Source organism: Streptomyces sp. AF1A (genome assembly GCF_047340315.1).
GTDB lineage: Bacteria > Actinomycetota > Actinomycetes > Streptomycetales > Streptomycetaceae > Streptomyces.
This window is the reverse complement of record NZ_JBLEBI010000006.1, coordinates 1-57,671: the sequence shown is the minus strand read 5'-3', so window position 1 is coordinate 57,671 and position 57,671 is coordinate 1. Positions and strand designations below refer to the sequence as shown.

Sequence of the window (57,671 nt, the reverse complement as noted above, 5' to 3'; positions counted from 1 at the left end):
AGCAGCTCCGCCGTGTCGCTGTCGGCCGGATGCTCCACCTCGGCGAGGGCCGTGCGCACCAGGGCACGCGCCACGGGCACCGCCGCGGCGGTGTGCGGCAGCGCGATGCGCCAGGAGGCCGATGCGGTGGGGCGTTCGTGCAAGGCGAGTCCGTTCATGGAGCAGGCTGTCCTGCTTTCGACTGTGGAAATGGTACGGGTCCGGCTTCGGGGGTCTTCGGCGGGCTTCGCCCGGGACCATCGGCCCCGGTACGGGGCGGCTTACCCCGCCGAACGGCCGCTCTCGCGCGCCGGCGCCCACTGTTACCGCGCTGTCGCCGACCGGTGACATACGCGACCGGGCCGGTCGGCGCGGCTCCGCGTGTCGCGCCCTCGTGACGATAGTCACAAACAAGTGATAACTTCGAGGGACAGAGCAACGTACGGCACCGCCGCCCTAGGAGGCCGCACGTCATGAGTCCCTTCACCGGCTCCGCCGCCCGCACCGCCGACTGGGAGCACCTGCGGGTCCAGCTCGCCGACGGCGTCGCCACCGTCACCCTGGCCCGCCCCGACAAGCTCAACGCCCTCACCTTCGGCGCCTACGCCGACCTGCGCGACCTGCTCGCCGAGCTGTCCCGGGAGCGCGCGGTGCGCGCCCTGGTGCTGGCCGGGCAGGGGCGCGGGTTCTGCTCCGGCGGCGACGTCGACGAGATCATCGGTGCCACGCTGTCCATGGACACGGCGCGGCTGCTCGACTTCAACCGGATGACCGGGCAGGTCGTACGGGCGATCCGCGAGTGCCCCTTCCCGGTGATCGCCGCCGTGCACGGGGTCGCGGCCGGCGCGGGCGCGGTCCTCGCCCTCGCCGCCGACTTCCGGGTCGCCGACCCGAGCGCCCGGTTCGCCTTCCTCTTCACCCGGGTCGGCCTGTCCGGCGGCGACATGGGCGCGGCCTATCTGCTGCCCCGGGTCGTCGGCCTCGGCCACGCCACCCGCCTGCTCATGCTGGGCGAGCCGGTCCGGGCCCCCGAGGCCGAGCGGATCGGCCTGATCAGCGAGCTGACGGAGGAGGGCCGCGCCGACGAGGCCGCCGGGGCGCTCGCCCGCCGCCTGGCCGACGGGCCCGCCCTGGCGTACGCCCAGACGAAGGCCCTGCTGACGGCCGAGCTGGACATGCCGCTGGCGGCCTCGGTGGAGCTGGACGCCTCGACCCAGGCCCTGCTGATGAACGGCGAGGACTACGCCGAGTTCCATACGGCCTTCACGGAGAAGCGCCCGCCGAAGTGGCGGGGGAGGTGAGTCCCGGTGCGCGTGGCGATCATCGGCGGAGGCCCGGGCGGCCTGTACGCGGCGGCGCTGCTCAAGCGCCTCGACCCGGCGCGCGAGGTCACCGTCTGGGAGCGCAACGCCCCTGACGAGACCTTCGGCTTCGGCGTCGTCCTCTCCGACGAGACGCTGGGCGGCATCGAGCACGCCGACCCGGTGGTGTACGAGGCGCTGCAGCGGCGGTTCGTGCGGTGGGACGACATCGACATCGTCCACCGGGGCACCCGCCACACCTCGGGCGGACACGGCTTCGCCGCCGTGCGCCGGCAGACCCTGCTGAAGATCCTGCACGAGCGATGCCACTGTCTCGGCGTGCCGATCCGCTTCCGCACCGAGGCCCCGCCCCTGGACGAGCTGTCCCGGACCCACGACCTGGTCGTCGCCGCGGACGGGGTGCACAGCACCAGCCGGCAGGCCCGCGCCGAGGCGTTCCGCCCCCGGGTGGACACCCACCGCTGCCGCTACATATGGCTCGCCGCCGACTTCGCCTTCGACGCCTTCCGCTTCGAGATCGCCGAGACCGAGCACGGCGTGATGCAGCTGCACGGCTACCCGTTCGAGGCCGGCGCCTCCACCGTGATCGTGGAGATGCACGAGGACGTCTGGCGCGCGGCCGGCTTCGACGAGCTGGGCGAACAGGAGTCCGTCGAGCGCTGCGCCAAGATCTTCGCGGACGCGCTCGGCGGCCGGCCCCTGCGCTCCAACAAGTCGGCGTGGACCACCTTCCGCACGGTGGTCAACGAACACTGGTCGCACGGCAACGTCGTCCTGCTCGGCGACGCCGCGCACACCGCCCACTTCTCCATCGGCTCCGGCACCAAGCTCGCCGTCGAGGACGCGCTGGCCCTGGCCGCGTGCCTGAAGGAACAGCCCGACGTGCCCGCCGCGCTGGCCGCCTACGAGGAGGAGCGCAAACCCGTCGTCGCCTCCACGCAGCGGGCCGCCCGGGCCAGCCTGGAGTGGTTCGAGAACCTGGGCCGCTACCTCGACCAGCCGCCCCGCCAGTTCGCCTTCAACCTGCTCACCCGCAGCCGCCGGGTCACCCACGACAACCTCCGGTTGCGCGACGCCCGCTTCACCGAGGCCGTGGAGCGCGAGTTCGGCTGCCCGCCCGGCACACCGCCGATGTTCACGCCGTTCCGGCTGCGCGGACTGACCCTGCGCAACCGGGTCGTCGTCTCCCCGATGGACATGTACTCCGCCACCGACGGCGTCCCCGGCGACTTCCACCTCGTGCACCTCGGCGCCCGCGCCCTCGGCGGCGCCGGGCTCGTCATGACCGAGATGGTGTGCGTGAGCGAGGAGGGCCGCATCACCCCGGGCTGCGCCGGTCTGTACACCGGCCGTCAGGCGGAGGCGTGGCGGCGGGTCACCGACTTCGTGCACCGCCAGTCCCCGGGCACCGCGATCGGCGTGCAACTCGGGCACTCCGGCCGCAAGGGCTCCACGCGGCTGATGTGGGAGGGCATGGACGAACCGCTGCCGACGGGCAACTGGCCCCTCGTCGCCGCCTCCCCGCTGCCGTACAAGCCGGGCAGCCAGATTCCGCGCGAGCTGTCGCGCGCCCAGCTCACCGACATCCGCGAGCAGTTCGTGGCGGCCACCTGGCGGGCCGCCCGGGCCGGCTTCGACCTGCTCGAACTGCACTGTGCGCACGGCTACTTGCTCTCCGGCTTCCTCTCGCCGCTCACCAACCGCCGCACCGACGCCTACGGCGGCTCGCCGGAGCGCCGGCTGCGCTTCCCGCTGGAGGTCTTCGACGCCGTACGCGCGGTGTGGCCGGCCGAGCGGCCCATGACGGTCCGCATCTCCGCCACCGACTGGGCCGAGGGCGGCACCACCGCCGATGACGCGGTGGAGATCGCCCGCGCCTTCGCCGCGCACGGCGCCGACGCGATCGACGTCTCCACCGGGCAGGTGGTGGCCGAGGAGCGGCCGGAGTTCGGGCGGTCGTACCAGACGCCGTTCGCCGACCGGATCCGGCACGAGGTCGGCATCCCGGTGATCGCGGTCGGCGCCATCTCCTCCTGGGACGACGTCAACTCCCTACTCCTGGCCGGGCGCACCGACCTGTGCGCGCTCGCCCGGCCGCACCTGTACGACCCGCACTGGACCCTGCACGCGGCGGCCGAACAGGGCTACGAGGGACCGGGCGCCGTCTGGCCCGCGCCGTACCGGGCGGGCAGTCGCCGTCCGCAGACCGGCCGCACGGACGCCCCCAAGCCCCGGCTGTCGCTCAGCTGAGGGGGCCGCGGGCCCCGTCACACGCCCGCGAACTGAGCCCCCGCGTCCCGCAGCCGCTCGTGCAGGGCGCGGAAGACCGCCGCCGAGCGCACGCCCGGCCAGCCGGCGGGCAGCAGGTGCGTGGGCAGGCCGGGGTCGGTGTAGGGCAGGTGGCGCCAGGAGTCGAGGGCGAGGAGGTAGTCGCGGTAGGCGTCCTCGGGCGGGGTGTCGGCGCGGCGTTCCCAGCCGTGCAGGACCGGGGCGTGCGCGTCCAGGAAGCGCTCGTGCTCCTTGGCGATCGCGGTCAGGTCCCACCAGCGGGAGACCGCCTCGGCCGTGGGCGCGAAGCCCAGGTGCTCGCCCCGGAAGAAGTCCACGTACGGATCCAGCCGCAGCCGGCGCAGCGTGTGCTCGGCCTCCTCGTGCAGCCGGGCCGGGGCGATCCACACCCCGGGGGCCGCCGTGCCGAAGCCCAGTCCGGCCAGCCGGGAGCGCAGGACGTGCCGCTTCTGCCGCTCCGACTCGGGCACGGAGAAGACCGCCAGGACCCAGCCCTCGTCCTCGGGAGGCGCGGTGGCGTAGATGCGGCGGTCGCCGTCGTCCAGCAACTGGCGCGCCTCGGGCGAGAGCCCGTACCCGGCGGCGCCGGACTGCGTGCGGGCCGGCAGCAGCAGGCCGCGCCGTTTGAGCCGGGAGACCGAGGAGCGGACGGAGGGTGCGTCCACGCCCACCGCGGCCAGCAGCCGGATCAGCTCGGCGACGGGCACCGGGCCGGGCATGAAGCGGCCGTACGCGCCGTAGAGCGTGACGATGAGGGACCTGGGGGCGTGCTGCTCGGACACGTTGATCATTTTAGGTCGTCGGCATCACTGCCGGTCACCTTCGGTGCGCAGCCGGAACCGCTGCAACTTGCCGGTGGCCGTGCGGGGCAGGGCGTCGAGGAAGACGAACTCGCGTGGGCACTTGTACGGCGCCAGTTCGGACTTGAGGAAGGCGCGCAGGGCCTCCGCGTCCCGCCGGGCACCGTCGCGCAGCACGGTGTACGCGACCACCACCTGGCCGCGGGCCTCGTCGGGCCGGCCGACGACCGCCGTCTCCACCACGTCCGGGTGGCGCAGCAGGGCGTCCTCCACCTCGGGTCCGGCGATGTTGTACCCCGCCGAGATGATCATGTCGTCGGCGCGGGCCACGTAGCGGAAGTAGCCGTCGGCCTCCCGCACGTAGGTGTCGCCGGTGATGTTCCAGCCGTCGCGCACGTAGTCCCGCTGCCGCGGGTCGGCGAGGTAGCGGCAGCCGACCGGGCCGCGCACGGCCAGCAGGCCGGGCTCGCCGTCGGGCACCGGCACGCCGTCCGCGTCCTGGACACGCGCCTGCCAGCCGGGCACCGGCACGCCCGTGGTGCCGGGTCTTATCCGCTCGTCGGCGGCGGAGATGAAGATGTGCAGCAGCTCGGTCGCGCCGATGCCGTTGATGATCCGCACCCCGGTGCGCTCCTGCCAGGCCCGCCAGGTGGCCGCGGGCAGGTTCTCGCCGGCCGACACACAGCGCCGCAGCGACGAGATGTCGTGGCCGTCCAGGTGGTCCAGCATGGCGCGGTACGCGGTCGGGGCGGTGAACAGCACCGAGACCCGGTGCTCGGCGATCGCGGGGAGCAGCTGCCGGGGCCCGGCCTGTTCCAGGAGGAGGGCACTGGCACCGGCCCGCATCGGGAAGACCACCAGCCCGCCCAGGCCGAAGGTGAAGCCGAGCGGGGGGCTGCCGGTGAAGACGTCGTCCGCCCGGGGGCGCAGCACATGGCGGGAGAAGGTGTCCGCTATGGCCAGCACGTCCCGGTGGAAGTGCATGCAGCCTTTCGGGTGACCCGTGGTGCCCGAGGTGAAGGCGATGAGGGCGACGTCGTCCGCCGCGGTGCCGACCGCGGGGAACGGGTCGCCGGGGGCGGGGCGGCGCAGCAGGTCGTCGGGGGCGTCACCGCCGTACGTCGTGATGCTCAGCCCGGGTATCTCGGCCTTCGCCAGGTCGTCCACCGCCCGGACGTCGCACAGCGCGTGCCCCACCCGGGCGATCCGGCAGATGGCCGCCAGCTCGTGCGGGCGCTGCTGGGCCAGCACGGTGACCGCGACCGCGCCCGCCTTCAGCACCGCCAGCCAGCAGGCCGCGAGCCACGGGGTCGTGGGGCCGCGCAGCAGGACCCGGTTGCCGGGGACCACGCCCAGCGCGCCGGTGAGGACGTGCGCGATCCGGTCGACCCGGGCGCGCAGCTCGCCGTACGTCCAGGAGGGGCCGTCGGGGGTGTGGAACACCGGGCGGGCCGGGTCCGCCCCCTCCAGGAGTTCCGCCGCGCAGTTCAGCCGCTCCGGGTAGTGCAGCTCGGGCAGGTCGAAGCACAGCTCGGGCCATTCGTCCGGCGGGGGCAGATGGTCGCGCGCGAAAGTGTCGACATGGGCCGAGAAGTTGGCCGAGAAGTGCATGGCGGTTCGCCCCCTTGCCGTGACAGACGTCCGGACGGGCTGTGTGGTGGGCTCGCCGTTCGAGCGTATCGTGTTGGTGACGGCAGTCAACTGTGCGCGATAACCTCGGTGGGTGGGCCACCACGGCCCCGCCGCGGAGGGAGGACCGGCAGTGCCCGCATTCTCACTCGAACCGGAGCAGATCGCCTGGTGTGCCGAGCTGCGCACCCTGGCCGCGCAGCGGCTGCGCCCGCTCGCCGACAAGGGGGAGCCGGGCCGCGTCAACCGGGATCTCCTCGCCGAGCTGGGCCGACTGGGCCTGCTGGGACGGCTGTTCACCTCCGGCGCGCTCGACCTGTGCCTGATGCGGGAGTCCCTGGCCCAGGCGTGCACCGAGGCCGAGACCGCCCTCGCCCTGCAGGGCCTGGGCGCCCACCCGGTGCACGCCCACGGCAGCCCCGCCCAGCGGGAGCACTGGCTGCCCCGCGTCGCCGACGGCAGCGCGGTCGCGGCCTTCGCGCTGAGCGAGCCCGGGGCCGGCTCGGACGCGGCCGCGCTGGCCCTCGCCGCCGAGCCCCACGGGTCCGGCGGCTGGCGGCTCACCGGCGAGAAGTGCTGGATCTCCAACGCCCCCGAGGCCGACTTCTACACCGTCTTCGCCCGCACCACGCCCGGCGCCGGCGCCCGCGGCGTGACCGCCTTCCTGGTCCCCGCCGACCGGCCCGGACTCACCGGCAGCGCACTGGAGATGATCTCGCCGCACCCCATCGGCGCCCTCGACTTCGACGCCGTGCCCGTCTCCGCCGAGGACGTGCTCGGCGAGGTGGACCGCGGCTTCGCCGTCGCCATGGGCACCCTCAACCTCTTCCGGCCCAGCGTCGGCGCCTTCGCGGTCGGCATGGCCCAGGCGGCACTGGACGCCACCGTCGAGCACACGCGGCGACGCGAGGCGTTCGCGGGCCGGCTGATGGACCTTCAGGCCGTCTCCCACCAGGTCGCCGAGATGGCCCTGCGCACCGAGGCGGCCCGGCTGATGGTGTACGCGGCGGCGACCGCGTACGACCGCGGCGCCGCCGACGTGCCCCGGCGCGCCGCGATGGCCAAGCTGCTCGCCACCGAGACCGCGCAGTACGTCGTCGACGCCGCCGTCCAGCTGCACGGCGCCCGCGCCCTGCGCCGCGGTCACCTGCTCGAGCACCTCTACCGCGAGGTGCGCGCCCCGCGCATCTACGAGGGGGCGAGCGAGGTCCAACGGGGCATCATCGCCAAGGAGTTGTACGCGTGGACGCAGGAGAAGGAGGCCCGGTGACGAGCGAGCGCGTCAACCCGCCCGAGCTGTCCCCGCCCACGGGGTTCTCGCACGCCGTCGTCGCGACCGGCTCCCGCGTGGTGTTCCTCGCCGGCCAGACGGCCCTGAACGCCGACGGCAAGATCACCGGGGGCACGCTCCCGGAGCAGTTCGAGCGGGCACTCGGCAACCTCCTCACCGCCCTGCGCGCGGCCGGCGGCACCCCCGCCGACCTCGCCCGCGTCACCGTCTACGCCACGGACGTCGCCGCCTATCGCGCCCAGGCCCGCGAACTGGGCCGCATCTGGCGGGAGTCGGCGGGCCGGGACTACCCCGCCATGGCCGTCGTCCAGGTCGTACGGCTGTGGGACGAGCAGGCGATGGTGGAGCTGGACGGGTTCGCGGTCCTGCCATAGGGGCCGCGTCCGGACCACACGGCCGGGAGGACGGGTTGCCCGGGCCGGGGCTGCGCGTCGCTCCGCGGGGACCGTGACTCGTTCGGCCGGGACCGTGAGCCGCTCGGCCGGGACGACGAGCCGGTCGGCCGGGAAGGCGAGTCGCTCCGCCGTGAGGGCAAGTTGCTCGGGCCGGGGTTGTGAGTCGTTCGGCCGGGACCGTGGGGCGTTCGGCCACGGTTATTCCGGCCGAGGTTGCGCGTCGCTCCGCGGGGACCGTGAGTCGCTGGGCCGGGGCGGCGAGCCGCTCGGGCGCGCGGACGGGTGCTCAGGCCACGGCCGCGAGCCGCTCCGACGGGACCCGGCGGGGCGGCACCACGCTGCCGTCCGGGTGCAGCTCGCCGCTGTCGTCGAACACGATCGAGCCGTCGCACAGCAGGGTCCAGCCCTGCTCGGGGTGGGCCGCCACCGGGTGCGGGGCGGTGAGGTCCGGTGCGGGACACGAGAAAGAGTGGGAGCACACGGCGCACCTCCACGAGCGATCCGACGGGCGGCTGCCTTCCGGGGCCACCCCCGTATGAACCGACCATGCTCCCGCCGTGGGCGGACCGGAACCGCTCGCCGTGAAGCGTGACAACACCCGGACAACTCCCGGACGGTTCGATGACGCGCCACCAATGGAGTGACGGTCACGCCCACCGGCACGGCCGCCCGGTACGAGTGGAGCCCCCACCCCACGGAACCGGGAGGCAGACCATGCCCGTACGCCCCGCCCTCGCCTCGGCCCTCGGCGCCGCAGCCCTGCTGCTGTGCGCCGTGCCGGCCGGCGCGGACCCCGCCGAGACCGTCACGGTCGACGCCACCGGCCGGATCGCCGCCGACGGCACGATCACCCTGTCGGGCACCTACCGCTGCGCCGGCAGCACCGGCCAGGTCTTCGTCGGCTCCTCGGTCAGCCAGGGCGACCACAGTGTGCAGTACGGCATCGGCGGCACCGTCGCCCGGTGCGACGGCGCCGAACACCGCTGGCAGAACTCCGGCAAGACCGCGCCGGCCTCCTTCAAGGCGGGCGCGGCCCATGTGGAGGCCACGCTGGTGGAGCTGCGCCCCACGGGCATCGCCCCGCTGCCGGCGTTCCACGCGGTCGCCGAGCAGGACATCACTCTCACCAAGAAGTGAGCGGCCGGCGCGCGCCGGGCGACCCGGAGGGAAACGGGCGCCCCGGGTGGGGGCCGGTCGTCAGGCGCGCTGCCAGCTGTGCGGGGCGTGGAAGACGTGCGGGCGCCAGGACGTGGTGCCGGGGGACGAGGGCTGCGCACCGGCTTTGGCGAGGGCGCCGCGGCTGAGCAGCAGTACCGCGAGGGCGGCCAGCTCCTCGTCGCCGGCCCGGCCCTTCTCGACGCGGATCGGGGCGATGGGGGCGGTGGGGGCGGGCGTGGGAAACACGGACATGGGGACCTCCGTCACTGAGGGGGATTGCCGTGCTTGCGGGCGGGGCGCTCCGCGTGCTTCGAGCGGAGCACGGCGAGGGCCCGGATCAGCACCTCGCGGGTCTCGGCGGGGTCGATGACGTCGTCCACGAGGCCGCGTTCGGCCGCGTAGTACGGATGCATCAGTTCGGCCCTGTACTCCTTCACCAGCTCGGCGCGCTTCGCCTCGGGGTCGCCGGCCTCGGCGATCCGGCGGCGGAAGATGACGTTGGCGGCGCCTTCCGCGCCCATCACGGCGATCTCGTTCGTTGGCCAGGCGTAGGTGAGGTCGGCGCCGATCGACTGGGAGTCCATGACGATGTAGGCACCTCCGTACGCCTTGCGCAGGATCAGGGAGATGCGCGGCACGGTCGCGTTGCAGTAGGCGTACAGCAGCTTCGCGCCGTGCCGGATGATGCCTCCGTGCTCCTGGCCGACGCCCGGCAGGAAGCCCGGCACGTCGAGCAGCGTGACCAGCGGAATGCTGAACGCGTCGCACATCTGCACAAAGCGCGCGGCCTTCTCGGACGCCTCGATGTCCAGCACGCCGGCCAGGGTCTGCGGCTGGTTGGCGACGATCCCGACCACCTGGCCGTCCAGCCGGGCCAGGGCGCAGATGATGTTCCGCGCCCAGCGCTGGTGCACCTCCAGGTACTCGCCGTCGTCGACGATCTCCTCGATGACCTTGGCCATGTCGTACGGCCGGTTGCCGTCGGCCGGGACCAGGTCGAGGAGGACGTCGCCGCGGCGGTCCACCGGGTCCGCGCAGGGCACCGCCGGCGGGGTCTCCCGGTTGTTGCCGGGCAGCAGGGAGAGCAGGTACCGGACCTCCTCCAGGCAGGCCTCCTCGTCGTCGTACGCGAAGTGGCAGACGCCGGAGGTCTCGGCGTGGACGTCGGCGCCGCCGAGCCCGTTCTGGGTGATCTCCTCGCCCGTCACGGCCTTGACCACGTCCGGGCCGGTGATGAACATCTGCGAGGTCTCGCGGACCATGAAGACGAAGTCGGTGAGGGCGGGGCTGTAGGCCGCGCCGCCCGCGCACGGGCCCAGCATCACGGAGATCTGCGGGATCACCCCGGACGCGGCCGTGTTCCGGCGGAAGATGCCGCCGTACCCGGCCAGCGCGGTCACGCCCTCCTGGATGCGGGCGCCCGCGCCGTCGTTGAGGGAGACCAGGGGGGCACCGGCCGCGATGGCCATGTCCATGATCTTGTGGATCTTGGTGGCGTGGGCCTCGCCCAGCGCGCCGCCGAAGATCCGGAAGTCGTGGGCGTAGACGAAGACCGTGCGGCCCTCGACCGTGCCCCAGCCGGTGACCACACCGTCGGTGTACGGCTTCCTGGCCTCCAGGCCGAAGCCGGTCGCGCGGTGCCGGCGCAGCTGCTCGACCTCCTGGAAGGATCCCGGGTCCAGGAGCAGCTCGATCCGCTCCCGCACGGTGAGCTTGCCCTTGGCCCGCTGGGCGGCGGTCGCCTTCTCACCGGGGCCGGCGAGCACGCGGGCGCGTATCCCGGCCAGTTCCGCGACGTGCGACTTCATCTCGGACGTGCCTCCCCGTGAGGTGACGTGACATCGGACGGCGCCCGCGCGGGCCGCCGGGCCGGGGTGCGCGGGCACGATCGTGGCAGCGCGGGCTGACCGGGTGCTGACGGACCGCTTACGGGGCCGGCGGTCATACCGGCGTCAGCAGCGAGGGAACGCGCGGGTCGCCGGTGAGGGCAGGGTCGTGGGCGAGGATCGCGCTCTCGACCTTGCGCAGCGCGGGGGAGGGCTGGATGCCGAGCTCGTCGTCGAGATGGCGGCGCATGCGGTGGAAGACGTCGAGCGCGTCGGCCTGCCGGCCCGAGCCGTACAGGGCGATCATCAGCTGCTCGCAGAAGCGCTCGCGCAGCGGGTGGTTCGAGTGTGCCTCGGCCAGTTCGGCGAGCACGGCCGCGTGCCGGCCGAGCCGCAGCTCGGCGTCGAAGCGCAGCTCCATGGCCCGCATCCGGTACTCCTCGTACCGGGCGCCGGCCAGCTGGCTCAGGGTGCCCCCGGCGAACCCGCCGAAGACGGGCCCGCGCCACAGGGACAGCGCCTCCCCGAGCAGCCGGGCGGTGCGCGCCGCGTCGTCCGGCGAGGCGGACTCCGCCTGCCGCACGGCCCGCACGAACTCGGCCGCGTCCAGCTCGCCCTCGCCGACGCACAAGCGGTAACCGGCCGGATGGATCGTCACCCGGGAGGCCGGCCGGTCCGGCTCCAGCGCCCGGAGCCTGCGCCGCAGCCTGCTGATGTGCGCCTGCAGCGCGTTGGCCTGGTTGTCGGGTACGGCGTCCCCCCATATCTCCTCGGCCAGGCTCTCCCCGGACACCGGCCGGCCCTCGCTGACCTCCTGCGAGCCTCTTCCAGCCTGGCCCATGCCCCGCTCCTGCCCGTACGCTCCCCCGGACGCCTACGCCCGGCTGCGCGCAGAACCCCCGCTCAGGGTGCGCATACGCGGCGGCGAGGCATGGCTGGTGACCCGGCACGCGGACGTCCGGCAGGTGCTGAACGACAGCCGCTTCAGCGCCGACGACCAGCAGCCCGGCTTCCCGATCCGGATCCAGCTGCCGCCCGAGCCCGGCGTGATGTCCTTCAGCCGCATGGACGACCCCGAGCACGGCCGGCTGCGCCGGATGGCGATGACCGAGTTCACCGCCCGCCGCACCCGCGCCCTGCGCCCCGAGGTCGAACTCCTCGTGGAGCAGTTGCTGGACGAGCTGGCCGAGGGCCCCAACCCGGCCGACCTGGTGCCGAGTTTCGCCCTGCGGCTGCCCTCGCTGGTGATCGCCCGGATGCTCGGGGTGCCGGAGGACGACGAGGCGGACTTCACCGCGCAGAGCCAGGTGATCCTCTCCCAGGAGGCCGGGCCCGAGGAGACGTACGCGGCGTTCGTCGAGATGTCGCGGTTCCTGGACCGGCTGGTGGCCCAGCGCACCGCCGACCCGCAGGACGACCTGATCAGCCGGCTGGCCACGCGCTATGTAACGACCGGTCAGCTGACCCACCAGGGCCTCGTGGCCATGGCCCGGTTCTTCCTCGTCGCCGGGCACGAGACCACGGCCCACCAGATCAGCCTCAGCGTCCTCAGCCTGCTGCGCCACCCGGCCCAGCTGGCCGAACTCCGCGCCGACCCGGCCCTGTTCAAGCCGGCCGTCGAGGAGTTGCTGCGCTACTGGTCCATCTCGCAGGACAACCAGGTGCGGGCGGCCGTGGCCGACGTCGAGCTGAGCGGGGCGAGGATCCGCAAGGGGGACGGCGTGATCGTCGCGATCCCGGCCGCCAACCACGACGAGTCGGTCTACCCCGGCGCCGGCCGCCTCGACATCCACCGCGACGCCTCCGGCCACCTCGCCTTCGGCTTCGGCGCGCACCTGTGCCCCGGTGCCTCGCTGGCCCGCATGGAGTTGGAGGTGTGCCTGAGCGCGCTGTTCGCCCGCTTCCCGACGCTCCGTCTGGCCGTGCCGCCCGAGGAGGTCCGCTTCCGCGAGAACACGATCGTGTACGGCCTGGAGGAGCTGCCGGTCGCCTGGTGACGCCGCCGAACGGGCGGAGGCCGCCGAGGGGACCCGGCGGCCTCCGCCCGCGCGGGTCCCTCAGGAGACGGCGTGCGCGAGCCAGCGGTCCAGCAGGGCGCGGTCGCCGAGCACCGTCGCCCGTGGGCTCCGCGGCCGCAGCCGCCCCTTGACCACCAGCAGCAGGTCCGAGGGCGCGGCGATCACGGTAGCGTCGGCCGGAGCCCCGGCCGGTGCGTCCCGGACGACTCTCACGCCCTGCGCCGCGCACGTGATCAGCCAGTGGGCGGGTCCGCCGGGCACCGCACGGTCCGACCGGAAACTCAGGGTCTCGCCGCCGCGGGGCACCCGCGCGAACCGGGGCGAGAGGAACGGCCGGGCGGCCGGTTCCCCGAAGGCGCCGAGGCAGAAGTCGACGCAGTCCAGCGCGGCGTCCGCGTCCATCTCGAACGGCAGGCCGGCCGTCAGGACGGCGTCGGCCCGGTGCACGGCCGTCTCGTACAGCGCCCAGCGCAGCCAGAACCCCTTGTTCTGCCTGCCGTGCGGCGCCCAGAGCGGCACCTCGGGACCGACCCCGTCGAGCGCCGCGACCAATCGGTCCGCGCCCTCGGCGAGCAGCCGCGCCCGCCGGCCCGGGTCGGCCAGAGCGCCGGCCGGCCCGCGGGCGCCGAGCTCGACCACGCGCTCGGTCCAGCTCCTGCCGTCCTCCGGAGCGCAGGTCAGGTCGCCGGGCGGGAGGAACGCGGTGTTCCGGCCGGTCAGGATCGTGGTCGCCCAGTCGTGGCCCTGCCGGACGTGCCGCACCAGGTCGGCCAGCGTCCAGCCGGGGCACGTCGGCACCGGCTCGTCCGGCCCGATGCCGCGGGCCGCGTGCGCCAGCCGGGCTGCCTCACGGCGGAGTTCGGAGGTGTAGCGGGGCAGGGCAAGGCGCGGACGCGTGGGTGCGGTCATGGCTGTCTCACTCCGGTCGACGGGCCACAAAACGGTGCCATTCGACCCCGCACCGCTGATCGGGCGCTGACGCGCCCCTGATCACCGGGCGGCCTCACGGCGCGGGCCGGACCCGGCGTCAGCCGCGCGTCAGCGCCGTGACAGCGGCCCCCGGCACAGTGGAGATCACCGCGGGCCGGGCGCCCCCAGCCCGGTCCCGGCGGTCACGTCCGACGAGCGTCCGAGGAGAAGGAGTACGCCCGACATGGCAGACACCGCGGCCCCGGCTCCCACCCGGGCCCTCGTCCTGGGCAACCCCGCGTCCGGCAGCCACTCGCCCGAACTGGTCGAAGGGGTACGGCAGTTGTGCGCCTCGCACCTGGAGCGCACCGAGGTGCACCTCACCACCGGGCCGGGGGACGCCACGGTCGCCGTGCGCCGGGCACTGCAGCGGCCCGACGGCGCGCCGGACCTGATCGCGGTCATCGGCGGGGACGGCACCGTGCGGGAGGCCGTCCAGGGACTCGTGCCGGTCACCGGCGAGGCCACCCTGGCCGTGGTGCCCGGCGGCACCGGCAACTCCGGCTACAAGATGCTGTGGGGCGAGAGGCCCTGGAGCGAGTCCCTGAAGGCGGTTCTCACCGACTGCGGCGTCGGCGGCAGCGCCCGCCTCCGCCGCCTGGACCTGGCCCGCCTCGCCGAGACCCGCAACCTCGTCTACCTGGGCGCCTGTTCAGGCGTGATCGCCGACGCGCTGATCACCGCCCGGGAGCTGCCGCTGACCGGCCGGGAGCGCTACGCCCGCGCCTTCGCCGACACGGCCGCCGGCTACGAGCCGTACCCGGGCCGGGTCACCGTCGACGGCCGGGTGGTGCACGAGGGCCCCACGGTCCTCGCCAACGTCGGCGGCGGCCGGTACCGCGGCGGCCGGTTCCTGGTGCTGCCCGACTCGCTGCCCGACGACGGACTGCTCGACGTCTGCGTCATCGGCGGACAGGTCCCCGCGGCCGACGTGCCCCGACTGACCCTGGACGCCGCCCACATGACCCATCCGGCGACCGTGTACGCGCGCGGGCGCCGGATCACCGTCGAGCGGACCGACGGGTGCCGGCTGCCGCTGGAGCACGACGGCGAGTACCAGCACGGCATCGACGCCCGCGCCACCTTCGAGGTGCTGCCCGGAGCCCTCCCGGTGTGGGCGCCCGCCACCCCCTGATCCCCGTACACCGCCTGCGAAGCCATCCGACCCGAGAACCGACCGAGCAAGCGACCAAGGAGAACGCCCGCATGAGCGACCTGACCACCACCGTCACCCGTTACCTGGACATCTGGAACGAGGCGGACGCCGAGAAGCGCGCCGCGGCCATCGCCGAGCTGTTCACCGCCGACGCTCCGTACATCGACCCGCTCGCCGCGGTCCAGGGCCACGAGGGCTTCGGGGCCGTGGTGGCCGGTGCCCGCGACCAGTTCAAGGGCCTGCGGTTCGAGCTGCACGGCACCGTCGACGCCCACCACGACCAGGCCCGTTTCCAGTGGGGCCTGGTGACGGAGCCGGGCGCCGAGCCCATCGCCATCGGCTTCGACGTGATCGTCACCGACGGCGCGGGCCGGATCAAGGCCGTCTACGGCTTCCTGGACAAGGTCCCGGCCGCGTAACCGGCCCCATGCGCCGCGGGGGCACCGGATCGCCGGTGCTCCCGCGGCCGTGTGCCCACCCTCGACGCACGCACGCACGGCAAGGGAAGGTGACCGCCCCATGACCGCCGTCCTCGCGGAGAGCGTCGCCCGGGCGCTGTGCGCCGACTGGGCCGAGCAGGCCCACGCCCCGCGGCGGACCGCCCGCGGCCGCACCCGCGCGGACACGCCGCTGCGCGAACTGTCCCACTGGGCCGCGACCCTGCGCCCGCAGGCCGTTCCCTGCCGGGTGCTGAAGCTCGCCGCGAGCCAGGTGCTGTCCCAGATCGCCTCCATCCGGGCCGGACTGCGGCACCCGCTCGGCAGAAAGCTCGTGGCCGCCTTCGGGCACCCCATGCAGCGCGACCCGCGGCAGGCCGCCGGCGTCTTCGCCGCCCTCGGCTCCTGGCTCAACCTGGACGACACCGCCTACGCCGGTCACCTGTCGAATTCCACGGTCGCGGTCCCGCTGGGCTTCGCCCACGCCCGGCAGTTGGACGGTCTGTCGCTGCTCACCGCGGTGGTCGCGGCCAACGAGTGCGCGGCCCGCATCACCGCCTCCGCGACCCTCGGCCCCCTGCGCGGCCAGAGCGCCGTGCACACCCACCTGGCCGGTGCGGTCGCCGGCCGGCTGCACTGCGACCGGGCCCCGGCGAGCCTGTTCGAGAACGCCTTCGGGCTCGCCTTCGCCATGCCCAACTGGCCGCTCATGCGCGCCTTCCTGGCCAGCGACGCCCGCCTGTTCAACACCTTCACGCCGGTCCGTACGGCGATGGACGCCTGCGACGCGGCGTACGCCGGGCTGCGCGGGGCGCCGGACATCATGGAGCACCGCGACGGCTTCCTGGCCCGCTTCGCGACCGTGCCGCTGCCGCAGGCGGTGGCCAAGGGCCTCGGCCGGCGCTGGCACACCGACACCCTGTCGTTCAAGATGCACCCCGGCTGCCCCGGCATCGACGCCGCCGTGGACTGCGCGGCCGAGATCCACCGGGAGCTCGGTGCCGTACGGGCACGGGACGTGGCCGAGGTCGTCGTCGAGGCCTCGCTGTACACTCTGTTCGCGGGGGAGCGGGCCGCCCAGTACGTCACCGGGCCCGGCTCGCCGCTCGGCGCGCTGGTCCTGGACGTGCCCTACCCGGTCGCCACCACCCTGCTCACCGGCGAGTTCTCGGTGGACGACTTCTCCCCGCCGTACCTGGACGACCCAGACCGGTGGGCGCTGGCCAAGCGGGTGCGCCTGGCGCACGACACCGAGATGACCCGGGAACTCTTCCTGTCCGACGCGCCGTTCGGGGAGGCGGTGCGCGAGGCGGGGGAGCTGGCCGTGCCGTGGCTGCGCGGCTTCGGCGGGGACGAACTGGTGGACCTGGTGGGCGCGGTACGCGCCGACGACCGTGACTTCTCCCGGTCCACCAAGGCCACCGGCGCCCGGGTCACCGTGCGCCTGACGGACGGCCGTACGCTCTCGCGCACCCGGCTGATCCCCATCGGCGCGGCCGGCCCGGAGACCCGCGCGGGCCACGCCGACCTGGTGCGGGAGAAGTTCCTCTCGACGGGCGGCCCCCAGGAGGTCGCCGACACCGTGGACCGCCTGCACCGCATGCGTCCCCGAGCGGTACGCCGCTGGATTGAAACGGCGTTCCTGAACTGACGGCTGGACCAAACCGGCGCTCCTGGACTCACGGCGCCACCCAAGACACCGCCAACTGCCGCCGGCCCGCCGGGCCTCGACCCGTCCGGCGGCCGCCCCTGCGCCGAGGCGACTCCCGTGCATTCGGGCCCGCCCCGGCTGGTGGCCGCGCCTGCGCCGAACCTCCGCGCATCCGGGCCCGGCCCGCCTGGTGGCCGCTGTACGCCGGGGCAATCCCGGTGCACCCGTTCCGGTCCGTCTGGTGACCGCCCCTGCGCGGAACCCCTGCCCATCCGGGCCGGGTTCGCATGGGGCGAAGGGACTCCGGTGCACTCGGGCCTGGCCCGGCCGGTGGCCGCTCCCGCGCCGGGGCAACCCCGGTTCACCCGGGCCCGGCCCGGCGGAGCCGCTCCGTGTCGCCGAGGAAACCCCGTGGCCCGGCACCGTCGTCGCCCCGCAGGGTCCCGTGTCCGTCCGGCAGGACCTACGCGCGGTCGAGCCCCTCCTGCTCGCGCAACGGCGCCCCGCGACGGACCGCCGCTCCCCCCGCCGGACGGCGCAACGCGGCGACGAACTTGTAGCGCGAGCCCCGGTAGACCGAGCGCACCCACTCCACCGGGGTGCCCTGCGCGTCGCGTGAGTGCCGGGACAGGAGCAGCATCGGCAGGCCCACGTCGGTGGCGAGCAACTGCGCCTCACGCGGCGTCGACAGCGAGGTCTCGATGGTCTCGTCGGCCTCCGCCAGATGGACGCCGTACACCTCGGCGAGCGCCGTGTACAGCGACGGATACGTGGCCAGGGACCCGCGCAGGCCGGGGAACCGGCGCGCGGAGAGGTGGGTCGTCTCGATCGCCATGGGGGCGCCGCCGGCCAGCCGCAGCCGCTCGATGCGCAGCACCCGTTCGCCGATCCCGATGCCCAGTAAGCCCGCCAGCTTCTCGTCGGCGGGCACCTCCCCGAGGTCCAGCACCTGCGAGGCGGGCGTGAGCCCCTGGGCGCGCATGTCCTCCGTGTGCGACGTCAGCTGGAGCGTGCGGTACAGCTTGGGCTGGGCGACGAAGGTGCCCTTGCCCTGGATCCGGTCGAGACGGCCCTCGCCGACCAGTTCCTGGAGCGCCTGCCGGACGGTGGTCCGGGACGTGTCGAACCGGACGGCGAGCAGCCGTTCGGCCGGCATGGCCGAACCGGGCTGCAGCGCCTCGGTCATGGCGAGGAGCTGTTGCTTGATCCGGTAGTACTTCGGCACGCGCGCGGTGCGGCCGGGCGCCCCCCTGCGCGGCTGGGCGCTGCTGACGTCGGTGGTCATGCCTGCCTTCCCGGCTGTGTCGATGGGCTCCCGTTATAGCGACCAACTGCCCTATGGTCTAGTCCAAATGAACAGGACGGGTGAAAGGGTGCGGACGCGGACGGATGGGCGGAGGGATGTGCTCCGGTGACTTTCTCGTAACGGCCGGGACCGGCTTCCCGAACCACCCTTGACACCCCGAAAGGTCTAGGCCAAGCTCCACCGTACTGGTCTACACCATTAGTGGCCAGGTCCCGAGCCCTACGTGCAACAGCGTCGTACGCAGGTCACCGCCGAGGGCGTGGGGGGTTAGTGGCATCCCTGAGGAGGGTGGCGTGAAGCGCAAGCTTGCGGCCGCGATCGTGATCGCGGGCATGATGGTCTCCGTCTCGGCGTGTGGCGGGGACAAGGGCAGCGACAACGGCAAGGACGCGGGCCCGGCCGACTGGAAGGGCCAGACCCTGACCGTCTGGACCATGGACGGCTCCGCGCCGCCGCAGTGGACCAAGGACGTCCAGGCCGCCTTCGAGAAGAAGACCGGCGCCAAGGTGAAGTTCGAGATCCAGAAGTGGGACGGGATCCAGCAGAAGATCACCACCGCCCTGTCGGAGTCCAACCCGCCGGACGTCCTCGAGGTCGGCAACACCCAGACCCCGGCCTACGCGGCCACCGGCGGCCTCGCCGACCTCAGCGACGTCAAGCAGTCGATCGGCGCCGACTGGACCCCCTCGGTCTCCCAGTCCTCCGTCTACGACGGCAAGCAGTACGCGGCCCCCTGGTACTTCGCCAACCGCGTCGTCATCTACAACAAGGCGATCTGGGCCAAGGCCGGCATCAAGACCACCCCGAAGACCCGTGACGAGTTCTTCAAGGACCTGGAGGCCATCGGCAAGAAGACCGACGCCGAGCCGATCTACCTCCCCGGCCAGAACTGGTACTTCCTCGACGGCCTGATCATCGGCCAGGGCGGGGAACTGGTGAAGAAGCAGGGCGACAAGTACGTCTCCAACCTCGCCGACCCCAAGGTCACGGCCGCCATGGAGATCTACAAGAAGTACGCCTCCTACTCCAAGGCCCCCAAGGACAAGGACGAGGCCACCCCGCAGCAGGCCACCATCTTCGCCAAGGGCAAGACGGGCGCGATCATCGGCATGGGCTGGGAGGCCGGCACCGCCATCCAGGCCAACAAGTCCATCGAGAAGGACCTCGGCTACTTCACCATCCCCGGCGCGAGCGCCGACAAGCCCGAGGGCGTCTTCCTCGGCGGCTCCAACCTCGCCGTCGCGCAGAACAGCAAGAAGCAGTCGCTGGCCAAGGAGTTCCTGAAGGTCGCCCTCTCCGACCAGTACGAGGGCGAACTGGCCAAGCTCAACGGCGTCGTCCCGAACAAGTCGTCCCTGGAGAGCAACCTCAAGGGCAACGCCGCCGCCGAGGCCGCGGCTCCCGGCGCGGCGGCCGGCGGCACCACCCCGCTGATCCCGGAGTGGGCCGCGGTGGAGAACGCCCCGAACCCGATCAAGACGTACATGACGGCGGTCCTGAACGGCAAGGCCCCGGCGGCCGCCGCCAAGGACGTCGAGGGTGACATCAACAAGCGCCTGGCGCAGCAGAACTAGACCCGCGCCGGGGGCGTCGCACGGACGCCCCCGGCTCACCTGTGCCGTGCGCGTCCCTGCCGTGCGCGGGGCACACGCATTCGTACGGCCACGGAAGAGATGACGACATGTCAGTGCAGACCGAAGGCACGGACACGGCCGGGGAGCCCGCTGTCCGCAAGGCCCGGGTTCCGGCGCCGCCGCGAGGTGGGGACCGCACCTCCGGGTTCCCGGCCGGCCGCCGCGCCGTCGCCGCCCCCTACCTGCTCCTGCTGCCCGCGCTGGCGGCCACGCTGATCCTGCTGGGCTGGCCCCTGGTCAAGAACGGCATGCTGTCGTTCCAGAACCTCAACCCCCGGCAGCTCATCCAGCACCTCACCGAATGGAACGGCGTCGACAACTACAAGGAGGTCCTGACCGGTTCGGACTTCTGGAAGGTCGTCGAGCGCTCGCTCGTCTTCACCGCGGCCAACGTCGCCCTGATCATGGTGCTCGGCACCCTGATCGGGCTGCTGCTGGCCCGCCTCGGCAAGAAGATGCGGCTCACCCTGCTGGTGGGTCTCGTGCTCGCCTGGGCCATGCCCGTCATCGCGGCCACCACCGTCTACCAGTGGCTGTTCGCCCAGCGCTACGGCGTCGTCAACTGGGTGCTGGACAAGCTCGGCTGGCACTCCATGGCGGACCACAACTGGATGGGCACCCAGTTCTCCACCTTCGCCGTGATCACCCTGCTCATCGTGTGGATGTCGATCCCCTTCGTGGCGATCAACCTCTACGCCGCCACCACCACCATCCCCAGGGAACTGTACGAGGCCGCGTCCCTGGACGGCGCCGGCGCCTGGCAGAGCTTCTGCTCGGTGACCCTGCCCTTCCTCAGGCCGTTCCTGTACTCCACGACCTTCCTCGAGGTCATCTGGGTCTTCAAGGCGTTCCCGCAGGTCTTCGCGATGAACGAGGGCGGCCCCGACCGCCTCACCGAGACCCTGCCGGTCTACGCCTTCGTCGAGGGCGTCGGCAACCAGCACTTCGGGGTCGGCGCGGCGATCTCCTTCCTGACCATCCTGGTGCTGCTCGTCATGACCTCGTACTACCTGCGCATGGTGCTCAAGCAAGAGGAGGACGAGCTGTGAAGCGCTCGCTCTTCGGCCGTATCTGGCCCAACGCGACCGCCGTCGTCCTCTTCGTCGGCTTCGTGTTCCCCGTCTACTGGATGTTCGCCACGGCCTTCAAGCCCACCGGCGACATCATCGCCGACAACCCGGTGTGGCTCCCGACGAACGTCACCCTCGGCCACTTCAAGAAGGCGGTCGACGCCGACCACTTCTGGACGCTGGTCGGCAACTCCGTGACCGTCACGGTCTGTTCGGTGCTGTGCTCGCTCCTCATCGCCCTGTTCGCCGCCTTCGCCCTGGCGCGGATGCGGTTCCGGGGGCGGCGCGGGCTCGTCGTCACGTTCATGCTGGCGCAGATGGCCCCCTGGGAAGTCATGATCATCGCCATCTACATGATCGTGCGCGACAACGACATGCTGGACAGCCTCGTCCCGCTGACCGTCTTCTACACGATGATGGTGCTGCCCCTCACCATCCTGACGCTGCGCGGCTACATCGCCGCCGTGCCGAAGGAGCTGGAGGAGTCGGCGATGGTCGACGGCTGCACCCGCATGCAGGCCTTCCGCAAGGTGATCTTCCCGCTGCTGGCGCCCGGCCTCATGGCCACCTCGCTGTTCGGGTTCATCACCGCCTGGAACGAGTTCCCGCTCGTGCTGATCCTCAACAAGGACATCGAGAAGCAGACCCTGCCGCTGTGGCTGTCCCAGTTCCAGACCGCCTTCGGCGACGACTGGGGCGCCACGATGGCCGCCTCGTCCCTGTTCGCGCTGCCCATCCTGCTCCTCTTCATCTTCCTGCAACGCAAGGCCGTCAGCGGCCTGACCGACGGCGCCGTGAAGGGATGACCCCGCCGATGACCACACTCGCCACCGGCCCTCACACCCTCACCCGGGACGCTCTCGCGGTGCTGCAGCCGGGGTTCGACGGCACCACCGCGCCCGACTGGGTGCGCCGCCGCCTCGGTGAGGGCCTCGTCTCCGTCGCCCTGTTCGGCCGCAACGTCGTCACCGAGGAGCAGGTCACCGCCCTCACCGCCGCGCTGCGCGCCGAGCGCGACGACCTGCTGGTCGCCATCGACGAGGAGAGCGGCGACGTCACGCGTCTGGACGTGCGCACCGGCTCGTCCTTCCCCGGCAACCACGCCCTCGGCGCCGTCGACGACCCCGGCCTGACCCGGGCGGTCTCCCGTGAGCTGGGCCGGCGCCTGGCCGCCTGCGGCGTCAACTTCGACTGGGCGCCCTCCGCCGACGTCAACGCCAACCCCGACAACCCGGTCATCGGCGTCCGCTCCTTCGGCGCCGCCCCCGACCTGGTCGCCCGGCACACCGCCGCCTGGGTCGAGGGCCTGCAGTCCACCGGCGTCGCCGCCTGCACCAAGCACTTCCCCGGCCACGGCGACACCAACGTCGACTCCCACCACGCCGTGCCCCGCATCGACGTCGACGCCGACACCCTGCGCGAGCGGGAACTGCCGCCGTTCCGCGCGGCGATCGCCGCCGGCACCCGGGCCGTCATGAGCGCGCACATCCTCGTGCCCGCCCTCGACCCGGACCGACCGGGCACCCTGTCCCGCCGTATCCTCACCGACCTGCTGCGCGGCGAACTCGGCTACCAGGGCCTGATCGTCACCGACGGCATGGAGATGCGCGCGATAGCGGGCACCTACGGCCTGGAGCACGGCGTGGTCCTCGCGATCGCGGCCGGCGCCGACGCCATCTGCGTGGGCGGCGGGCTGAGCGACGAGGGCACCGTGCTCAGGCTGCGCGACGCGCTGGTGGCCGCCGTGCGCTCCGGCGAACTGCCCGAGGAACGACTCCGCGACGCGGCCGCCCGGGTGCGCGAGCTGGGCCGCTGGACCGCCGCCGCCCGCCGCGGCGCGGCCCACGCCGAGTCCGCGCCGGAGATCGGCCTGGTCGCGGCCCGCCGCGCGGTGACCGTGACCCGCTCCGGTACCGCCGCGCCGGTCACCGGGCCGGTGTACGTCGCCCGGTTCAACCCGGAGCCCAACATCGCCGTCGGCGACCAGACCCCCTGGGGCGTGGCCGAGGAACTCCAGCGGCTGCTGCCCGGCAGCACGTCGGGCTCCTTCACCGGCGCCGGCGCGGGCACCGCCGCACTCGCCGCCGCCCACGGGCGCAGGATCGTCGCCGTCGTCCGCGACGAGCACCGGCACCCCTGGATGCGCACAGCCGTCGACACCCTGCTCGCCGCGCGCCCCGACACCGTTGTCGTGGAGATGGGCCTGCCCCAGTCCCCGCCGCGCGGCGCCCTGCACATCGCCACCTACGGCGCCGCCCGCGTCTGCGGGGTGGCGGCGGCCGAGGCCGTCGCCACGGGCTGACCCAGCGCCTTCGCACCGGCCGCCCGCATCGCCGCGGGCGGCCGACCTCCTCGTTCCCGGAGAACCGGTGGCCTTCTCGCGCCCTGGCGCTTGCCACCGGCACATGTCCCACCGCCCGTCACCCCGGAGTGATCGCATGCCGACACCCGCCCCCCGCCTCCACCGAGCGGCGTCCGCCCGCCCCTACTTCAGCGCCGACGGCGAGACCTACCTCGCCCCGACCCCGCTGCGCCACCTCGAGAAGTCCAAGCCCCTCAGGGTGCTGTCCGAGGAGGACTTCGCGTTATGGCAGACGTACGGCTACGTCGTCGTCCGCGAGGCCATCACCCCCGGCGAGGCCAAGGCGCTGCTCGACTTCGCCTGGCGGTTCCAGGGCCTCGACCCCGACCGCCCCGAAACCTGGTACGAGGAACCGGAGTTCCGCTCCGAGCTGGACCGCCACCTGTACATCTACGGCTTCGTCGAGGCCTACCACCACCAGCTCCTGTGGGACAGCCGCCAGAAGCGGCGCGTCCACGACGCCTTCGTGGACGTCTGGGACTGCGAGGAGCTGTGGGTCACCCTGGACCGCCTCAACCTCAACCCGCCCAACGTCCGCACCCGTTCCCGCTCCCTGATCGAACCCACCGACGAGGGCTTCGACATCGAACTGCACTGGGACGTCGACACCACCCTCGCCGTCCTCCCGCAGCGCGTGCAGGGCATCATCGCGCTCACCGACACCCGCCCCGAGCTCGGCGGCTTCCAGTGCGCCCCGGAGCTCTTCCGCCGCTTCGAGGAGTGGCGCGTGGGCCGGCCACCGGGCCGCGACCCGTTCCGGCCGGGCACCGACCGCGCCGAGTTCCCGGTCGTCCGCCCCGACCTCCAGGCCGGCGACCTGCTGATCTTCAACGGGCTGCTGGCGCACGGCGTGGCGCCGAACCTCTCCGACAACGGTGTCCGAGCCGTCCAGTACCTGTCGATGATGCCCGCCCTGGAGGAGCACACCGCCCTGCGCGACTCCCGCGTGGAGTCCTGGCGGACCCTCGCCACCCCCGACTGGAACGCCACCCTGCTCGGCGACGCCCGCCGGCCGGAGGCCCTGCGGTACGGCCCCGCCGAACTGACCGCCCTCGGGCGCAAGCTGCTCGGCCTCGACTCCTGGGCCGCCGGGGAAGAGGCGCAGTGAACCGGATCTGCCTCTGCCTGCCCACCAACCGGGCCTGCACCGCCACCATCACGGCGGTCAACGACGAGGCCGCCCACGCCGCCCGGCGCTTCGGCGCCGACGTGCGGCTGCTGATCCTCGACTCGTGCGACGACGGCACCCGCGCCGAGCACGCCCGGGTCGTCGCCGAACTCCGCCCGGCGGCCGGCGTCACCGTGCACCACGTGGACGAGCTCGCCCAGCGCGTCTTCCTGCGCCGCACCATCGAGCGGGCCGGCGTGCCCGACCCCGACCGCCTCCTGCGCCTGATGCTCCCGCCCGCCGTCTCCTACGGCGCCTGCACCAACCGCGCCTTCCTGCTGGCCGCCGCCCTCGGCTGCCGCTCGGTGCACCGCAGGGACTCCGACAGCGCCTACCAACTGCACGCCGGACAGCCGGTGTTCCCCGTCCACCACGAACTTCCCTGGCTCGGCGCGCCCGCCGCCGAGGCCGCGGCGGCAGGCCTGCGCACCGACATCGGCGCGGCGCTGCTGGAGCGCCCGGTGTCGCTGGCCGGAGCCTCCATCATCGGCGAACTCTCGGTCGACATCGGCGAGATACGACGGCTGGACGAGGGCGTGTACCACGACGTCGTCGGCCTCTGGGCGCCCGGCGACTGGTCCGCGCAGCGCACACGCCGGCTGGTCGAGGAGTCCTTCACCGGCGCGGGCACCGCGCCCTTCACCGGCGACCGCTCGGCCCTGACCGTGGTCGACCCCATGCGCGTCGACATGTGCAACGTCGCCTTCGACCACGCGCTGTACGAGCGCGTCCCGCTGCCGCCCGCCACCGACACCATCGGCAGCGACTACTTCCTCCTCCACGTGGTCCACGACGCTGGCCTGCCCGGCATCCGGCACAACCGCCACATCGAGAACTTCCACACCCCCGAACGCCGCTCCATCACCGGCTTCCCCGCCTATCAACGGCGGTTCGTGAAGTTCCTGCTGTCCATGCTCCACTTCCGCCACGTCTACGAGCGCATGGCCGCCGAGGGCGCCGGGCTGCTGGACGAGCGGCACCGGGTGCGGGCCGACCGGATCGTGTCGTTCCTGCGCGAGAGCACCGGCCTGGACCGCACCGAGAACGTCTGGCGACTGGACCGGGTGGACACGGCGTACCGCAAACTGGGCGGCAGGTACGCGGCCTTCGCCGAGCAACTCGCTACGGAACGCGCCCGGTTACTGGACGAGGCCGCCTCGGACATGGAGGACTTCGCGTACCTCACCGAGAACTGGCCGGCACTCGTCGCGGCGGCCCGCACATGAGCGCCCGACAGGGGCGCGGGGAACCGCGCGGCCATCCGCACCAGGCCCGCAGCCGCCCGGCGACGGTGCCCGGCACTGCGACCGGCGCACTGGCCGAGGCGCTGGCCGCGGCCGAGACCGACCGCATCGTCTACGACCTCGCCGGCATCGCGCACCGGTACGACGCCTTGCTGACCGGGCTGCCGGGAACGGACATCCGCTTCGCCCTGAAGGCCTGCCCCGTGGACGACGTCCTGCGGACCCTCGCGGAGCGCGGCGCGGGATTCGACGCCGCCGGCCCCGCCGAAATCGCACAGGCGCTGAACGCCGGCGCCCCCGTCGCCAAGATCCATTACGGCAACACCGTCAAGTCCGACCAGGACATCGCCGGGGCCCACCGCCTGGGTGTGCGCACCTTCGCCACCGACAGCGTCGAGGACGTCACCGCGATCGCCCGGCACGCGCCCGGCGCGCGGGTGTTCTGCCGACTCGCCACCAGCGGGGAGGGCGCCCTGTGGGGCCTGAACCGCAAGTTCGGCTGCGCCCCCGAGGAGGTTGTCCGCGTGCTGGCGACGGCCCGCGCGGCGGGGCTCGTCCCGGCGGGCCTGTCCGTCCACGTCGGCTCGCAGCAGATGACCGGCGAGGCCTGGCAACAGGCACTCGACCTGCTCGCCGGCACCCTGACGGCGCTGGCCGGGCGGGGCATCGTGACCGACCACGTCAACCTCGGCGGCGGCCTGCCCGCGCTCGGCTACCGCGACCGCCGCGGCAACCCGCTCGACCCGCCCCTCGACAAGATCCTCACCGTGCTCCGCGAGGGCATGGAGCGCCTGCGCGCCCTCACCCCCGCACCACTCGCCTTCGTCATGGAACCGGGCCGTCATCTGGTCGCCGACCACGGCGCCGTCCGCGCCCACGTCCTGCGGCTGACCCGGCGCCGGCAGCCCGGCGGTGAGGACGCGCACTGGCTCTACCTGAGCTGCGGAAAGTTCAACGGCCTCTACGAGATGGACCAGTTGACGCACCGGATGGTCTTTCCGGGCCACCCCGACGCACGGGAGTACGTCCCGGCGATCGTCGCCGGCCCGACCTGCGACAGCGACGACGCCTACGGCGGCGGACGGCACCCGGTGCCCGTGCCCCGGGCCGTCACCTCCGGCGACCCGGTGTGGATCCTCTCCGCCGGCGCCTACGCCACCAGCTACACGACCCGGGGCTTCAACGGCATCCGCCCGCTGCCGTGCGTGTGCGTGCGCGGACCGGAAGGACGGCACTGACATGAGAGACGTCGTACGGGGGGTCACCGACGCCGACTGGCCCGAGATCGCGGCCCTGGAGGCGGAGGCGTACGCGGACACCTCGCTCGTCGAGGGCGAGGCCGCGCTGCGCTCCCGGGCGCCGGCCGGGACGTGCTTCGTCCTGGACCTCGGCGGCCGGGTCGCGGGCTACGTACTGGCCCTGCCCTACCCGATGCTGCACTGCCCCGAGCCGATGCGGGCCGAGCCGGCCGTGCACCGCTCGGCCAACCTCCATCTGCACGACCTCGTCGTCGCCACGCCCCTGCGGCGCAGGGGGCTCGGCACCCGCCTGGTCCGCCACCTGACGGACGTGGCCCGCGCCGGGGGCTTCGCGACCATGTCGCTGGTCGCGGTGGCCGGCCGGGAGACCTTCTGGCGGGCCAACGGCTACCGCCCCCGGCCCGAGGCGCCTGTGCCGGCCGGCTACGGCAGCGGTGCGGTGTACATGTCGGCGCGGCTCGCCGCGGCGCGGAAGGCGAGTTGATGCCCACACCCTCCTTCGCGCGCGCCAAGTGGTCGATCGCGGCCCTGTTCTGCTTCCTCGGCCTCCAGTACGGCACCTGGGTCTCCCGCCTCCCCGTGCTGAGGACCCGGCTGGACCTGGACGCCGGGGAAGTGGGCCTCCTCCTCATGGCCTGCGGTGCCGGTGCGGCGGCGGCCTTCCCGCTCGTCGCCGTCCTGATGCGCCGCCTCGGCCCCCGGAGGCTGTCCCTCGTCTCCGCCCTCGCCCTGATCGCCGTACTGGCGGCCCTGTCCGTGGTGCCCGACTATCCCCGCGCGCTGCTCGCCGTCTGCGCCGACGGGGTCGCGGTCGGCTGCCTGAACGTCGCCATGAACGCGCAGGGCGCCGCCCTGGAGACGGCGTACGGCCGCACGGCCATGGCCCAGTTGCACGCCACGTTCAGCGGCGGACTGTTCGCCGCCGCCCTGCTGGCCTCCGGCGTCACCACGCTGACCGCGTCCGTCCCGGCCCACTTCGCCGTGACCGGGGCCCTGTTGCTGCTCCTGCTGGTCTGCGCCCGCCCGGGCCTGCCGGCCCCTGCCGGTTCCGTGGCGCCGGACGGGCCGAAGCGGCGCCGCCGCCGGGCCCTGCCGGCCGGGACGACGCTGGTGATGGGCTGCGCCATGGCGTTCGGCACGATCACCGAGGGCGCCATGAACGACTGGTCGACGCTGTATTTGAAGGACGTCGTCAAGGCGTCCTCGGCGGTGGCCCCGCTGGGCATCGCGGTGGTCTCCGCGACGATGCTGCTGGCCCGCGTGTGCGCGGACCGCTGGCGCACCCGCTGGGGCGACGGCTGGGTGGTGCGGGCGGGCAGCGCCGTGGCCGGGCTCGGCCTGGCCCTCGCCCTGCTCGCCGGCGGGGTGGTCGCCACGCTGCTCGGCTTCGCGTGCGTCGGCCTCGGCGCCGCCGCCGTGACCCCGTGCGTGTACGTCGCCGCCGCCGAACGGGGCGCCGACGCGCTGGCGCTGGTCGCCGCGATGGGCACGACGGGACTGCTGGCGGGCCCGGCCCTCATCGGCTTCGTCGCGGACGCGGCGGGACTGACCCCGGGCATGGCGACGGTCGCGGCCTGCGCGCTGATCGTGACGCTGACCGCCACCTGGATCCCGTGGCGGCCCCGCGTGCCGTCCGCCGCCGGGTGACCCACCCGCCCGGCACTCACCGCCCGGATGCGTTGCCGGTCAGGACCCCGGACGCCGCTGCTCACCAACACGCCCCGGGACGCCGAGGAAGCCCCCCTGACGCCCGACCGCGGCCCCGGACGGCGGCCCGCGCGGGAGCCGGTAAAGTCGGGCGGGTACTGATCGGGCCTCCGCCGTGGCGGTCCCACCAGCGCCAGTACGTCCGCGGCCGTCGCCCGAAGTCAGTGGAGAGCAGGGTCATCAGCGCATGAGCAGGTACGGGTTTCTCGTCTCGCCCTCGCACAACCGGGTGTACGCCCAGACAGCTCCCGCGCTCGCCACGGCCGAGCTCGCGGTCTTCGGCGAGAGAGCCCTCGGCGGCACGGTCCGGGACATCGGGATCACCGAGATCGGCGGCCTGCCCTATGTCACCTTCACGGCCGACGAGCTGACCGAAACCGACCTCCGCCTGCTGTCGAACATGTCGTCCCTGTACGCGCTGTTCGCCCTGGAGTCCGACGACCTGCTGCGGCCCCTGGCCAAGCGCCCCGTCGACCTGTTCGGCAGCGACCTGCTCACCATCCAGAAGTACGCCGGGAAGACCAACGAGGACTTCACCCGGCTGCTGGTGAACGTGACCGCGCTGGCCACGGACACGCCGGCCGGCCTGGTCACGGGCGGCATGCGGCTCTTCGACCCGATGTGCGGCCGGGGCACCACCCTCAACCAGGCGATCATGTACGGCATGGACGCCGCCGGCCTCGACATCGACGCCAAGGACTTCGAGGCCTACTCGGGGTTCCTGCGGACGTGGCTGAAGAACAACCGGCTCAAGCACCGGGCGGAGACCGGCCCCGTCCGCCGCCAGAAGGCGACGCTGGGCCGACGGCTCCAGGTCAGCCTCGGGGCGTCCAAGGAGCTGTACCGGGAGGGCAGCACCATCGACGTCACGGTGGTCAACGCCGACACGCTCAGGAGCGGCGACTTCTTCCGCCGCGGCGAGTTCGACCTGATCGTCACCGACGCGCCCTACGGCGTCCAGCACGGCAGCCGGCCCCACGGCGGCGGCAACGCCGGCCGGCTGGCCCGCAGCCCCAGGGACCTGCTCGCCGCGGCCGTCCCGGTGTGGGAACCCCTGCTGCGGCGCGGCGGCGCCCTCGGCATCTCCTGGAACACCTTCGTGGCCGGCCGCGAGGAACTGGCCGACATCCTCGAGTCCAACGGCCTCACGGTCCACGCCTCCGAGCCGTACCTGGGCTTCGCCCACCGTGTGGACCAGGCGATCCGCCGCGACATCATCGTGGCCACGAAGAACTGACCCCGGGGGCCGAGGCCCTGCCCCGGGACGCGCCCGACGTCCGGGAAGGGACCGGCACCCGCGACGGCGTCACCGGGAGGGAACCTCCCGGGCGCCCGTAGGGCGGTCGGCGGCCGCCCGACGGGGCCCCCAAAGCCCCGTCCTCGCCGGGCAGGACGATGTGCGCGGTGCCGTTCGTCAGGTCGATGCGCGTCCGTGGCGGGGCGCCGTCGCCCACCTCGTCGCCCTGCAGTTCCTGCCGCTGCTGCTGTTTGACCTCGACCAGCTTGCTGCCGTGGCCGCCGTTTGGGCGGCGGCCCCTGGCGAAGGCGCGCGCCGCCAGCCCGAACAGCAGGCCGCCGAGGTTGAACCAGGGAACGGCACACCACGGGGGTGTGCCGTTTCCACGAGTACAAAGGCGGTCACGTCCGCCTGGCCGAGCACACCCGGCGGATGGCCGGCCTGCTCGCCGCGGAGGCCGCGGCGGCACTCACCGCTCGGACGCTCAGATGTCCCGGAAGATCTCGATCTGCGCCCCGATCGAGTTCAGCCGCTCGGCGAGGTCCTCGTACCCCCGGTTGATGACGTACACGTTGCGCAGCACCGACGTGCCCTCGGCCGCCATCATCGCCAGCAGGACGACCACGGCGGGGCGGAGGGCCGGCGGGCACATCATCTCGGCGGCGCGCCAGCGGGTCGGGCCCTCGACCAGCACCCGGTGCGGGTCGAGGAGCTGGAGGCGGCCGCCGAGGCGGTTGAGGTCCGTCAGGTAGATGGCGCGGTTGTCGTAGACCCAGTCGTGGATGAGTGTCTTGCCCTGCGCGGTGGCCGCGATCGCCGCGAAGAACGGGACGTTGTCGATGTTCAGGCCCGGGAAGGGCATGGGGTGGATCTTGTCGATCGGGGCCTCCAGCTTGGAGGGCCGGACGGTGAGGTCCACCAGGCGCGTACGGCCGTTGTCCGCGAAGTACTCGGGGCTGCGGTCGTGGTCGAGCCCCATCTCCTCCAGGACCGCCAACTCGATCTCCAGGAACTCGATCGGCACCCGGCGCACGGTCAGCTCGGACTCGGTCACCACGGCCGCGGCCAGCAGGCTCATCGCCTCGACCGGGTCCTCGGAGGGGGAGTAGTCGACGTCGACGTCGATGTTCGGCACGCCGTGCACGGTGAGCGTGGTGGTGCCGATGCCCTCCACCCGGACGCCGAGGGCCTCCAGGAAGAAGCACAGATCCTGGACCATGTAGTTGGAGGAGGCGTTGCGGATCACCGTCACGCCGTCGTGCCGGGCGGCGGCCAGCAGCGCGTTCTCGGTCACCGTGTCGCCGCGCTCGGTCAGCACGATCGGGCGGTCGGGGCGGACGGTGCGGTCCACCCGGGCGTGGTACTGGCCCTCGGTGGCCGCGATGTCCAGGCCGAACCGGCGCAGTGCGATCATGTGCGGCTCGATGGTCCGGGTGCCGAGGTCGCAGCCGCCGGCGTAGGGCAGCTTGAAGTGGTCCATGCGGTGCAGCAGCGGACCGAAGAACATGATGATCGAGCGGGTGCGTACGGCCGCATCGGCGTCGATCGCCGCCATCTCCAGCTCGGCGGGCGGCACCAGCTCCAGGTCGACGCCGTCGTTGATCCAGCGGGTGCGGACGCCGATGGAGTTCAGCACCTCCAGCAGGCGGTACACCTCCTCGATGCGCGCGACCCGGCGCAGCACCGTGCGCCCCTTGTTCAGCAGCGAGGCGCACAGCAGCGCCACGCAGGCGTTCTTGCTCGTCTTGACGTCGATGGCACCCGACAGCCGGCGCCCGCCGACGACCCGCAGATGCATCGGACCCGCGTAGCCCAGCGACACGATCTCGCTGTCCAGAGCCTCACCGATGCGGGCGATCATCTCAAGGCTGATGTTCTGGTTGCCCCGCTCGATGCGGTTGACCGCGCTCTGACTGGTGCCCAGCGCCTCCGCGAGCTGCGTCTGTGTCCAGCCACGGTGCTGCCGGGCGTCACGGATGAGCTTGCCGATGCGTACGAGGTAGTCGTCTGCCATGAGGCTGAGGTTATCTCAGATATGAGATGGCGCCCGTCGAGGGGTCCGATCGCGTGATGCCGCGTCGGCGACCTGCGGCTTTCCCGGGCACTTTCCCGGGATGCGGCGCCCGGGGCGGATGTGGCCCGGTAGCCGGCTCCTGCCGCCGGCTCTCCGTCCCGGTGTCCCGTTCCGCACGGGCGTCGGCCCGCTGTGAGGAAAACCGCGCGGCCCGGCCGGTGACCTCTTGCAGCGAAGGTTGAGCATTGTCACCGAAGTTTGAGCGGCAGGATTGGAAGGGCATTTGAGCCTCCCCTCGTAACGTGGAGACCGTGACCGGAGGGATAGTTGAGGGTCGTGGGATCCAGGAAGCGCATCTACAACGCGGAGTTCCGCGAGGGGGCGGTACGGATCGTGACGGAGACCGGGAAGCCGATTCCGGAGGTGGCCGAGGAGCTCGGTGTGCATCCGGGGACGCTGCACAGCTGGGTGTCGCGGGCCAAGCGCAACGGCTCGCCGTCGTCGGACACGCCCGTCCAGGCGTCGGCGGGGGCAGGCTCGGGTGGCCGGTTGCGGGAGGGTGAGCGGGCCGAGCTGGAGCGGCTGCGGGCCGAGGCCCGGGAGAAGGACAAGCGCATCCGCGAGCTGGAGATGGAGCGTGGTGTGTGCAAGCGATTCGTGGCCTTGTGGGTGAAGTAGCTGACGCGGACCCGGCCGTGGCGGTCAGGGTGATCAGCAGCTGCAAGGCCGAGCAGAAGATTCCGCACCGCATCGGCTGCCGGGCGCTGGGCGTGTCCGAGTCCTGGTTCTACAAGTGGCGCGATCGTGAACCGACCGCGCGGGAGGTGCGCCGGCAGCGCCTGGCGGAGGAGATCGAGGAGGTCTTCCACTGGTCCGGGGGCGCCTACGGCTCGCCGAAGGTGTTCATCGAGCTGGTCCGGCGCGGCTGGCGGGTCTCGGTGAACACGGTCGCGAAGCTGATGGCCGAGCTGGGTCTGGCCGGACGCGAGATCCGGCGTCGCCGGTCGCTGACGAAGCCGGGCAAGCGGCCCGCAGCCCCGGACTTCGTGCGCCGGGACTTCACCGCCGAGGAGCCCGACCTCGTCTGGGCGGGCGATATGACGGAGATCGACACGGGCGAGGGCAAGCTCTACCTGGCCACCGTCATTGATCTGTTCTCCCGTCGTCTGCTCGGTTACGCGATGGCCGACCGGCACGACGCGGAACTCGTGATGGCCTCACTCAACATGGCCGCGGCCACCCGCGGCGGTGACGTCCGCGGCGTGATCATGCATATGGACAGGGGCAGCGAGTACACCTCGCGGCGCTTCAAGCGAGCCTGCCGCCGACTCGGCATCGTGCAGTCCATGGGCCGGGTTGGATCTTGTTTCGACAACGCCGTGAGCGAGGCGTTCAACAGCATCGTCAAGGTCGAGTACGTCCACCGGCACACCTTCCACACCCGCACCGAGGCCCGGATCAGGATCGCCACCTGGATCACCAACTTCTACAACGCCAGGCGGCTACACAGCGTGTGCGGGTTCAGAAGCCCGATCGACTACGAACGTGACTACCGGGCCACCCTCGCCGAGGGACTGGCCGCATAGATCGTCTCCACGGTTCGAGGGGATTGACAGAGTGACACCGGCACCGCGAGGGGTCACGGTCGGCTCGGTTCCTGCCCCGCTTGGGGAGGGCATCCACGTCGTCACGGCCCACAACCCTGGTGGCCGCCTCGCGTCCCGGGTGGAGAACGATGGCGCCCACCAAGACCTTCTCGGACGGCCGCGCCGACGGGGACTTCGATGGTGGCCGGCTGTAGGCGGTGACATGGAAGGCCGCCACACCGAGGAGAGTGCAGCGATTGTCGGCCTGAGTGACCACGAAGCATGCGCACTGGGTCGGCATTTCGGTCAGGACGCGGTGTTTGCCAGGTCGGCAGCGACATGGAGGCTGCTTTCCTGCTTCGAAGCCGAAGAGGCACGGTGCGGCTGGCAGGCAACCAAGCGGTCCCAGCGGGACTAAGGATCCATCTTCGAGCCGTCCTGAAGCCGTCGGAGCCGGGGCGGAAGGCCTTCGCTCGGTCGCGTCAGCATCGGTGACGGTCAGGGCGCCCCGCATCGGATCGTCCACCTGGCGCCCTTGAAGGGGGAGTGCCGTACGTCAGGCCGCATGCATGTTGGAGAACTCATGTTTCGTGATCGGGGTCACGCACCACCATGAACCTGTTGCCTTCCGGATCCGTCATCAGCGCTTCTATGGGATCGTGGAGTTCCACCAGTGAGGCACCTTTGGCGATCAGCGTCTGCACCTGTTCGGCGACCGTGCCGGTGAGGACCGTGACGACCGGCAGCACGGCCGGAGATTCAGCTTTGCCGACGGTGTATGCGCCGTGACCCGGGATGCTGCCCCAGAACCTAATCATTTTCTCTGGGTCTACGGCTTCAAAATGAACGTGCATGCCTGTCTCACTTTCATCTGTACGACCGACCGAAACCGAAAACGGCCTGCCGAATCTATCCGGCAGGCCGTCACGGGTCGATTCAGCAGTCGATCACGGTGTTGTGCGAGTCGGCGATGCCGGGTTCGCTGAAGCGTCCGTGGTACTCGACCTGGAGGGTCACCTGGGTGTTGTACGTCTCCTTGTGGCCATCATGCACGCACTTGAGACCCGGGGTGGTGTAGCGCCCGCTGCACTTCGTCCACCCGCTGTCCTTGTGCTTCACCGCGTGCCAGTGCCCGTCGTAGGCTTCGAGCCGCTGAAGATCGACCTGGGCCCGGCATTTGTCGGGCGCCGGAGTCGAGCAACCCGTGTAGTGGCCCTGGGCGAACAGCGGGCCGTTATGGGTGACCTGGAACGGCTTCTCGCCCTGGAACGTGCACCACACGGCTACGTCAGTAGGGCTCTTCGCGACGGCCCTTCCCGTGCTGCTGATCGGAGCTGCCGCAGCTGACGCCGTGGCAGCCGGCACCAGCAAGGCCCCCGCCGCAAGAAGCGGGACGACAAAACGTGCCTTCACTCTTCCCCCAAAGAAAAATCGAACGTGTGTCGCGCCACCGACCACCCTCATGGGTTCACGTTCGCCCCACAAGATCCGTGGCACGAACTTTCCGTTGTTTGTCCGGTTTCCAGTCGTGGAATCGGTCGTTCCCTCCCATCCGCAGGCAGTGGGCCGGTAGAAAACAACCAAGCCCCCGCCGACCTGGAGGCTGACAGGGTCTGTTTCGTACGGTTTGGTGAGGAAGTTGGGACGCCCAGAGCCCGGCGATCCGAACGTTCTTAAGCATTAGCCTTGATCATCTGGCACCGCGTCCGTCGTTTCCACTCGGGAATGCCATCTACGGGCCGGCGCGCCTGTGCTGCCGTGTGACCCGTTGCTTACCTAGTGCAGCGCCGCATTGATCTTGCGAGGGTCATGCGGCTTTGAGTGGGGTGCCGTCGTAGGTCCAGCGGAACGGGTGGGCCTCGTCGTTGTAGGCGAGGGTGAAGTCGCGGATCTGGTCGATGAGGTCCTGGCGCGAGGTGAACTCACCGCGTCGCAGAAGTCGGCGTGCCAGGATCGAAAAGAAGATCTCGATCTGGTTGAGCCACGAGGCGTGTTTGGGTGTGTGGTGGACGGTGAATCGTGGGTGCGCCGCCAGCCAGGCTCGGGTCGCCTTCGAGACATGGGACGACCCGTTGTCGAGGACAAGGTGGATGGTTATGCCCGGGCCGATGCTGTGGTCCAGCAGGCGCAGGAAGCGGATGAAGGCGGCCGAGTCGTTGCGGGTGATGTCCTCGACCAGGACCTGCCCGGTGTGCACGTCCAGGGCCGCGACGATGGAGGCGGTGCCGTGCCTGCGGTACTCGAACTCGCGCCGCTCGATTCGGCCGGGGCCGGCCGGCCGGGTCGGATGGCGCCGGGAGCGAGCCTGCATCGCGGTCTTCTCGTCCACGCTGAGCACCACCGAGTGGGGCGGGCGGTGCAGGTCAGTCCGTGAAGGACCTCGAGGATGTGCCCCTCCCACCACAGGGCCTTTTCCCGAGCGTGTTCAGGAAGCGCCTCCAGGAGTGACACCGGCGGCAGCGGCATCCGCACGAGGGGCTGTCGAGCACCTCAAAGTCCTCGTCGCCCAGCAGCACCACGAGCGGAACCTCCTGCGGCGAGCCGCCCTCGGCGGTCAGCGTCACTGCCCGGGCCGATACGGCGACCACCGCCCGAACCTGCCCGGCGAACCGCACCCGCTCGCCCACCGCGATCGCGGCTGGCCTCGACAGCCTGGGCATCTGGCTCCCCTCATTGTGTGTGCCCGGTCTTGGACGCAACGGCAGGCCGTGACCGCGACCCTCCTGCTCCGAACCCTCGGCGGTCCCATCGGACGCGTGCACCACTGTTCCCCTGTCCAGCAGGGCCCCATCAAGGTCAGCGCGTAGCGCCCCAGTCCAGAGCAGGTGGAACAACACCGGCAAAATCCGCAGTACGTCCCCGGCTTCCTCGGCTCCCGCCCGCAGTGGGCGCGGCTGCCGGAAGACCTCTGCCAGGCGCTCGGCGACGTCCGTTTCATGGCCGCACCGACGGTGCCGGTAACGGGCCAGCCATCGCAAGTTGGCCATGAACACCGGGTCAGGGAGGCCGACGTGCAAGAATTCCCAGCCGACCGCCGAACATGCCTGCTTGGTTGCGGTGAATGCCTGTGCGGTCCACTCGTCGACCTGGTCCTCGGCGCGAACGTCGACCACCCGGGCACGGCCGTCAGCGAGCCGTACGAAGTAGTCAGGGGCATGCCGCCGCCGCTCGCTTCCGTCGCGCCAGTGCAACCAGAACGGCTGGGAGGCGATCCCCACCACGTCCGGGGCATAGTCGAGCAGGATCAGGCGGTCTCGCTCCAGCCACGACTCGTAACCCACATGGCCGCCGGTGGTCACCGCGTAGTACCGGCCGGGGAAACTGCGGTCGCCCTTGTTCCAGCGGAACCCACGTACCGGCGGCACATCCTCGAACTGGACGCACCACCCGGCACCCAGCGCGGTGCGACGACGCTGTCCGCCATCGAAGAAGTCCAGATCGAATGCGCTGAGCACGGTGTCGCCGTACGCGCGTAACGGATCCCCCACCGTCTCCCCAGACAGCCAGACATCAACGACCACTCAACCTTCGCTGACAATACCCAGCGGTCGTCAACCTTCGCTGACAATGCTCAATCTTCGCTGCAACAGAACACCCGGCCGGGCCCGGCATGACCAGTCGGCGGCCATGTACTAGAGTTATCTCGACATCGAGATATCTGCCGAGGCGCACCGCAGCCGCCACCCAAGTAAGGGTTGCCTGACTTAGCCTTACCTCAGCGGTTCGGCCCAGCCGGCGTGGCGGCACGATTGACGGTGGTACGCGCACATCAATGAAGGAGACTGTCGTGTCGGCGAACAGCTTCGACGCCCGCAGCACGCTGCAGGTGGGCGACGAGTCGTACGAGATCTTCCGGCTGGACAAGGTGGAGGGCTCCGCTCGCCTGCCGTACAGCCTCAAGGTCCTGCTGGAGAACCTGCTCCGCACGGAGGACGGCGCGAACATCACCGCCGACCACATCCGCGCCCTCGGCACCTGGGACTCCCAGGCCCAGCCGTCCCAGGAGATCCAGTTCACGCCGGCTCGCGTGATCATGCAGGACTTCACCGGCGTGCCCTGTGTCGTGGACCTCGCGACCATGCGTGAGGCCGTCAAGGAGCTCGGCGGCGACCCCGCCAAGATCAACCCGCTGGCCCCGGCCGAGCTGGTCATCGACCACTCCGTCATCGCCGACAAGTTCGGCACCAGCGACGCCTTCAAGCAGAACGTCGAGCTGGAGTACGGCCGCAACCGCGAGCGCTACCAGTTCCTGCGCTGGGGCCAGACCGCCTTCGACGAGTTCAAGGTCGTCCCGCCCGGCACCGGCATCGTCCACCAGGTGAACATCGAGCACCTGGCCCGCGTCGTGATGGTCCGCGACGGCAAGGCCTACCCGGACACCCTGGTCGGCACCGACTCGCACACCACGATGGTCAACGGCCTCGGCGTCCTCGGCTGGGGCGTCGGCGGCATCGAGGCCGAGGCCGCCATGCTCGGCCAGCCGGTCTCCATGCTCATCCCGCGCGTCGTCGGCTTCAAGCTCACCGGCGAGCTGCAGCCCGGCACCACCGCCACCGACCTCGTGCTCACCATCACCGAGATGCTCCGCAAACACGGTGTGGTCGGCAAGTTCGTCGAGTTCTACGGCGAGGGTGTGGCGGCCACGAGCCTCGCCAACCGCGCCACCATCGGCAACATGTCGCCGGAGTTCGGCTCCACCGCCGCGATCTTCCCGATCGACGACGAGACCCTGAACTACCTGCGCCTGACCGGCCGCTCCGACCAGCAGGTCGCGCTCGTCGAGGCCTACGCCAAGGCGCAGGGCCTGTGGCTGGACCCGAAGGCCGAGCCGGACTTCTCCGAGAAGCTCGAGCTGGACCTGTCCACGGTCGTCCCGTCGATCGCCGGCCCGAAGCGCCCGCAGGACCGCATCGTCCTCGCCGAGGCCGCCCAGCAGTTCGCCAAGGACGTCCTCAACTACGTCGAGGCCCCCGCCGCCCAGGAGCCGGCCGCCGCCGCCTCCGTGGTCGACGAGGCGAGCGCCGAGTCCTTCCCGGCCTCCGACGCCCCGGCCTACGCCCACGAGGAGAACGGTGCCGGCGCCCCGCAGCACGGGCAGGGCACCGGTGCCGTACCGTCCCACCCGGTCACCGTGACCGCCGCCGACGGCACGTCGTACGAGCTGGACCACGGCGCGGTGACCGTCGCGGCCATCACGTCCTGCACCAACACCTCCAACCCGTACGTCATGATCGGCGCCGCCCTGGTCGCCAAGAAGGCGGTCGAGAAGGGCCTGACCCGCAAGCCGTGGGTCAAGTCCACCCTCGCCCCGGGCTCCAAGGTCGTCACCGACTACTTCGAGAAGGCCGGCCTCACCCCGTACCTGGACAAGCTGGGCTTCAACCTGGTCGGCTACGGCTGCACCACCTGCATCGGCAACTCCGGCCCGCTGCCGGAGGAGGTCTCCAAGGCGGTCAACGACAACGACCTCGCCGTCGTGTCGGTCCTGTCCGGCAACCGGAACTTCGAGGGCCGCATCAACCCCGACGTCAAGATGAACTACCTGGCGTCCCCGCCGCTGGTCGTCGCATACGCCATCGCGGGCTCGATGAAGGTGGACATCACCCGCGAGGCCCTGGGCACCGACCAGGACGGCAACCCGGTCTACCTGAAGGACATCTGGCCGAGCGAGGCCGAGGTGAACGACGTCGTCGCGAACGCCATCGGCGAGGACATGTTCTCCAAGTCCTACAGCGACGTCTTCGCGGGCGACGCCCAGTGGCAGTCCCTCCCGGTCCCGACCGGCAACACCTTCGAGTGGGACCCGCAGTCCACCTACGTGCGCAAGCCCCCGTACTTCGAGGGCATGGGCATGGAGCCGGCCCCGGTCGAGGACATCACCGGCGCCCGGGTGCTGGCCAAGCTCGGCGACTCGGTCACCACCGACCACATCTCCCCGGCCGGCGCCATCAAGGCGGACACCCCGGCCGGCAAGTACCTCACCGAGCACGGTGTGGCGCGTCGTGACTTCAACTCCTACGGCTCCCGCCGCGGCAACCACGAGGTCATGATCCGCGGCACGTTCGCCAACATCCGCCTGCGCAACCAGATCGCGCCGGGCACCGAGGGCGGCTACACCCGCGACTTCACGCAGGAGGGCGGCCCGGTCTCCTTCATCTACGACGCCTCGCAGAACTACCAGGCCGCCGGCATCCCGCTGGTCGTCCTGGCCGGCAAGGAGTACGGCTCCGGCTCGTCCCGCGACTGGGCGGCCAAGGGCACCGCGCTGCTCGGCGTGAAGGCCGTCATCGCCGAGTCGTACGAGCGCATCCACCGCTCGAACCTCATCGGCATGGGCGTCCTGCCGCTGCAGTTCCCGGAGGGCCAGTCCGCCGAGTCCCTCGGCCTGACCGGCGAGGAGACCTTCTCCGTCTCCGGCGTGACCGCGCTGAACGACGGCAGCACGCCGCGCACGGTCAAGGTCACCACCGACAGCGGTGTCGAGTTCGACGCGGTCGTCCGCATCGACACCCCCGGTGAGGCCGACTACTACCGCAACGGCGGCATCATGCAGTACGTGCTGCGCAGCCTGATCCGCAAGTAACCCCTGCGGCAGGCCGTTCGAGGGCCGCACCCCCGGTGCCGGGGGCGCGGCCCTTCGCAGTACCCGGCGCCTTCCGTCCCCGGCCGGCGCTGTCCCGGCCTGCCGGGCCGGCCGGAGGTCACAGGCCCAGCGACAGATCCGGGAACTGCTGACGCAGGGGCATCTCGGCCCAGATGACCTTGCCCTGCGGGGAGTACCTGGTGCCCCAGCGCTCGGTCATCTGCTGCACCAGGAACAGGCCGCGGCCGCCCTCGTCGGTCGTCCCGGCGTACCGCAGATGCGGCGAGGTGCTGCTGCCGTCGGCCACCTCGATGATGAGCGTGCGGTCACGGATCAGGCGCAGATGGATGGGGTCGGTGCCGTAGCGGATGGCGTTGGTGACGAGCTCGCTCAGCACCAGTTCCATGCCGAAGCCCAGCTCGGCCAGGCCCCACTCCTCCAGCCTCTCGGACACGGCCAGGCGCATCCCCGACACCGCGGCCGGATCGCGGGGCACGTCCCATTCGGCGATCTGCGCGGGCGTGAGCGCGCGCGTGCGCGCGACGAGCAGCGCGACGTCGTCCTTGGGACCGTGGGGGAGCAGCTCGTCCAGCACCGCCTGGCAGCTCGCGTCCGGCGACCGGTCGGGATGGCCGGCCAGCGCCTGGCGCAGCAGCTCCATGCCCTCGTCGAGATCGCGGCGGCGGTCCTCGATGAGGCCGTCGGTGTACAGCACGAGCTGCGTGCCCTCGGGGATCTCCAGCTCGGCCGTCTGGAACGGCATGCCGCCGAGTCCGAGCGGCGGCCCGGCCGGCAGGTCGGGGAAGGTGACGCTGCCGTCGGGGTGGACCAGCGCGGGCGCCAGGTGTCCCGCGCGGGCCATGGCGCAGCGGCGCGTCACGGGGTCGTAGATCGCGTACAGGCAGGTCGCGCCCACGATCTCGCCCGCGGTCTCCGAGCAGGCCTCGTCCTGGTCGATGCGGCCGACCAGGTCGTCCACGTGGCTCAGCAGCTCGTCGGGCGGCAGGTCGAGGGTGGAGAAGTTGTGCACCGCGGTCCGCAGCCGGCCCATCGTGGCGGCGGCGTGCAGCCCGTGCCCGACCACGTCGCCCACGGCCAGCGCCACCCGGCTCCCGGACAGCGGGATCACGTCGAACCAGTCGCCGCTCACGCCCGACTGTGCGGGCAGGTAGCGGTAGGCGACGTCGAGGGCGCTCTGCTCGGGCAGCGCCCGCGGCAGCAGGCTGCGCTGCAGCGTGACCGCCAGGGTGTGCTCGCGGGTGTACCGGCGCGCGTTGTCGATGCTGACCGCGGCGCGCGCCACCAGCTCCTCCGCCAGCGACAGGTCCTCCTCGTCGAAGGGGTCCCGCTTGGCGCGGTAGAAGTTGGCCATGCCCAGGACGACACCGCGGGCCCGGATCGGGGCCACGATGAGCGACTGGATGCCGTAGTCGAGGACCTCCTGGGTGCGCTGCTCGTCCTGGGCCCGCCAGCCGTCCGCCATGGACAGGTCCGTCACCAGCTCGGAGTGCCCGCTGCCGTAGCCCCGCGCCTGGGGCGTGGACGGCAGGAAGTCGATCAGCCGGCCCTTCTCGTAGAGCGGGTGGTCGTCCCGGATGCCGTACACGGCGATGCGCCGCAGGTCCGTCGCCGTGCGGGCCGGCTCCTCGCCGTGCAGCACGGCGTCGGACAGGTCCACGGTGACGAAGTCGGCGAAGCGCGGGACGGCGACCCGCACCAGCTCCTCCGCCGTTCGGGCCACGTCGAGGCTGGTGCCGATGCACACACCGGCGTCGTACAGCAGCTTCAGCCGCTCCCTGGCGACCTCGGCGCGGCCGGACAGGGCCTGGAGCTCGGTGGTGTCCCGCAGGGTCACCACGGTGCCCCTGGGGCCTCCGGCGCAGTCCGTGGGGCGCTGGTTGACCGCCAGCAGCCGCTCCCCGGCGAACAGCACCTCGTCGGTCGCCTCGCGCCCGGAGGACAGCAGCTCCACCGTGTCCGGGTCCAGGCCGGGCAGCTCGGACACGTGCCGCCCCTCGGCCTCGGCCGGCAGCCGCAGCAGGCGCTTGCCCTCGTCGTTGGCCAGCAGCAGCTGCCCGTCGTCGTCGACGATGAGCACGCCCTCCCGCACCGAGTGCAGCACCGTGTCGTGGTGCTGGTACATGCGGGTCATCTCGTCCGGGGCCAGGCTGTGGGTCTGGCGCCGCAGCCGCCGGCCGACCAGCGCGGTCCCGCCCGTCGAGAGCACGAGCGCCGCGGCCCCGGTGGTCAGGATGATCGGCAGCTGGTGGTTCACCTCGCTGGTCACGTTCTTCACCTTCAGCCCGGCGGAGACCAGCGCGGTCACATGGTGGTGCGTGTCGTAGACCGGGACGGTCGCCTGCTCTTCGTGGCCGAGCGGGCCGTGCACCTCCTCGGTGTAGACCTTTCCCGCGAGCGACGGCGCGATCTGGCCCACGAACCGCTGGCCGATCTTGCTGGGGAGGGGGTGCGTGTAGCGGATGCCCTTGGTGTTCATGACGACGATGAAGTCGACACCAGCCGACCGGCGTCCCGCCTCGGTGAGCGGCTGCAGGATCTTCGACGGCTGAGGGGCCTTCAGCGCCTGCAACACGCCCGGGGCGTGCGCGAAGGTCTGGGCGACGGCGATGGACCGGCGCCGGGCCTCGGCGCCGGTGTCGCGTTCCGACTGCAGGACTAGGGCGAGGACGGCGCAGAGCACGAGCAGCACCACCAGCGCCGCCTGCAGAAGGAAGACCTGCCCGGCAACGCTCCGCGGGCCCTTGCCGATCACAGAGCGCCATACAAGTCGCCTGAATCGGGCAATCGTGTCCGACATGCCGCATTTGTAGCACCGGGCTTTCCCGGGTGGCTACGTCCGGTCCACGAGTTGGACAGCCGTTCTAGTGCTTGAGCACTCGGGCGGACCCGGTGGCGATGCCCACCGGGTCCGCGAGCCGGGCAGGTGAGGGGGGTTGAGGGACCTGCCCGGTGGGAAGTGGCATAAAACCGGAGTGGTGTGCGTCACATGTGAAGGGGACAACGTTGTCCATGGTCTGTACATGACTCTACCGCGAGAACGGACAACGATGTCAATGGACTTGAGGTAGCCCGTCCGGGTGATCGGTGCGAGGGGGCGGGTCCCGGCGGGCCCGCCCCCTCGTCCGCGCCCGGTGTCAGGCCAGCAGCTCCACCTCCGCCAGGGTCGATGTGCCGTCGAGGACCAGGCGGAACTTCGTGCAGGTGCCCGGCGCGGCGATCGTGAAGGGCCGCGTCTGGCGGTCCCAGGCGAAGGTCTCGCCGGAGCGGTGGTCCAGCGTCTTCCAGGTGGTGCCGTCCGTGGAGCCCTGCAGGGTCCAGCCGGCCGGCGCCTTGGTGTGGTCGTCCGCCGACGTGAGCGTGTACTGGACCGGCTTCACCGCGCCGGCCACCGGAAGGTCCACCGAGGTGACCGCCGCGCTCGTCGCCGAGGTGTCGTCGAACAGCGCGCCGCCCTTGCGCAGCACGTCCGCGCGCGGCGCCGGCACCTTGTCGTCCCGGGTGATCGACACCGGGCCCGCGTCCTTGCCCGTGCCCCAGGCCGACGGCTCGGCACCCATGGAGAACTCCAGCACCCCGCCCTTGGACAGCATCGAGTGCGGCAGCGAGGTCGACATCCAGGGGTGTCCGTTGAACGTCACGCCCTGGATGTAGACGTTCCGCGCGCTGTTGCGCGGCGCCTTGATCACCAGGTCCCGGCCGTTCTCCAGGTGCACGGTGACCTTCTTGAACAGCGGGGAGCCGATGCTGTAGTCACCGCTGCCCATGGCGAGCGGGTAGAAGCCCAGCGCGGAGAAGAGGAACCAGCCCGACTGCTCGCCGTTGTCCTCGTCACCGTGGTAGCCCTGCCCGATCTCGCTGCCGACGTAGAGCCGGGAGAGGATCTGGCGGACCGCCGCCTGCGTCTTCCAGGGCTCGCCGGCCGCGTCGTACATGTACGACACGTGGTGCGCGACCTGGTTGGACTGCCCCAGCATGCCCATCCGGACGTCACGCGCCTCGGTCATCTCGTGGATGACACCGCCGTAGGAGCCGACGAACTCCGGGGAGGCGGTCTCCGGGGTGGCGAAGAACCGGTCGAGCTTGTCCGCGAGTCCCTGCCGGCCGCCGTAGAGGTTCGCCAGGCCCCGGCTGTCCTGCGGCACGCTGAAGGCGTAGCCCCAGCCGTTGGTCTCCGTGTAGTCGTAGCCCCACACACGCGGGTCGTACGTCGCGGAGTCCACCCGCCAGTCGCCCTGCGCGTCACGGCCCTGGAAGAAGCCCGCCCTGGAGTCGAAGAGCTTGACGTAGTCCCGGGCGCGGTTGAGGAAGTACGCGGACTCCTCCTTGTAGTGCTTCTCGCCCGTCTTCCGGTACAGCGCCTCGCCCATCCGCGCGATGCCGTAGTCGTTGACGTACCCCTCCATCGCCCAGGACAGGCCCTCGGCGGTGTCGGTGCTGGTGTAGCCGAGGAACGGCGACGTGCTCATGCCCTTGCGGCCCACGCCGGACGATGGAGGGACGACGGTCGCGTTCTTCAGGGCCGCCTGGTACGCCGCCTTCGCGTCGAACTTCACGCCCTTGACGTACGCGTCGGCGAACGCCACGTCCGACGAGGTGCCGGTCATCAGGTCGGCGTACCCGGGCGAGGACCACCGGGAGGTCCAGCCGCCGTCCTTGTACTGCTGCACGAACCCGTCGACCATCTCGCCCGCCTGAGACGGCGTCAGGAAGGAGTACGCCGGCCAGGTGGTCCGGTAGGTGTCCCAGAAGCCGTTGTTGACGTACACCTTGCCGTCGACGATCTTCGCGCCCGTGTGCGTCGGGGTGTCCGGACTCGGCATGGGAGAGAACGGGGAGGCGTACCGGTACGTGCCCCCGACCTTCTCGAAGCCGGAGTTGGGGTACAGGTAGAGCCGGTACATGCTGGAGTACAGCGTGGTCAGCTGGTCGGGGGTCGCGCCCTCCACCTCGACCTTGCCGAGCAGCCTGTCCCAGGCCTGCCGGGCGCGCGCCTCGACGGCGCCGAAGGAGGTGCCGTCCGGGATCTCCTGGCGCAGGTTGTCCTTCGCCTGGTCGACGCTGATGAGCGAGGTCGCCAGGCGCAGGGTGACGGTGTGGCCGGCGCCCGCGTCGAACCGCAGGTAGCCCTTCACGCCGCTGGACGCGCCGTCCGTGACCGGCTTGTCGAACTCGCCGTACACGAACAGCCGGGTGGCGCCCGTGGACAGCCCGGACTTGACGTCCGAGTAGCCGGTGACGATCCCGTGCTCCTTGTCGAGCGTCAGGCCCGCCTGCTCGGTGACGTTGTCGAACACCACGCTCGCGTCGTCGCCGGGGTAGGTGAAGCGCAGCGCCGCCGCGTGGTCGGTCGGCGTCATCTCCGCCTTGAGACCGTTCTCGAACCGGACCCCGTAGTAGTACGGCCGCGCGGTCTCGTTCTCGTGCCGGAACGGCAGCTGTCGGGCCTCCCGGCCGGTGTCCGGGGTGCCGGACGCGGCCGACGGCATCACCTGGAAGGTCTGCCGGTCACCCATCCACGGGCTCGGTTCGTGGCTCGCGCTGAACGCCTGGATCGTCGGCAGGTTGTCGTCGTTGTTCGCATGCGCGTACTCGTAGAGCCAGCTCAGCGAGGACGCGTTGGTCACCGGGGTCCAGAAGTTGAACCCGTGCGGCAGGGCCGTCGCCGGGAAGTTGTTGCCGCGCGAGAAGCTGCCGCTGGAGTTGGTGCCCCGGGTGGTCAGCGCGTAGTCCGACAGGTGCGCCTTGGGCTTCTCGGGCGCCACTGGCCTGATGGCCACGTCGTCGATCCAGCCGCGGAACTTCGCCGGGCCGTCGGGGGAGTCGTACGCCACCAGGATCCGGTCGACCGTCTTGCCGGCCGCCACCGGGCCGATCCGCGCGACCACGTTGTTCCACTGGTTGACGTACAGCGACTTCGACGCGCCCTGCCCGCGCGGCGACAGCCCGAACCCGTGCTGGTCCAGCGCGCCCAGGTCGCTCAGATAGGTGCCGTCGGTGAAGGCGAGGTCGAGCGAGACGTTCGTGGCGTCGTAGTCCCGGTCGCCGTCGGCCATCGACGGGAAGATGCGGTACGACAGCCGGGTGTCGCCGCCGACCTTCACGTTCACGTCGAAGACCTTGTTGTACGAGTACGCCCGCCCGCCCGCGGTGTGCCGTCCGGCGTAGCGCAGCGCCCTCTTTCCGGTGAACCCGACCCGGGCCTTCGCGGTCGGCGAGGCGGTCGGGCCCTTGTCGACCAGCGTCAGCATGTCCTGGGGCACCGGGCCGCCCCCGCCGCCGGTGGAGAACTGCACGTCGGCGATCTGCAGGATGCCAAAGGCGCCGTTGTTCCGCGTCACCTCCAGCCGGAAGTGCTGGTACTCGGCCGGCTCGGCGAGGTCGTACGACTTGGTCTGGAACCGCTCGGAGAAGCTCTCGCCCGATCGGGTGTCGAGGGTCTTCCAGTCCTTGCCGTCGGCGGAGCCCAGCAGGGTCCAGTCGCGCGGGTCGCGCTCGGCGTAGTCGTTGGCCGACGTGAGCGCGTACGTCGCCGGCTTCACGGGCTTGTCCAGGTCGAACTCCACCCAGCCGGTGGGCTCGAAGGTCAGCCACTTGGTGCCGGACTCGCCGTCGACGAGGTTCTCCTTCACCTCTCCCGCGCCGGTGTTCTCGCCGCTCGCCCGGACCTCGGTGACATGGTCGTCGACACTGCCCGGTATTCCGGTGGTGTAGCCGCCGTCGACGCCCGAGGCGCGCTTGGTGCCGTCCGGCCCGGTGTCGACGGTATTGAGCCAGTCCGGCGCCGGGTCGCCCGTCTCGAACGACGATGCGAACTCCCGGTCGGCGGCCGGAGCCTTGGCGGGCAGCGCCACCGCCGCACCCTGGGCACCGGCGGCCATGACAAAGGCGGCCGTGAGGACGACCGCCGGACCCCATCTGTGCCGAGCTCTCCGCTGCATCTACGGATTCCCTCCCTGCGCGACGGCGGACAACGTTGTCAAGTACGGGGCGCAGGCTCCAGTAGGTGGTCAAGTGGCCGGTGATGTCAAGGGTGTTGAACGTGGCATTCAGGCACTCATGTCGCGACTTTTTCTGTCAGGCCGCTCACAGAGGGCTCATATTTCCGCGAGGTCTCAACTCGGAAAAGACCCATCGCGAACCCTGTATTCGATCTTGCTCCGTTGGCGGGAAGTGGACTATACCTGTCGGCGTTTCCTGCACGACCCTGCACTACCCGACCGCGGTGCCGGGGAGGATCCGGTTCACCGCCTGAGTCCTGGAGAAGGCGAGGACTTGAGCATGGGATCCACTGTGCACCACGACGGCGAGGGTGTCGGCCGGCGCGATCTGATCAAGCGGTCCGCGGCGCTCGGCCTGGTCGCGGCACCGGGAATGGGCCTGTTGTCCGCCTGCGCGAGCAGCGGCGGCAGCGGGCAGAAGAAGGACAAGGCGGGGAAGAAGACCGCCAAGAACCCGCTCGGCGTCAACGACACCGCCAAGATGGAGTTCGTCCTCTTCGACGGCGGTTTCGGCAAGGAGTACGCCGAGGACGCGGTCAAGATCTACGAGAAGAACTTCCCCAAGGCCACGGTGAAGTTCTCCGCCACCCAGAAGATCCAGTCCACCCTGCAGCCCCGCTTCAACCAGGGCAACCCGCCGGACCTCATCGACAACTCCGGTGCCGAGCAGATGGACATGGGCGTGCTCGTCGGCAAGAACCAGCTGGCCGACCTCACCCCGCTGCTGGACGCGCCGTCGTACGACGACCCGAGCAAGAAGGTCCGCGACACGCTGCGCCCGGGCATCGTGGAGATGGGCCAGTTCGACGGCAACCCGGTCTGGATCATGTACTACGCCTACACGGTGTACGGCGTCTGGTACTCGCAGAAGGCCCTGGACTCGCTCGAGGTGGAGTACCCGAAGACCTGGGACGAGATGCTCAGCGTCTGCGCCAAGGCCAAGAAGAAGGGCATGGCGGGCTGGACGTACGCGGGCAAGTACCCGTACTACATCCCCTTCTCGCTCTACCCGATGATCGGCAAGGTCGGCGGGCGCGACGTGCTCGACGCCATCGACAACCTGGAGCCGAACGCCTGGAAGCACCCGGCCGTCAAGGCCTGTTTCGAGGCCTACTACGAGCTCTACAAGAAGGGCTACATTCTCCAGGGCACCCCGGGCCTGGACCACATCCAGTCGCAGACCGCGTGGGCCAAGGGCAAGGCGCTGTTCATCCCGAACGGCTCCTGGGTGGAGAACGAGTCGGCCAACGTCATCCCGTCCGACTTCAACCTCGCGGTCTCCGCGCCCTCCGGCATCGACAACTCCGACAAGATGCCCTTCGGCACCATCTGGGCCTCCGGCGGTGAGCCGTTCATCGTGCCGGCCAAGGCCGCGAACCCCGAGGGCGGCATGGAGCAGCTGCGCATCATGCTCTCCGAGGCGTCCTCGAAGAACTTCACCACCAAGGTGAAGTCGCTGACCGCGTACAACGGCGGCACCTCCGGCATCCAGCTCACCCCGGGTCTGACGTCGGGCGTGGCGGCGCTGAAGCTGGCGGGCTCCAACGTGGTGAATCCGCGGCTGCAGGACTGGTACGTGCAGCTGCAGAAGGAGAAGATCGGTGTGGCCGGTCTCGGCGAGATGATGGCGGGCCGGCTCACCCCGGCCGAGGCCATCAAGAAGATCCAGGGCTTCGCCGACGAGACGGCCAAGGACACCACCATCAAGCACTACAAGCACCAGTAACCAGCACCCCTGACCGCACCGGAGTGGCGATGCAGCACGGCAAGTACCGGTTCATTGTGGGGTTTCTGGCTTTGCCCCTGGGACTGTACGCGCTCTTCGTGGTGTGGCCGTTCATCCAGTCCATCTACTACTCGTTCACGGACTGGACAGGCCTCAGCCCCGATTTCAAGATGGTCGGCTTCGACAACTACAAGAGGATGCTCGACGACGACATCTTCTGGAAGTCGTTGCAGCACAGTCTGCTGTTCGCCCTGGTTCTGCCACTGGTGACGATCAGTCTGGCGCTGTTCTTCGCCTTCATGATCAATGTGGGCGGACGACGCAGAAGGGGAGGCCCCGTGATCTCGGGTGTCCGGGGCTCCTCCTTCTACAAGATCGTGTATTTCTTCCCGCAGGTGCTGTCGATCGCGATCGTGTCGCTGTTGTTCGCCTTCGCGTACAACCCGGACAGCGGCGCGATCAACTCCGTCCTGCGGGGCCTCGGCCTCGACCACGTGCAGCCGCTGTGGCTGGGAGACCCGAGCCTCGCGCTGTGGTGCGTGATGGCGGTGCTCGTCTGGTCCACGGTCGGCTTCTTCGTGGTCCTGTTCTCGGCGGGCATGGCCTCGATCCCGGCCGAGATGTACGAGGCGGCCCTGCTGGACGGCGCGAGCCGCTTCACCACCTTCTTCCGCATCACCCTGCCGCTGCTGTGGGACACCGTGCAGTCCGGCTGGGTCTACATGGGCATCCTCGCGCTCGGCGCCGAGTCGTTCGCGGTCGTACAGATCATGACGACCGGGCCGGGCGGGCCCGACTACTCGACCACGGTGATGGTCCTGTACGTGTACCAGAAGGCGTTCCGGGACGGTCAGGCCGCCTACGCCACCACCATCGGCGTCGCCCTGCTCGTGGTCACGCTCGCCTTCGCGGCGATCGTGATGCGGCTGGGCCGTCGCGAGCGGCTGGAGTTCTGAAGCGATGAAGACGACCGAGACCCCCGCTCCGCTGCCGGCCGAGCCCGGCGCGTCCGTCTCCAAGGTCGACGTACCGGCCCGCAGGCCCGCACGGGAGAAGAGGGAGGGCGGTGTCCTCAACGTCTTCTCCCACGGCGTGCTGATCATCTGGGCGATCATGGTGGTCACGCCGCTGGTGTGGGCGGTGATGACGTCGTTCAAGAACGACAGCTCCATCTTCGGCTCGCCCTGGTCGCTCCCGGACCGGCTGCACTTCGAGAACTGGGCGCGGGCCTGGACCGACGCCAACATGAGCGACTACTTCCTCAACACCGTCCTGGTGGTCGGCGGCTCGCTCATCGGCACCCTGGTCCTCGGCTCGATGGCGGCCTACGTCCTCGCGCGCTTCGACTTCCCGGGCAACCGCTTCATCTACTACCTGTTCGTCGGCGGCATGAGCTTCCCGATCATGCTCGCGCTGGTCCCGCTGTTCTACGTCGTGAACAACATGGGCCTGCTGAACACGATCCACGGACTGATCCTGGTCTACATCGCGTACTCGCTGCCGTTCACGGTGTTCTTTCTCACGGCCTTCTTCCGCACGCTGCCCACCTCGGTGGCGGAGGCGGCCTTCGTGGACGGGGCTTCGCACACGCGTACGTTCTTCCAGATCATGCTGCCGATGGCCAAGCCGGGCCTGATCAGCGTGGGCATCTTCAACTTCCTGGGCCAGTGGAACCAGTACATGCTGCCCACGGTTCTGAACACCGACCCGGACAAACGCGTCCTGACCCAGGGCCTGGTGCAGCTGGCGGTCAGCCAGGGCTACAAGGGCGACTGGTCCGGCCTCTTCGCCGGCCTGGTGATGGCCATGCTGCCGGTGCTCGGGGCGTACATCGTCTTCCAGCGGCAGGTGGTCCAGGGGCTGACCGCGGGGGCGCTGAAGTAGTCCCTTCACCCGGCGGGGTGACGATCCGCGACCATCCGTGTGCACGCCGCTTCCGGTATCGGAAGCGGCGTGCACATATGTGTCTGGGTACCCGGATACGGTTCAACCTCTTGACGGAAGGCAACCCGAACGGCTCAGCTTAGAGTTCACTAGTTGGACATACACGGGGCCTCGCCGAAGCGGCCCCGCGCTCAGGAGGTCGTCGTGGAGACTCCAGGGTCGCAGTCATCGCTGCACCGAGCCAACCTGGAGCGGGTGGTCCGGGCCGTACGCCTGGCCGGGTCCCTCACGCAGGCGGAGATCGCGCGGACGACCGGTCTGTCCGCCGCGACCGTCTCGAACATCGTGCGGGAGCTGAAGGACGGCGGAACGGTCGAGGTCACGCCCACGTCGGCGGGCGGGCGGCGGGCCCGCAGCGTCAGCCTGAGCGGGGACGCCGGCATCGTGATCGGCGTCGACTTCGGACACACCCATCTGCGCGTCGCGATCGGGAACCTCGCCCACCAGGTGCTGGCCGAGGAGGCCGAGCCGCTGGACGTGGACGCCTCCGCCGCCCAGGGCTTCGACCGGGCGGAAGAGCTGGTCAGCCGGCTGATCGCGGCCACCGGGGTGGACCGGTCGAAGGTCGCGGGCGTGGGGCTCGGCGTGCCGGGCCCGATCGACGTGGAGTCGGGCACGCTGGGGTCCACCGCCATCCTGCCCGGCTGGGGCGGCACCAAGCCCGCCGAGGAGCTGCGCGAGCGGCTCGGCGTGCCGGTGCACGTGGACAACGACGCGAACCTCGGCGCCCTCGGAGAGCTGGTGTGGGGCAGCGGCAAGGGCGTGCGCGACCTGGCCTACATCAAGGTCGCCAGCGGTGTCGGCGCCGGCCTGGTGATCGACGGGAAGATCTATCGCGGCCCCGGCGGCACGGCCGGTGAAATCGGGCATATTACACTCGATGAATCCGGCCCGGTCTGCCGTTGCGGCAACCGCGGCTGCCTGGAGACCTTCGCGGCCGCGCGGTACGTGCTGCCGCTGCTCCAGCCCAGTCACGGCCCCGACCTGACCATGGAACGCGTCGTACGGCTGGCCAGGGACGGAGACCCGGGCTGTCGTCGGGTGATCGCCGACGTCGGCCGCCACATCGGCAGTGGAGTGGCCAATCTGTGCAATCTGCTGAACCCGAGCCGGGTGGTGCTCGGCGGTGATCTTGCCGAGGCCGGTGAGCTGGTGCTCGGGCCGATCAGGGAGTCCGTCGGCCGCTACGCCATTCCCAGCGCGGCGCGTCAACTCTCCATTCTTCCCGGGGCACTTGGCGGCCGTGCGGAGGTGCTCGGGGCGCTCGCCCTCGCGCTCAGCGAGATGGGCGATTCGACCCTTTTGGACGGTTGGGTGCCGGTGGCGGCACCTGCCTTCACTTAGAGAACGGATGGCACCGTTGCCATCTCGTTAAGGATTTACTTCTTGACGTCGCACGTGTGGCCGAGTTGACTTCCAGCCACCTCGGCCGCAACGACGCGGCCTCGTCAGGGAGGTTCTGAGAAGTGAACACGCGTATGCGTCGTGCGGCTTTCGCCGTTGCTGCTGGTGCCATGGCCGTCTCGCTCGCTGCCTGTGGCAGCGCGAAGGAGTCGGGCGGCGGCTCCAAGGCGTCGTCCGGCTCGAAGAAGGGCGACGCCATCAAGGTCGGTCTGCTCCTGCCGGAGAACCAGACCGCTCGTTACGAGAAGTTCGACCGCCCCTTGATCGAGAAGAAGGTCCAGGAGCTCACCAACGGCAAGGGCAAGGTCGTCTACGCCAACGCCAAGCAGGACGCCAGCCTGCAGAACCAGCAGGTCGAGACGATGATCACCAACAAGGTGGACGTGCTCATCGTCGACGCCGTGGACTCCGCCGCCATCCAGAGCTCGGTCCAGAAGGCCAAGGACGCCGGCATCCCGGTCGTCGCCTACGACCGTCTGGCGCAGGGTCCGATCAGCGCTTACACCTCGTTCGACAACGAGACCGTCGGCAAGACCCAGGGCGAGGCCCTTCTCAAGGCGCTCGGCTCCAAGGCCAAGTCCGGCAAGATCGTCATGATGAACGGCTCCGTCACCGACCCGAACGCCGCGCAGTTCAAGAAGGGCGCCCACGAGGTGCTCGACGGCAAGGTGAACGTCGGCAAGGAGTACGACACCAAGGACTGGAAGCCGGAGAACGCCAACTCCAACATGGAGGCGGCCATCTCGGCTCTGGGCAAGAAGAACATCATCGGCGTCTACTCCGCCAACGACGGCATGGCCGGCGGTATCATCACCGCCCTCAAGGCCGCGGGCATCTCCGTCCCGGTCACCGGCCAGGACGCCGAGCTCGCCGGTGTGCAGCGCATCGTCGCCGGTACGCAGTACATGAGCGTCTACAAGCCGTACGCCCCCGAGGCCGACGCCGCCGCCGAGATGGCCGTGGACCTCGCCCAGGGCAAGTCGCTCGACTCCGTCGCCAAGGACAAGGTCGACAGCCCGACCACCAAGCAGGTCCCCTCGGTGCTGGTGCCCGTCACCGCGCTGACCAAGGACAACATCAAGGACACCGTCATCAAGGACGGCGTCTACACGGTGGGCGACATCTGCACCGCGCAGTACAAGAAGGCCTGCGACAAGATCGGTCTGAAGTAAGCAGCCGCACATGCCTTTCCACCTAGGGGAATTCGCCCTTGAATTCCCCTAGCGGGAGGAAGGCGTTCTCAGCTCCTCCGGCGCCCCGCGCCATCAGTCAGCCCCGCAAGCTCGTGCGCGGGGCGCCGGAAGGAACCCCCCAAACTTCTGCACAACCTCCCGCCGGGTCAGGCGGCGAAGGAGATGGTTCACGTGTCCGCTACGCCCGTGCTGGCGTTGCGCGGGGTCCACAAGCGGTTCGGTGCCGTTCAGGCGCTCACCGACGTAGAGCTTGAGGTCCACGCCGGTGAGGTGGTCGCCCTCGTGGGCGACAACGGTGCCGGAAAGTCCACGCTGGTCAAGACGATCGCCGGCGTGCACCCGATCGATGAGGGCGTCATCGAGTGGGAAGGCAGAGCCGTTCAGGTCAACAAGCCGCACGACGCCCAGAACCTGGGCATCGCGACGGTGTACCAGGACCTCGCGCTGTGCGACAACATCGACGTCGTCGGCAACCTCTACCTCGGCCGCGAGATCCGCCGCCGCGGTGTGCTGGACGAGGTCGAGATGGAGCGGCGCTCGCGCGAGCTGCTGGACCAGCTCTCCATCCGCATCCCCAGCGTGCGCATCCCGATCGCCTCCCTCTCCGGCGGCCAGCGCCAGGTCGTGGCCATCGCCCGCTCCATGCTCGGCGAGCCGAAGCTGGTCATCCTCGACGAGCCCACCGCGGCGCTCGGCGTCGAGCAGACCGCCCAGGTCCTGGACCTGGTGGAACGGCTGCGGGAGCGCGGTCACGCCGTGATCCTCATCAGCCACAACATGGCCGACGTGAAGGCCGTCGCCGACAAGGTGGCCGTGCTGCGTCTGGGCAGGAACAACGGCGTCTTCGAGGTCAAGTCGACCTCGCAGGAAGAGATCATCTCCGCCATCACCGGCGCCACGGACAACGCCGTGACCCGTCGTGCGGCGCGCAGCAATGGGGAGATCAAGAAGTGAGCATCGACAAGACCTCCACGCCCCCCGAGGACACACCCGTGGAGAACCCCGAGGCGGCGCGCGGCTCCGGTGTCGCCGTCGACCCCCGCCTGCTGGTGCGCGAACAGGGCTTCGCGGGCTACATCACCGAGTTCAAGCGCAGGATCAAGGCCGGTGACCTCGGCTCCATCCCGGTCGTCATCGGTCTGGCGGTCATCTGGATCATCTTCCAGAGCCTGAACTCCAACTTCCTCACCGCCGGCAACCTGTCCGACATCTCCGTCGCCATGGTCGGCACGGGCATGATCGCCGTCGGCATCGTCTTCGTGCTGCTGCTCGGCGAGATCGACCTGTCCGTCGGCTCGGTCTCCGGTGTCGCGGGCGCCGCGTACGCGGTGCTGACCGTCACCCACGGCATGCCCGCGTGGCTCGCCCTCGTGCTGTCCGTCCTCGTCGGCACCGCCGCGGGCGCGCTCCACGGCTTCTTCTTCGCGAAGATCGGTGTCCCGGCGTTCGCCGTCACCCTGGCCGGTCTGCTCTTCTGGAACGGCTTCATGCTCCAGATCCTGGGCGACAGCGGCACCATCAACCTCGACGGCAACGGCCTGGTCGCCAAGCTGACCAGCTACTACTTCTCCGATGTCGCCGCGGCCTACGGCCTGGCGATCGCGGTGACGGTGCTGTTCTTCCTCTCCTCCTTCCTCGGCAACAAGCGCCGCGAGGCGGCCGGCGTGCCGTCGCGGCCGCTGAGCGAGACCGTGCTGCGTACGGTGCTGCTGGCGATCGTGTCGTTCGCCGCCGCGGCCGTCTACAACCAGTACAAGGGCCTGCCGCTGGCCGTCGTCATCTTCGTCGGTGTGCTGATCATCACGGACTTCGTGCTCCGCCGCACGGCGTACGGCCGCAAGGTCTTCGCCCTCGGCGGCAGCGTCGAGGCGTCCCGCCGTGCCGGTATCAACGTCGCCTGGGTCCGGATCTCGGTCTTCGCGATCTCCGGCACCTTCGCGGCGATCGGCGGTCTGTTCATCGCCTCGAAGATCGCCTCGGCCAACCAGGGCGCCGGTGGCGGTGACCTGCTGATGAACGCCATCGCGGCGGCCGTGATCGGCGGTACGTCCCTGTTCGGTGGCCGTGGCCGCACCTGGAACGCGCTCCTCGGCGTGCTGGTGATCGTCTCGATCCAGTACGGCCTCGCCCTGGAGGGCATCGCCTCGCCGGTCCAGTACATGATCACCGGTGGTGTTCTGCTCGCCACAGTGGTCATCGACGCGGTGACCCGCAAGACCCAGAAGACCGCAGGTCGCGCTTAGCGTCCCCGGCTTCGAGACAGCGCCCGGTGCCGGAAAGGCACCGGGCGCTGTCGTGTCGCGCAAAGCATGAACATTAGACTCGGGCGAGCCCGGCGAAAGCTCGATCAGCTCTACTGCAAGGAGGCACGGGTGCCGCTGCTGACCCGCATCAGGGGACCGCGTGATCTGGACCGGCTCAGCCCGGAGGAGCTGGACCAGCTGGCACAGGAGATCCGGACCTTCCTCGTCGACGCCGTCTCCAAGACCGGCGGCCACCTCGGCCCCAACCTGGGCGTGGTCGAGCTCACGATCGCCCTGCACCGCGTCTTCGACTCCCCCAGGGACAAGGTCCTGTGGGACACCGGCCACCAGTCCTACGTGCACAAGCTGCTCACCGGCCGGCAGGACTTCTCCCGCCTGAAGATGAAGGGCGGCCTGTCGGGCTACCCCTCGCAGGCCGAGTCCGAGCACGACGTCATCGAGAACAGCCACGCCTCCACGGTGCTCGGCTGGGCCGACGGCATCGCCAAGGCCAACCAGCTGCTGAAGCGGGACAGCCACGTGGTCGCCGTCATCGGCGACGGCGCGCTGACCGGCGGCATGGCCTGGGAGGCGCTCAACAACATCGCCGACGCCAAGGACCGCCCCCTTGTCATCGTTGTCAACGACAACGAGCGGTCGTACGCCCCCACCATCGGCGGGCTCGCCAACCACCTGGCCACGCTGCGGACCACGGACGGCTACGAGCGGTTCCTCGCCCGCACCAAGGAGGTGCTGGAGCGCACCCCGGTCGTCGGCAGGCCGCTGTACGAGACCCTGCACGGCGCCAAGAAGGGGCTGAAGGACTTCATCGCCCCGCAGGGCATGTTCGAGGACCTCGGCCTGAAGTACGTCGGCCCCATCGACGGCCACGACATCGAGGCGCTGGAGTCCGCGCTGGCCCGCGCCAAGCGGTTCGGCGGCCCGGTGATCGTGCACTGCCTGACCGAGAAGGGCCGCGGCTACCAGCCGGCCCTGCAGGACGAGACCGACCGGTTCCACGCCGTCGGCAAGATCCACCCGGACACCGGCCTGCCCATCGCCTCCTCCGGCGCCGACTGGACCTCCGTCTTCGGCGACGAGATGGTCAGGCTCGGCGAGGAGCGCGAGGACATCGTCGCCATCACCGCGGCCATGCTCCAGCCGGTCGGCCTGGAGAAGTTCGCCAAGCGGTTCCCCGAGCGGGTGTACGACGTCGGGATCGCGGAGCAGCACGCCGCCGTCTCCGCGGCCGGCCTCGCCCACGCCGGGGTGCACCCCGTCTTCGCGGTGTACGCCACCTTCCTCAACCGCGCCTTCGACCAGGTCCTGATGGACGTGGCCCTGCACAAGTGCGGCGTCACCTTCGTCCTGGACCGGGCCGGCATCACCGGCACCGACGGCGCCTCCCACAACGGCATGTGGGACATGTCGATCCTGCAGGTCGTGCCGGGGCTCAGGCTCGCCGCCCCGCGCGACGCCGAGCAGGTGCGGGCGCAGCTGCGCGAGGCCGTCGCCGTCGAGGACGCGCCGACCGTGGTGCGCTTCTCCAAGGGCGCCGTGGGCCCGGCGGTACCGGCCGTGGGCCGCGTCGGCGGCATGGACGTGCTCCGCCAGCCCGGCACCGACCGGCCGGACGTGCTGCTGGTCTCCGTGGGCGCCCTCGCGCCCATGTGCCTGGAGATCGCCGGCCTGCTCGACAAGCAGGGCATCTCCACCACCGTGGTCGACCCGCGCTGGGTCAAGCCCGTCGACGAGGCGATGGCGCCGCTCGCCGAGCGGCACCGGGTGGTCGTCACCGTCGAGGACAACAGCCGGGTCGGTGGCGTCGGCTCCGCGGTCGCCCAGGCGCTGCGCGACGCGGGCGTCGACGTGCCGCTGCGCGACTTCGGCATCCCGCCGCGCTTCCTCGACCACGCCTCGCGCGCCGAGGTGCTCGCCGAGATCGGGCTGACCGCGCCCGACATCGCCCGCCAGGTCACCGGACTGGTCGCGCGGATCGACGGCCGCTTCGACGGCACGGCCGACGCGGTGGGCTCCGTGGAGCCCGCGCGC

Annotated in this window: 48 protein-coding genes (1 of these 48 running past the window's edge); 31 read left to right on the top strand and 17 right to left on the bottom strand. The window is 71.0% G+C overall.

Annotation, left to right across the window (positions count from 1 at the left end):
- Nucleotides 1–158 carry the beginning of an ATP-binding protein gene (locus ACLU3S_RS03560; protein ID WP_413950226.1) on the bottom strand. 295 nt of this gene lie to the left of the window's left edge, so the window shows 158 of its 453 coding nt (coding positions 1–158); it begins with the start codon at nt 156–158; the stop codon falls past the left edge of the window.
- A 294-nt stretch (nt 159–452) separates the two neighbouring features.
- Here ACLU3S_RS03560 and ACLU3S_RS03555 point away from each other — a divergent pair, with 294 nt between their 5' ends.
- Together ACLU3S_RS03555 and ACLU3S_RS03550 are read left to right on the top strand one after the other, a co-directional pair.
- On the top strand, nt 453–1,280 hold the full coding sequence (locus tag ACLU3S_RS03555; protein ID WP_413950225.1) for an enoyl-CoA hydratase family protein: 828 nt from the start codon (nt 453–455) through the stop codon (nt 1,278–1,280).
- Between the two features lie 6 nt (nt 1,281–1,286).
- A complete protein-coding gene (locus ACLU3S_RS03550; protein ID WP_413950224.1) occupies nt 1,287–3,551 on the top strand; it encodes a bifunctional salicylyl-CoA 5-hydroxylase/oxidoreductase in 2,265 nt (754 codons plus the stop codon).
- Between the two features lie 17 nt (nt 3,552–3,568).
- On the opposite strand, the gene ACLU3S_RS03545 is transcribed toward ACLU3S_RS03550, so the two are convergent.
- Together ACLU3S_RS03545 and ACLU3S_RS03540 are read right to left on the bottom strand one after the other, a co-directional pair.
- Nucleotides 3,569–4,381 (bottom strand): PaaX family transcriptional regulator C-terminal domain-containing protein, encoded by an 813-nt coding sequence (locus tag ACLU3S_RS03545; RefSeq protein ID WP_413950223.1) that lies wholly within the window; start codon nt 4,379–4,381, stop codon nt 3,569–3,571.
- Between the two features lie 15 nt (nt 4,382–4,396).
- Nucleotides 4,397–6,001, bottom strand: a complete 1,605-nt coding sequence (locus tag ACLU3S_RS03540) for an AMP-binding protein (RefSeq protein ID WP_413950222.1) — start codon at nt 5,999–6,001, stop codon at nt 4,397–4,399.
- A 151-nt stretch (nt 6,002–6,152) separates the two neighbouring features.
- On the opposite strand from ACLU3S_RS03540, the gene ACLU3S_RS03535 reads away from it, so the two are divergent.
- Nucleotides 6,153–7,289 (top strand): acyl-CoA dehydrogenase family protein, encoded by a 1,137-nt coding sequence (locus tag ACLU3S_RS03535; protein ID WP_413950221.1) that lies wholly within the window; start codon nt 6,153–6,155, stop codon nt 7,287–7,289.
- Entirely contained in the window at nt 7,286–7,684 is a 399-nt protein-coding gene (locus ACLU3S_RS03530) for a RidA family protein (RefSeq protein WP_413950220.1), read from the top strand. The genes ACLU3S_RS03535 and ACLU3S_RS03530 overlap by 4 nt, the downstream gene beginning before the upstream one ends.
- A gap of 307 nt (nt 7,685–7,991) precedes the next feature.
- Here the strand turns inward: ACLU3S_RS03530 and ACLU3S_RS03525 are convergent, their stop codons facing one another.
- Entirely contained in the window at nt 7,992–8,186 is a 195-nt protein-coding gene (locus ACLU3S_RS03525; protein ID WP_413950219.1) for a DUF5999 family protein, read from the bottom strand.
- Nucleotides 8,187–8,419: 233 nt separating this feature from the next.
- On the opposite strand from ACLU3S_RS03525, the gene ACLU3S_RS03520 reads away from it, so the two are divergent.
- Complete coding sequence (locus tag ACLU3S_RS03520; RefSeq protein WP_413950218.1) at nt 8,420–8,842, top strand: DUF6299 family protein; 423 nt, start codon at nt 8,420–8,422, stop codon at nt 8,840–8,842.
- Nucleotides 8,843–8,902: 60 nt separating this feature from the next.
- On the opposite strand, the gene ACLU3S_RS03515 is transcribed toward ACLU3S_RS03520, so the two are convergent.
- The 3 genes from ACLU3S_RS03515 to ACLU3S_RS03505 all read right to left on the bottom strand — a co-directional run bounded on the left by ACLU3S_RS03515 (nt 8,903) and on the right by ACLU3S_RS03505 (nt 11,530).
- Nucleotides 8,903–9,115 (bottom strand): acyl-CoA carboxylase epsilon subunit, encoded by a 213-nt coding sequence (locus ACLU3S_RS03515; RefSeq protein ID WP_413950217.1) that lies wholly within the window; start codon nt 9,113–9,115, stop codon nt 8,903–8,905.
- Between the two features lie 11 nt (nt 9,116–9,126).
- The gene (locus tag ACLU3S_RS03510; protein WP_413950216.1) at nt 9,127–10,671 is read right to left on the bottom strand and encodes an acyl-CoA carboxylase subunit beta; all 1,545 of its coding nucleotides are present in this window, start codon (nt 10,669–10,671) and stop codon (nt 9,127–9,129) included.
- 133 nt (nt 10,672–10,804) lie between these two features.
- Nucleotides 10,805–11,530 carry an AfsR/SARP family transcriptional regulator gene (locus ACLU3S_RS03505; protein WP_413950215.1) on the bottom strand — a complete coding sequence of 242 codons (726 nt, stop codon included), beginning with the start codon at nt 11,528–11,530 and terminating at the stop codon, nt 10,805–10,807.
- Here ACLU3S_RS03505 and ACLU3S_RS03500 point away from each other — a divergent pair.
- Nucleotides 11,529–12,686 carry a cytochrome P450 gene (locus ACLU3S_RS03500; RefSeq protein ID WP_413950214.1) on the top strand — a complete coding sequence of 386 codons (1,158 nt, stop codon included), beginning with the start codon at nt 11,529–11,531 and terminating at the stop codon, nt 12,684–12,686. The two genes, ACLU3S_RS03505 and ACLU3S_RS03500, sit on opposite strands and share 2 nt — an antisense overlap.
- Nucleotides 12,687–12,746: 60 nt before the next feature.
- Here the strand turns inward: ACLU3S_RS03500 and ACLU3S_RS03495 are convergent, their stop codons facing one another.
- On the bottom strand, nt 12,747–13,616 hold the full coding sequence (locus tag ACLU3S_RS03495; RefSeq protein ID WP_413950213.1) for a maleylpyruvate isomerase family mycothiol-dependent enzyme: 870 nt from the start codon (nt 13,614–13,616) through the stop codon (nt 12,747–12,749).
- A 244-nt stretch (nt 13,617–13,860) separates the two neighbouring features.
- On the opposite strand from ACLU3S_RS03495, the gene ACLU3S_RS03490 reads away from it, so the two are divergent.
- The 3 genes from ACLU3S_RS03490 to ACLU3S_RS03480 all read left to right on the top strand — a co-directional run bounded on the left by ACLU3S_RS03490 (nt 13,861) and on the right by ACLU3S_RS03480 (nt 16,920).
- Complete coding sequence (locus ACLU3S_RS03490; RefSeq protein WP_413950212.1) at nt 13,861–14,811, top strand: diacylglycerol/lipid kinase family protein; 951 nt, start codon at nt 13,861–13,863, stop codon at nt 14,809–14,811.
- Between the two features lie 71 nt (nt 14,812–14,882).
- The gene (locus tag ACLU3S_RS03485) at nt 14,883–15,251 is read left to right on the top strand and encodes a nuclear transport factor 2 family protein (RefSeq protein WP_413950211.1); all 369 of its coding nucleotides are present in this window, start codon (nt 14,883–14,885) and stop codon (nt 15,249–15,251) included.
- A gap of 100 nt (nt 15,252–15,351) precedes the next feature.
- Nucleotides 15,352–16,920, top strand: coding sequence for an MmgE/PrpD family protein (locus tag ACLU3S_RS03480; protein ID WP_413950210.1), 1,569 nt, complete (start codon nt 15,352–15,354; stop codon nt 16,918–16,920).
- Between the two features lie 463 nt (nt 16,921–17,383).
- On the opposite strand, the gene ACLU3S_RS03475 is transcribed toward ACLU3S_RS03480, so the two are convergent.
- Nucleotides 17,384–18,205, bottom strand: coding sequence for a GntR family transcriptional regulator (locus ACLU3S_RS03475; protein ID WP_413950209.1), 822 nt, complete (start codon nt 18,203–18,205; stop codon nt 17,384–17,386).
- A 314-nt stretch (nt 18,206–18,519) separates the two neighbouring features.
- On the opposite strand from ACLU3S_RS03475, the gene ACLU3S_RS03470 reads away from it, so the two are divergent.
- The 10 genes from ACLU3S_RS03470 to ACLU3S_RS03425 all read left to right on the top strand — a co-directional run bounded on the left by ACLU3S_RS03470 (nt 18,520) and on the right by ACLU3S_RS03425 (nt 29,907).
- The gene (locus ACLU3S_RS03470; protein ID WP_413950208.1) at nt 18,520–19,800 is read left to right on the top strand and encodes an extracellular solute-binding protein; all 1,281 of its coding nucleotides are present in this window, start codon (nt 18,520–18,522) and stop codon (nt 19,798–19,800) included.
- Between the two features lie 107 nt (nt 19,801–19,907).
- On the top strand, nt 19,908–20,909 hold the full coding sequence (locus ACLU3S_RS03465) for a carbohydrate ABC transporter permease (RefSeq protein ID WP_413950207.1): 1,002 nt from the start codon (nt 19,908–19,910) through the stop codon (nt 20,907–20,909).
- Nucleotides 20,906–21,736: a carbohydrate ABC transporter permease gene (locus ACLU3S_RS03460; protein ID WP_413950206.1), complete on the top strand. Its 831-nt coding sequence runs from the start codon at nt 20,906–20,908 to the stop codon at nt 21,734–21,736. The genes ACLU3S_RS03465 and ACLU3S_RS03460 overlap by 4 nt, the downstream gene beginning before the upstream one ends.
- A gap of 8 nt (nt 21,737–21,744) precedes the next feature.
- Complete coding sequence (locus ACLU3S_RS03455; protein ID WP_413950205.1) at nt 21,745–23,232, top strand: glycoside hydrolase family 3 protein; 1,488 nt, start codon at nt 21,745–21,747, stop codon at nt 23,230–23,232.
- Nucleotides 23,233–23,368: 136 nt separating this feature from the next.
- Complete coding sequence (locus tag ACLU3S_RS03450; protein WP_413950204.1) at nt 23,369–24,400, top strand: phytanoyl-CoA dioxygenase family protein; 1,032 nt, start codon at nt 23,369–23,371, stop codon at nt 24,398–24,400.
- On the top strand, nt 24,397–25,686 hold the full coding sequence (locus ACLU3S_RS03445) for a DUF6271 family protein (protein ID WP_413950203.1): 1,290 nt from the start codon (nt 24,397–24,399) through the stop codon (nt 25,684–25,686). The genes ACLU3S_RS03450 and ACLU3S_RS03445 overlap by 4 nt, the downstream gene beginning before the upstream one ends.
- Nucleotides 25,683–26,942 (top strand): type III PLP-dependent enzyme, encoded by a 1,260-nt coding sequence (locus ACLU3S_RS03440; RefSeq protein ID WP_413950202.1) that lies wholly within the window; start codon nt 25,683–25,685, stop codon nt 26,940–26,942. Before ACLU3S_RS03445 ends, ACLU3S_RS03440 begins: the two co-directional genes overlap by 4 nt.
- A 1-nt stretch (nt 26,943) precedes the next feature.
- Nucleotides 26,944–27,447 (top strand): GNAT family N-acetyltransferase, encoded by a 504-nt coding sequence (locus tag ACLU3S_RS03435; protein ID WP_413950201.1) that lies wholly within the window; start codon nt 26,944–26,946, stop codon nt 27,445–27,447.
- Nucleotides 27,447–28,610: an MFS transporter gene (locus tag ACLU3S_RS03430; RefSeq protein WP_413950200.1), complete on the top strand. Its 1,164-nt coding sequence runs from the start codon at nt 27,447–27,449 to the stop codon at nt 28,608–28,610. Before ACLU3S_RS03435 ends, ACLU3S_RS03430 begins: the two co-directional genes overlap by 1 nt.
- A gap of 247 nt (nt 28,611–28,857) precedes the next feature.
- Complete coding sequence (locus ACLU3S_RS03425; protein ID WP_413950199.1) at nt 28,858–29,907, top strand: TRM11 family SAM-dependent methyltransferase; 1,050 nt, start codon at nt 28,858–28,860, stop codon at nt 29,905–29,907.
- Here ACLU3S_RS03425 and ACLU3S_RS03420 read toward each other — a convergent pair.
- Nucleotides 29,885–30,376, bottom strand: a complete 492-nt coding sequence (locus ACLU3S_RS03420) for a DUF6191 domain-containing protein (RefSeq protein WP_413950198.1) — start codon at nt 30,374–30,376, stop codon at nt 29,885–29,887. The two genes, ACLU3S_RS03425 and ACLU3S_RS03420, sit on opposite strands and share 23 nt — an antisense overlap.
- A 15-nt stretch (nt 30,377–30,391) precedes the next feature.
- Nucleotides 30,392–31,921 carry a helix-turn-helix domain-containing protein gene (locus ACLU3S_RS03415; protein WP_413950197.1) on the bottom strand — a complete coding sequence of 510 codons (1,530 nt, stop codon included), beginning with the start codon at nt 31,919–31,921 and terminating at the stop codon, nt 30,392–30,394.
- A 336-nt stretch (nt 31,922–32,257) separates the two neighbouring features.
- Here ACLU3S_RS03415 and ACLU3S_RS03410 point away from each other — a divergent pair, with 336 nt between their 5' ends.
- From ACLU3S_RS03410 to ACLU3S_RS03400, 3 genes are read left to right on the top strand one after another with little or no spacing between them, the layout of a single operon-like run.
- Complete coding sequence (locus ACLU3S_RS03410; RefSeq protein WP_413950196.1) at nt 32,258–32,599, top strand: transposase; 342 nt, start codon at nt 32,258–32,260, stop codon at nt 32,597–32,599.
- Nucleotides 32,587–33,507: an IS3 family transposase gene (locus ACLU3S_RS03405; protein ID WP_413950195.1), complete on the top strand. Its 921-nt coding sequence runs from the start codon at nt 32,587–32,589 to the stop codon at nt 33,505–33,507. Before ACLU3S_RS03410 ends, ACLU3S_RS03405 begins: the two co-directional genes overlap by 13 nt.
- Nucleotides 33,467–33,925 (top strand): DUF3293 domain-containing protein, encoded by a 459-nt coding sequence (locus ACLU3S_RS03400; RefSeq protein WP_413950194.1) that lies wholly within the window; start codon nt 33,467–33,469, stop codon nt 33,923–33,925. The genes ACLU3S_RS03405 and ACLU3S_RS03400 overlap by 41 nt, the downstream gene beginning before the upstream one ends.
- A gap of 163 nt (nt 33,926–34,088) precedes the next feature.
- On the opposite strand, the gene ACLU3S_RS03395 is transcribed toward ACLU3S_RS03400, so the two are convergent.
- The 4 genes from ACLU3S_RS03395 to ACLU3S_RS03380 all read right to left on the bottom strand — a co-directional run bounded on the left by ACLU3S_RS03395 (nt 34,089) and on the right by ACLU3S_RS03380 (nt 37,028).
- A complete protein-coding gene (locus ACLU3S_RS03395) occupies nt 34,089–34,361 on the bottom strand; it encodes a hypothetical protein (RefSeq protein WP_413950193.1) in 273 nt (90 codons plus the stop codon).
- Nucleotides 34,362–34,443: 82 nt separating this feature from the next.
- The gene (locus tag ACLU3S_RS03390; protein ID WP_413950192.1) at nt 34,444–34,788 is read right to left on the bottom strand and encodes a hypothetical protein; all 345 of its coding nucleotides are present in this window, start codon (nt 34,786–34,788) and stop codon (nt 34,444–34,446) included.
- Between the two features lie 526 nt (nt 34,789–35,314).
- The gene (locus tag ACLU3S_RS03385; protein ID WP_413950191.1) at nt 35,315–35,908 is read right to left on the bottom strand and encodes an IS630 family transposase; all 594 of its coding nucleotides are present in this window, start codon (nt 35,906–35,908) and stop codon (nt 35,315–35,317) included.
- Complete coding sequence (locus ACLU3S_RS03380) at nt 35,871–37,028, bottom strand: TnsA-like heteromeric transposase endonuclease subunit (protein ID WP_413950190.1); 1,158 nt, start codon at nt 37,026–37,028, stop codon at nt 35,871–35,873. Before ACLU3S_RS03380 ends, ACLU3S_RS03385 begins: the two co-directional genes overlap by 38 nt.
- Nucleotides 37,029–37,294: 266 nt before the next feature.
- Here ACLU3S_RS03380 and ACLU3S_RS03375 point away from each other — a divergent pair, with 266 nt between their 5' ends.
- Nucleotides 37,295–40,090: an aconitate hydratase gene (locus ACLU3S_RS03375; protein WP_413950189.1), complete on the top strand. Its 2,796-nt coding sequence runs from the start codon at nt 37,295–37,297 to the stop codon at nt 40,088–40,090.
- A 118-nt stretch (nt 40,091–40,208) separates the two neighbouring features.
- Here the strand turns inward: ACLU3S_RS03375 and ACLU3S_RS03370 are convergent, their stop codons facing one another.
- Entirely contained in the window at nt 40,209–42,908 is a 2,700-nt protein-coding gene (locus ACLU3S_RS03370; RefSeq protein WP_413950188.1) for a SpoIIE family protein phosphatase, read from the bottom strand.
- A 337-nt stretch (nt 42,909–43,245) separates the two neighbouring features.
- Nucleotides 43,246–47,049, bottom strand: a complete 3,804-nt coding sequence (locus ACLU3S_RS03365) for a GH92 family glycosyl hydrolase (RefSeq protein ID WP_413950187.1) — start codon at nt 47,047–47,049, stop codon at nt 43,246–43,248.
- A 340-nt stretch (nt 47,050–47,389) separates the two neighbouring features.
- On the opposite strand from ACLU3S_RS03365, the gene ngcE reads away from it, so the two are divergent.
- The 8 genes from ngcE to dxs all read left to right on the top strand — a co-directional run.
- Nucleotides 47,390–48,835, top strand: coding sequence for an N-acetylglucosamine/diacetylchitobiose ABC transporter substrate-binding protein (ngcE, locus tag ACLU3S_RS03360; RefSeq protein WP_413950186.1), 1,446 nt, complete (start codon nt 47,390–47,392; stop codon nt 48,833–48,835).
- A gap of 29 nt (nt 48,836–48,864) precedes the next feature.
- Nucleotides 48,865–49,791, top strand: a complete 927-nt coding sequence (locus tag ACLU3S_RS03355; RefSeq protein WP_413950185.1) for a carbohydrate ABC transporter permease — start codon at nt 48,865–48,867, stop codon at nt 49,789–49,791.
- Nucleotides 49,792–49,795: 4 nt separating this feature from the next.
- A complete protein-coding gene (locus ACLU3S_RS03350) occupies nt 49,796–50,719 on the top strand; it encodes a carbohydrate ABC transporter permease (protein WP_413950184.1) in 924 nt (307 codons plus the stop codon).
- A 204-nt stretch (nt 50,720–50,923) separates the two neighbouring features.
- On the top strand, nt 50,924–52,123 hold the full coding sequence (locus ACLU3S_RS03345) for an ROK family transcriptional regulator (protein WP_413950183.1): 1,200 nt from the start codon (nt 50,924–50,926) through the stop codon (nt 52,121–52,123).
- Between the two features lie 134 nt (nt 52,124–52,257).
- Nucleotides 52,258–53,355 (top strand): sugar ABC transporter substrate-binding protein, encoded by a 1,098-nt coding sequence (locus ACLU3S_RS03340; RefSeq protein ID WP_413950182.1) that lies wholly within the window; start codon nt 52,258–52,260, stop codon nt 53,353–53,355.
- Between the two features lie 183 nt (nt 53,356–53,538).
- Nucleotides 53,539–54,330, top strand: a complete 792-nt coding sequence (locus tag ACLU3S_RS03335) for an ATP-binding cassette domain-containing protein (RefSeq protein WP_413950181.1) — start codon at nt 53,539–53,541, stop codon at nt 54,328–54,330.
- A complete protein-coding gene (locus ACLU3S_RS03330; protein ID WP_413950180.1) occupies nt 54,327–55,619 on the top strand; it encodes a sugar ABC transporter permease in 1,293 nt (430 codons plus the stop codon). Before ACLU3S_RS03335 ends, ACLU3S_RS03330 begins: the two co-directional genes overlap by 4 nt.
- 129 nt (nt 55,620–55,748) lie before the next feature.
- A partial coding sequence (gene dxs, locus ACLU3S_RS03325; RefSeq protein WP_413950179.1) for a 1-deoxy-D-xylulose-5-phosphate synthase occupies nt 55,749–57,671 on the top strand: 1,923 nt, incomplete at its 3' end.

Bases quoted from the DNA above. Each gene is read 5' to 3' on its own strand.
- ACLU3S_RS03485 (WP_413950211.1), top strand. From the start codon at position 14,883: ATGAGCGACCTGACCACCACCGTCACCCGTTACCTGGACATCTGGAAC.
- ACLU3S_RS03505 (WP_413950215.1), bottom strand. From the start codon at position 11,530: ATGGGCCAGGCTGGAAGAGGCTCGCAGGAGGTCAGCGAGGGCCGGCCG.
- ACLU3S_RS03520 (WP_413950218.1), top strand. From the start codon at position 8,420: ATGCCCGTACGCCCCGCCCTCGCCTCGGCCCTCGGCGCCGCAGCCCTG.
- ACLU3S_RS03335 (WP_413950181.1), top strand. From the start codon at position 53,539: ATGGTTCACGTGTCCGCTACGCCCGTGCTGGCGTTGCGCGGGGTCCAC.
- ACLU3S_RS03490 (WP_413950212.1), top strand. From the start codon at position 13,861: ATGGCAGACACCGCGGCCCCGGCTCCCACCCGGGCCCTCGTCCTGGGC.
- ACLU3S_RS03545 (WP_413950223.1), bottom strand. From the start codon at position 4,381: ATGATCAACGTGTCCGAGCAGCACGCCCCCAGGTCCCTCATCGTCACG.
- ACLU3S_RS03425 (WP_413950199.1), top strand. From the start codon at position 28,858: ATGAGCAGGTACGGGTTTCTCGTCTCGCCCTCGCACAACCGGGTGTAC.
- ACLU3S_RS03455 (WP_413950205.1), top strand. From the start codon at position 21,745: ATGACCACACTCGCCACCGGCCCTCACACCCTCACCCGGGACGCTCTC.
- ACLU3S_RS03500 (WP_413950214.1), top strand. From the start codon at position 11,529: ATGCCCCGCTCCTGCCCGTACGCTCCCCCGGACGCCTACGCCCGGCTG.
- ACLU3S_RS03450 (WP_413950204.1), top strand. From the start codon at position 23,369: ATGCCGACACCCGCCCCCCGCCTCCACCGAGCGGCGTCCGCCCGCCCC.
- ACLU3S_RS03430 (WP_413950200.1), top strand. From the start codon at position 27,447: ATGCCCACACCCTCCTTCGCGCGCGCCAAGTGGTCGATCGCGGCCCTG.
- ACLU3S_RS03350 (WP_413950184.1), top strand. From the start codon at position 49,796: ATGAAGACGACCGAGACCCCCGCTCCGCTGCCGGCCGAGCCCGGCGCG.
- ACLU3S_RS03395 (WP_413950193.1), bottom strand. From the start codon at position 34,361: ATGCACGTTCATTTTGAAGCCGTAGACCCAGAGAAAATGATTAGGTTC.
- ACLU3S_RS03555 (WP_413950225.1), top strand. From the start codon at position 453: ATGAGTCCCTTCACCGGCTCCGCCGCCCGCACCGCCGACTGGGAGCAC.
- ACLU3S_RS03480 (WP_413950210.1), top strand. From the start codon at position 15,352: ATGACCGCCGTCCTCGCGGAGAGCGTCGCCCGGGCGCTGTGCGCCGAC.
- ACLU3S_RS03440 (WP_413950202.1), top strand. From the start codon at position 25,683: ATGAGCGCCCGACAGGGGCGCGGGGAACCGCGCGGCCATCCGCACCAG.
- ACLU3S_RS03370 (WP_413950188.1), bottom strand. From the start codon at position 42,908: ATGTCGGACACGATTGCCCGATTCAGGCGACTTGTATGGCGCTCTGTG.
- ACLU3S_RS03365 (WP_413950187.1), bottom strand. From the start codon at position 47,049: ATGCAGCGGAGAGCTCGGCACAGATGGGGTCCGGCGGTCGTCCTCACG.
- ACLU3S_RS03465 (WP_413950207.1), top strand. From the start codon at position 19,908: ATGTCAGTGCAGACCGAAGGCACGGACACGGCCGGGGAGCCCGCTGTC.
- ACLU3S_RS03475 (WP_413950209.1), bottom strand. From the start codon at position 18,205: ATGACCACCGACGTCAGCAGCGCCCAGCCGCGCAGGGGGGCGCCCGGC.
- ngcE (WP_413950186.1), top strand. From the start codon at position 47,390: ATGGGATCCACTGTGCACCACGACGGCGAGGGTGTCGGCCGGCGCGAT.
- ACLU3S_RS03540 (WP_413950222.1), bottom strand. From the start codon at position 6,001: ATGCACTTCTCGGCCAACTTCTCGGCCCATGTCGACACTTTCGCGCGC.
- ACLU3S_RS03435 (WP_413950201.1), top strand. From the start codon at position 26,944: ATGAGAGACGTCGTACGGGGGGTCACCGACGCCGACTGGCCCGAGATC.
- ACLU3S_RS03415 (WP_413950197.1), bottom strand. From the start codon at position 31,921: ATGGCAGACGACTACCTCGTACGCATCGGCAAGCTCATCCGTGACGCC.
- ACLU3S_RS03515 (WP_413950217.1), bottom strand. From the start codon at position 9,115: ATGTCCGTGTTTCCCACGCCCGCCCCCACCGCCCCCATCGCCCCGATC.
- ACLU3S_RS03495 (WP_413950213.1), bottom strand. From the start codon at position 13,616: ATGACCGCACCCACGCGTCCGCGCCTTGCCCTGCCCCGCTACACCTCC.
- ACLU3S_RS03340 (WP_413950182.1), top strand. From the start codon at position 52,258: ATGCGTCGTGCGGCTTTCGCCGTTGCTGCTGGTGCCATGGCCGTCTCG.
- ACLU3S_RS03355 (WP_413950185.1), top strand. From the start codon at position 48,865: ATGCAGCACGGCAAGTACCGGTTCATTGTGGGGTTTCTGGCTTTGCCC.
- ACLU3S_RS03510 (WP_413950216.1), bottom strand. From the start codon at position 10,671: ATGAAGTCGCACGTCGCGGAACTGGCCGGGATACGCGCCCGCGTGCTC.